The organism is Janthinobacterium lividum, from assembly GCF_011601275.1.
GTDB lineage: Bacteria > Pseudomonadota > Gammaproteobacteria > Burkholderiales > Burkholderiaceae_D > Janthinobacterium > Janthinobacterium lividum_E.
In genome coordinates, this window is the sequence record NZ_JAAOLY010000005.1 from 283,634 (window position 1) to 339,220 (window position 55,587).

General features: G+C 62.7%; 58 protein-coding genes (2 of these 58 only partly in view). 20 read left to right on the forward strand and 38 right to left on the reverse strand.

Annotated elements, in window-relative coordinates; genetic code table 11:
• Positions 1–1,449, reverse strand: partial view of a DHA2 family efflux MFS transporter permease subunit gene (locus tag GYK42_RS10335; RefSeq protein WP_166447493.1) — the 5' portion only. It extends 57 nt beyond the left edge of the window; the window shows 1,449 of its 1,506 coding nt (coding positions 1–1,449); it begins with the start codon at positions 1,447–1,449; its stop codon lies off the left edge, out of view.
• A 56-nt stretch (positions 1,450–1,505) separates the two neighbouring features.
• Entirely contained in the window at positions 1,506–1,940 is a 435-nt protein-coding gene (locus GYK42_RS10340) for a MarR family winged helix-turn-helix transcriptional regulator (protein WP_152280889.1), read from the reverse strand.
• Between the two features lie 130 nt (positions 1,941–2,070).
• Between GYK42_RS10340 and GYK42_RS10345 the strand changes: the two genes are divergently transcribed.
• On the forward strand, positions 2,071–2,601 hold the full coding sequence (locus tag GYK42_RS10345) for an SRPBCC family protein (protein ID WP_166447431.1): 531 nt from the start codon (positions 2,071–2,073) through the stop codon (positions 2,599–2,601).
• A 73-nt stretch (positions 2,602–2,674) separates the two neighbouring features.
• Here GYK42_RS10345 and GYK42_RS10350 read toward each other — a convergent pair whose 3' ends face one another.
• The 3 genes from GYK42_RS10350 to GYK42_RS10360 all read right to left on the reverse strand — a co-directional run bounded on the left by GYK42_RS10350 (position 2,675) and on the right by GYK42_RS10360 (position 4,446).
• A complete protein-coding gene (locus GYK42_RS10350) occupies positions 2,675–2,911 on the reverse strand; it encodes a hypothetical protein (protein ID WP_166447432.1) in 237 nt (78 codons plus the stop codon).
• 63 nt (positions 2,912–2,974) lie between these two features.
• Positions 2,975–3,415, reverse strand: coding sequence for a hypothetical protein (locus GYK42_RS10355; protein WP_166447433.1), 441 nt, complete (start codon positions 3,413–3,415; stop codon positions 2,975–2,977).
• Positions 3,416–3,531: 116 nt separating this feature from the next.
• Positions 3,532–4,446 carry an alpha/beta hydrolase gene (locus GYK42_RS10360; RefSeq protein WP_166447434.1) on the reverse strand — a complete coding sequence of 305 codons (915 nt, stop codon included), beginning with the start codon at positions 4,444–4,446 and terminating at the stop codon, positions 3,532–3,534.
• Positions 4,447–4,586: 140 nt separating this feature from the next.
• Between GYK42_RS10360 and GYK42_RS10365 the strand changes: the two genes are divergently transcribed.
• Positions 4,587–7,787 (forward strand): PAS domain-containing protein, encoded by a 3,201-nt coding sequence (locus GYK42_RS10365; RefSeq protein WP_346768080.1) that lies wholly within the window; start codon positions 4,587–4,589, stop codon positions 7,785–7,787.
• Here the strand turns inward: GYK42_RS10365 and GYK42_RS10370 are convergent.
• The 4 genes from GYK42_RS10370 to GYK42_RS10385 are packed head-to-tail and all read right to left on the reverse strand — an operon-like array spanning position 7,781 to position 16,217.
• Positions 7,781–10,666, reverse strand: a complete 2,886-nt coding sequence (locus GYK42_RS10370; RefSeq protein WP_166447435.1) for a hybrid sensor histidine kinase/response regulator — start codon at positions 10,664–10,666, stop codon at positions 7,781–7,783. The two genes, GYK42_RS10365 and GYK42_RS10370, sit on opposite strands and share 7 nt — an antisense overlap.
• A gap of 7 nt (positions 10,667–10,673) precedes the next feature.
• A complete protein-coding gene (locus GYK42_RS10375; RefSeq protein WP_166447436.1) occupies positions 10,674–11,864 on the reverse strand; it encodes a hybrid sensor histidine kinase/response regulator in 1,191 nt (396 codons plus the stop codon).
• Complete coding sequence (locus GYK42_RS10380) at positions 11,854–12,735, reverse strand: CheR family methyltransferase (RefSeq protein WP_166447437.1); 882 nt, start codon at positions 12,733–12,735, stop codon at positions 11,854–11,856. Before GYK42_RS10380 ends, GYK42_RS10375 begins: the two co-directional genes overlap by 11 nt.
• On the reverse strand, positions 12,735–16,217 hold the full coding sequence (locus GYK42_RS10385; protein ID WP_166447438.1) for a response regulator: 3,483 nt from the start codon (positions 16,215–16,217) through the stop codon (positions 12,735–12,737). Before GYK42_RS10385 ends, GYK42_RS10380 begins: the two co-directional genes overlap by 1 nt.
• Positions 16,218–16,499: 282 nt before the next feature.
• Between GYK42_RS10385 and GYK42_RS10390 the strand changes: the two genes are divergently transcribed.
• Entirely contained in the window at positions 16,500–16,952 is a 453-nt protein-coding gene (locus GYK42_RS10390; RefSeq protein WP_166447439.1) for an Hsp20/alpha crystallin family protein, read from the forward strand.
• 199 nt (positions 16,953–17,151) lie between these two features.
• On the opposite strand, the gene GYK42_RS10395 is transcribed toward GYK42_RS10390, so the two are convergent.
• A complete protein-coding gene (locus GYK42_RS10395; RefSeq protein WP_166447440.1) occupies positions 17,152–18,498 on the reverse strand; it encodes an MFS transporter in 1,347 nt (448 codons plus the stop codon).
• A 217-nt stretch (positions 18,499–18,715) separates the two neighbouring features.
• Here GYK42_RS10395 and cyoA point away from each other — a divergent pair, with 217 nt between their 5' ends.
• From cyoA to GYK42_RS10430, 7 genes are all read left to right on the forward strand, one after another.
• On the forward strand, positions 18,716–19,699 hold the full coding sequence (cyoA, locus tag GYK42_RS10400) for a ubiquinol oxidase subunit II (RefSeq protein ID WP_046682726.1): 984 nt from the start codon (positions 18,716–18,718) through the stop codon (positions 19,697–19,699).
• Between the two features lie 84 nt (positions 19,700–19,783).
• Entirely contained in the window at positions 19,784–21,787 is a 2,004-nt protein-coding gene (gene cyoB / locus GYK42_RS10405; RefSeq protein ID WP_046682725.1) for a cytochrome o ubiquinol oxidase subunit I, read from the forward strand.
• Complete coding sequence (cyoC, locus tag GYK42_RS10410) at positions 21,780–22,418, forward strand: cytochrome o ubiquinol oxidase subunit III (protein WP_034788486.1); 639 nt, start codon at positions 21,780–21,782, stop codon at positions 22,416–22,418. Before cyoB ends, cyoC begins: the two co-directional genes overlap by 8 nt.
• Positions 22,415–22,801, forward strand: a complete 387-nt coding sequence (cyoD, locus tag GYK42_RS10415) for a cytochrome o ubiquinol oxidase subunit IV (protein ID WP_034748058.1) — start codon at positions 22,415–22,417, stop codon at positions 22,799–22,801. Before cyoC ends, cyoD begins: the two co-directional genes overlap by 4 nt.
• The gene (locus tag GYK42_RS10420; RefSeq protein WP_166447441.1) at positions 22,798–23,625 is read left to right on the forward strand and encodes an SURF1 family protein; all 828 of its coding nucleotides are present in this window, start codon (positions 22,798–22,800) and stop codon (positions 23,623–23,625) included. The genes cyoD and GYK42_RS10420 overlap by 4 nt, the downstream gene beginning before the upstream one ends.
• Positions 23,609–24,958: an ATP-binding protein gene (locus GYK42_RS10425; RefSeq protein WP_034748064.1), complete on the forward strand. Its 1,350-nt coding sequence runs from the start codon at positions 23,609–23,611 to the stop codon at positions 24,956–24,958. The genes GYK42_RS10420 and GYK42_RS10425 overlap by 17 nt, the downstream gene beginning before the upstream one ends.
• Positions 24,948–25,484, forward strand: coding sequence for a response regulator transcription factor (locus GYK42_RS10430; RefSeq protein ID WP_099377157.1), 537 nt, complete (start codon positions 24,948–24,950; stop codon positions 25,482–25,484). The genes GYK42_RS10425 and GYK42_RS10430 overlap by 11 nt, the downstream gene beginning before the upstream one ends.
• Here GYK42_RS10430 and GYK42_RS10435 read toward each other — a convergent pair whose 3' ends face one another.
• From GYK42_RS10435 to GYK42_RS10510, 16 genes are all read right to left on the reverse strand, one after another.
• A complete protein-coding gene (locus tag GYK42_RS10435; protein WP_166447442.1) occupies positions 25,485–25,856 on the reverse strand; it encodes a hypothetical protein in 372 nt (123 codons plus the stop codon).
• 168 nt (positions 25,857–26,024) lie between these two features.
• Positions 26,025–26,597 (reverse strand): hypothetical protein, encoded by a 573-nt coding sequence (locus tag GYK42_RS10440; protein WP_166447443.1) that lies wholly within the window; start codon positions 26,595–26,597, stop codon positions 26,025–26,027.
• Between the two features lie 40 nt (positions 26,598–26,637).
• The gene (locus GYK42_RS10445) at positions 26,638–27,123 is read right to left on the reverse strand and encodes a GNAT family N-acetyltransferase (RefSeq protein ID WP_166447444.1); all 486 of its coding nucleotides are present in this window, start codon (positions 27,121–27,123) and stop codon (positions 26,638–26,640) included.
• A 2-nt stretch (positions 27,124–27,125) separates the two neighbouring features.
• Positions 27,126–27,770: a hypothetical protein gene (locus GYK42_RS10450; RefSeq protein ID WP_240943540.1), complete on the reverse strand. Its 645-nt coding sequence runs from the start codon at positions 27,768–27,770 to the stop codon at positions 27,126–27,128.
• A gap of 56 nt (positions 27,771–27,826) precedes the next feature.
• Positions 27,827–28,192, reverse strand: coding sequence for a hypothetical protein (locus GYK42_RS10455; protein ID WP_166447445.1), 366 nt, complete (start codon positions 28,190–28,192; stop codon positions 27,827–27,829).
• A 26-nt stretch (positions 28,193–28,218) separates the two neighbouring features.
• Complete coding sequence (gene phnE / locus GYK42_RS10460; RefSeq protein WP_166447446.1) at positions 28,219–29,022, reverse strand: phosphonate ABC transporter, permease protein PhnE; 804 nt, start codon at positions 29,020–29,022, stop codon at positions 28,219–28,221.
• Positions 29,019–29,855, reverse strand: a complete 837-nt coding sequence (locus GYK42_RS10465) for a PhnE/PtxC family ABC transporter permease (protein ID WP_166447447.1) — start codon at positions 29,853–29,855, stop codon at positions 29,019–29,021. Before GYK42_RS10465 ends, phnE begins: the two co-directional genes overlap by 4 nt.
• Positions 29,849–30,661, reverse strand: a complete 813-nt coding sequence (locus tag GYK42_RS10470; protein ID WP_166447448.1) for a phosphonate ABC transporter ATP-binding protein — start codon at positions 30,659–30,661, stop codon at positions 29,849–29,851. The genes GYK42_RS10465 and GYK42_RS10470 overlap by 7 nt, the downstream gene beginning before the upstream one ends.
• A 127-nt stretch (positions 30,662–30,788) precedes the next feature.
• Positions 30,789–31,661, reverse strand: a complete 873-nt coding sequence (locus GYK42_RS10475; protein ID WP_166447496.1) for a putative selenate ABC transporter substrate-binding protein — start codon at positions 31,659–31,661, stop codon at positions 30,789–30,791.
• Positions 31,662–31,696: 35 nt separating this feature from the next.
• Positions 31,697–32,761 (reverse strand): selenide, water dikinase SelD, encoded by a 1,065-nt coding sequence (selD, locus tag GYK42_RS10480; RefSeq protein ID WP_166447449.1) that lies wholly within the window; start codon positions 32,759–32,761, stop codon positions 31,697–31,699.
• Positions 32,762–32,806: 45 nt separating this feature from the next.
• Positions 32,807–33,898: a tRNA 2-selenouridine(34) synthase MnmH gene (gene mnmH, locus GYK42_RS10485; RefSeq protein WP_166447450.1), complete on the reverse strand. Its 1,092-nt coding sequence runs from the start codon at positions 33,896–33,898 to the stop codon at positions 32,807–32,809.
• 90 nt (positions 33,899–33,988) lie between these two features.
• Positions 33,989–34,801: a hypothetical protein gene (locus GYK42_RS10490; protein ID WP_166447451.1), complete on the reverse strand. Its 813-nt coding sequence runs from the start codon at positions 34,799–34,801 to the stop codon at positions 33,989–33,991.
• Positions 34,798–35,883, reverse strand: a complete 1,086-nt coding sequence (locus tag GYK42_RS10495; protein WP_166447452.1) for an HBL/NHE enterotoxin family protein — start codon at positions 35,881–35,883, stop codon at positions 34,798–34,800. The genes GYK42_RS10490 and GYK42_RS10495 overlap by 4 nt, the downstream gene beginning before the upstream one ends.
• 52 nt (positions 35,884–35,935) lie before the next feature.
• Complete coding sequence (locus GYK42_RS10500; protein WP_166447453.1) at positions 35,936–37,027, reverse strand: hypothetical protein; 1,092 nt, start codon at positions 37,025–37,027, stop codon at positions 35,936–35,938.
• A gap of 94 nt (positions 37,028–37,121) precedes the next feature.
• Positions 37,122–37,811, reverse strand: a complete 690-nt coding sequence (locus GYK42_RS10505) for an LrgB family protein (RefSeq protein WP_166447454.1) — start codon at positions 37,809–37,811, stop codon at positions 37,122–37,124.
• Positions 37,808–38,266, reverse strand: coding sequence for a CidA/LrgA family protein (locus GYK42_RS10510; protein WP_166447455.1), 459 nt, complete (start codon positions 38,264–38,266; stop codon positions 37,808–37,810). Before GYK42_RS10510 ends, GYK42_RS10505 begins: the two co-directional genes overlap by 4 nt.
• A gap of 104 nt (positions 38,267–38,370) precedes the next feature.
• On the opposite strand from GYK42_RS10510, the gene GYK42_RS10515 reads away from it, so the two are divergent.
• The 7 genes from GYK42_RS10515 to GYK42_RS10545 all read left to right on the forward strand — a co-directional run bounded on the left by GYK42_RS10515 (position 38,371) and on the right by GYK42_RS10545 (position 45,801).
• Positions 38,371–39,279: a LysR family transcriptional regulator gene (locus tag GYK42_RS10515; protein ID WP_166447456.1), complete on the forward strand. Its 909-nt coding sequence runs from the start codon at positions 38,371–38,373 to the stop codon at positions 39,277–39,279.
• Between the two features lie 25 nt (positions 39,280–39,304).
• The gene (locus tag GYK42_RS10520; RefSeq protein WP_205711346.1) at positions 39,305–40,123 is read left to right on the forward strand and encodes a glutaminyl-peptide cyclotransferase; all 819 of its coding nucleotides are present in this window, start codon (positions 39,305–39,307) and stop codon (positions 40,121–40,123) included.
• An 81-nt stretch (positions 40,124–40,204) separates the two neighbouring features.
• Entirely contained in the window at positions 40,205–41,059 is an 855-nt protein-coding gene (locus tag GYK42_RS10525; protein WP_166447457.1) for a hypothetical protein, read from the forward strand.
• Positions 41,056–41,703, forward strand: a complete 648-nt coding sequence (locus GYK42_RS10530) for a hypothetical protein (protein ID WP_166447458.1) — start codon at positions 41,056–41,058, stop codon at positions 41,701–41,703. The genes GYK42_RS10525 and GYK42_RS10530 overlap by 4 nt, the downstream gene beginning before the upstream one ends.
• 270 nt (positions 41,704–41,973) lie before the next feature.
• Positions 41,974–43,998 (forward strand): ferritin-like domain-containing protein, encoded by a 2,025-nt coding sequence (locus tag GYK42_RS10535; RefSeq protein ID WP_166447459.1) that lies wholly within the window; start codon positions 41,974–41,976, stop codon positions 43,996–43,998.
• Positions 43,998–44,933, forward strand: a complete 936-nt coding sequence (gene bufB, locus GYK42_RS10540; RefSeq protein WP_166447460.1) for an MNIO family bufferin maturase — start codon at positions 43,998–44,000, stop codon at positions 44,931–44,933. The genes GYK42_RS10535 and bufB overlap by 1 nt, the downstream gene beginning before the upstream one ends.
• Positions 44,923–45,801, forward strand: coding sequence for an HvfC/BufC N-terminal domain-containing protein (locus GYK42_RS10545; RefSeq protein ID WP_240943541.1), 879 nt, complete (start codon positions 44,923–44,925; stop codon positions 45,799–45,801). The genes bufB and GYK42_RS10545 overlap by 11 nt, the downstream gene beginning before the upstream one ends.
• 76 nt (positions 45,802–45,877) lie before the next feature.
• Here GYK42_RS10545 and GYK42_RS10550 read toward each other — a convergent pair whose 3' ends face one another.
• The 12 genes from GYK42_RS10550 to GYK42_RS10605 all read right to left on the reverse strand — a co-directional run bounded on the left by GYK42_RS10550 (position 45,878) and on the right by GYK42_RS10605 (position 53,670).
• Positions 45,878–46,126: a DUF3297 family protein gene (locus tag GYK42_RS10550; protein WP_010398340.1), complete on the reverse strand. Its 249-nt coding sequence runs from the start codon at positions 46,124–46,126 to the stop codon at positions 45,878–45,880.
• 54 nt (positions 46,127–46,180) lie between these two features.
• Positions 46,181–47,002: an OBAP family protein gene (locus GYK42_RS10555; protein ID WP_166447461.1), complete on the reverse strand. Its 822-nt coding sequence runs from the start codon at positions 47,000–47,002 to the stop codon at positions 46,181–46,183.
• 17 nt (positions 47,003–47,019) lie between these two features.
• Positions 47,020–47,334, reverse strand: a complete 315-nt coding sequence (locus GYK42_RS10560; protein WP_035818984.1) for a hypothetical protein — start codon at positions 47,332–47,334, stop codon at positions 47,020–47,022.
• Between the two features lie 160 nt (positions 47,335–47,494).
• The gene (locus tag GYK42_RS10565; protein ID WP_166447462.1) at positions 47,495–47,896 is read right to left on the reverse strand and encodes a GFA family protein; all 402 of its coding nucleotides are present in this window, start codon (positions 47,894–47,896) and stop codon (positions 47,495–47,497) included.
• 10 nt (positions 47,897–47,906) lie between these two features.
• Positions 47,907–49,679 (reverse strand): ABC transporter ATP-binding protein, encoded by a 1,773-nt coding sequence (locus tag GYK42_RS10570; RefSeq protein WP_166447463.1) that lies wholly within the window; start codon positions 49,677–49,679, stop codon positions 47,907–47,909.
• Positions 49,676–50,230 (reverse strand): hypothetical protein, encoded by a 555-nt coding sequence (locus tag GYK42_RS10575; RefSeq protein WP_166447464.1) that lies wholly within the window; start codon positions 50,228–50,230, stop codon positions 49,676–49,678. Before GYK42_RS10575 ends, GYK42_RS10570 begins: the two co-directional genes overlap by 4 nt.
• Positions 50,230–50,751: a MauE/DoxX family redox-associated membrane protein gene (locus tag GYK42_RS10580; protein WP_166447465.1), complete on the reverse strand. Its 522-nt coding sequence runs from the start codon at positions 50,749–50,751 to the stop codon at positions 50,230–50,232. The genes GYK42_RS10575 and GYK42_RS10580 overlap by 1 nt, the downstream gene beginning before the upstream one ends.
• Positions 50,745–51,611 carry an SDH family Clp fold serine proteinase gene (locus GYK42_RS10585; RefSeq protein ID WP_166447466.1) on the reverse strand — a complete coding sequence of 289 codons (867 nt, stop codon included), beginning with the start codon at positions 51,609–51,611 and terminating at the stop codon, positions 50,745–50,747. The genes GYK42_RS10580 and GYK42_RS10585 overlap by 7 nt, the downstream gene beginning before the upstream one ends.
• Positions 51,593–52,606 (reverse strand): ATP-grasp domain-containing protein, encoded by a 1,014-nt coding sequence (locus GYK42_RS10590; protein ID WP_166447467.1) that lies wholly within the window; start codon positions 52,604–52,606, stop codon positions 51,593–51,595. The genes GYK42_RS10585 and GYK42_RS10590 overlap by 19 nt, the downstream gene beginning before the upstream one ends.
• Before the next feature lie 60 nt (positions 52,607–52,666).
• Positions 52,667–53,062, reverse strand: coding sequence for a hypothetical protein (locus GYK42_RS10595; RefSeq protein WP_166447218.1), 396 nt, complete (start codon positions 53,060–53,062; stop codon positions 52,667–52,669).
• Positions 53,056–53,244, reverse strand: a complete 189-nt coding sequence (locus GYK42_RS10600; RefSeq protein WP_058051179.1) for a hypothetical protein — start codon at positions 53,242–53,244, stop codon at positions 53,056–53,058. Before GYK42_RS10600 ends, GYK42_RS10595 begins: the two co-directional genes overlap by 7 nt.
• Before the next feature lie 240 nt (positions 53,245–53,484).
• On the reverse strand, positions 53,485–53,670 hold the full coding sequence (locus GYK42_RS10605; RefSeq protein WP_166447219.1) for a hypothetical protein: 186 nt from the start codon (positions 53,668–53,670) through the stop codon (positions 53,485–53,487).
• 331 nt (positions 53,671–54,001) lie between these two features.
• Here GYK42_RS10605 and GYK42_RS10610 point away from each other — a divergent pair, with 331 nt between their 5' ends.
• The 3 genes from GYK42_RS10610 to GYK42_RS10620 form a co-directional block, all read left to right on the forward strand.
• Positions 54,002–54,376: a hypothetical protein gene (locus tag GYK42_RS10610; protein WP_166447468.1), complete on the forward strand. Its 375-nt coding sequence runs from the start codon at positions 54,002–54,004 to the stop codon at positions 54,374–54,376.
• 7 nt (positions 54,377–54,383) lie between these two features.
• Entirely contained in the window at positions 54,384–54,713 is a 330-nt protein-coding gene (locus GYK42_RS10615) for an immunity protein Imm33 domain-containing protein (RefSeq protein WP_166447469.1), read from the forward strand.
• 85 nt (positions 54,714–54,798) lie between these two features.
• Positions 54,799–55,587: the 5' portion of a serine hydrolase gene (locus tag GYK42_RS10620; protein WP_166447470.1), read on the forward strand. Its footprint extends 657 nt past the window's final position; the window shows 789 of its 1,446 coding nt (coding positions 1–789); its start codon is at positions 54,799–54,801; its stop codon lies beyond the right edge, outside the window.

Below are 55,587 nucleotides of genomic sequence, written 5' to 3' on the forward strand. Positions count from 1 at the left end.
CAGGAGCAAGAGCGGCAGCACGAGGATGGTCAGCCACATCATCAGCCAGAAGTCGTCGAGGTAAGCGATCATCGATGCCTGCCGCGTGATTTCGCCATTCAGCGCCGCCATGCCCGTGCTCGTGCCCAGGTCGAACACCTGGGATATGCCGGGGTCGTGCAGGGCCGGGTTGGCGATATTGATGTGTTCCGTCAAGGACGCATGGGCGATCTGCGTATTGCGCACCAGCAAGGTCTGCACGAGGGCAATGCCGATGCTGCTGCCAATATTGCGCACCAGGCTGTAGATCGCCGTGCCTTCCGCCCGCATCTGCGGCGACAGCGTGGCAAACGTGGCCGCGCTCAGCGGCACGAAGACGAGGCCCAGGCCGATGCCCTGGATGATGCCGTTCCACACGACGGTCTTCGGCACCAGGTCCAGGGTGAAATTGGCCATTTGCCACAGCGAAAACGCGGTAATCGAAAAGCCCACGCCCAGCAGGATGCGCGTGTCGATCCTGCCCGTCAGCTTGCCGACGATCAGCATGGCCAGCATCGTGCCCAGTCCGCTGGGCGCCGTCACCAGACCGGCGATGGCCGCCGGGTAATTCATCAAGCCTTGCAGCATCGACGGCGTCAGCGCGCGCGTGGCGAACAGCACCATGCCGACGATGAAGATGAACAGCAAGCCGCTCACATAGTTGGAGTTCTTCAGAAGCCGGTAGTCGAGGAAGGACTTGCCGGCCGGACGCAAGGCCGTGTGCGCAATGAAATAACAGAGGCTCATGGCCAGCACAATGGCTTCGATCCACGTTTCCGTCGAAGAAAACCAGTCGTTCTGCTCGCCCCGGTCCAGCAGCATCTGCAGCGCGCCGATGGACAGGCTCAAGGTCGCAAAACCGAACAAATCGAAATTCATGCGGCGGTTCGGCGGGTCCTTGCGGATATAGCGCCAGATGCCATAGAAGGCCATGGCGCCGATGGGGATGTTGATGAAGAAGACCCAGCGCCAGCTGTAGCTGTCCGTCAGCCAGCCGCCCAGTGTCGGTCCAAGGATGGGACCGATCATCACGCCCATGCCCCAGATGGCCATGGCCGAGCCGTGTTTCTCTCGTGGATTGATGTCGAGCAGCACCGCCTGCGACAGCGGCACCAAAGCCGCGCCGAACACGCCCTGCAGCAGGCGCGCTGCGACGATCTCGGACAAGGTGCCGGACAGACCGCACAGCACGGAGGCGAGCGTAAAGCCGGCAACGGACACGAGAAAGGTATTTTTCTGCCCGAAGCGGTCGCATAGCCAGCCCGTCAGGGGCGTGGCGATGGCGGCGGCGACAATAAAAGAGGTCAATACCCAGGTGATCTGGTCTTGCGAGGCGGACAGGCTGCCTTGCATGTGGGGCAGGGCGACGTTGGCGATGGTGCCGTCGAGCGCCTGGATGATGGTGGCGAGCATGATCGAAATGGTGATCATGCGCCGGTTCAGGCTGGGGTCTTGCGAAGCCGGTAGAGGGGCTGCCGTCACGGAATTCACGCCGACTTCTCCGTTGCCGCCTGCAGCGCTTCCAGCAGCTCGGTGGCGGCCCGCAGCTGGTCGGGATCGATGCCCTGCAGCAGTTCCTTGCGGAAGCCATCCGCTTCCTTGCGCACGGTGTCATACACCTGCATGCCCGCCTCGGTCAGCACGACGAGTTTTACTCTACGGTCCGTTTCCGATGGCTGGCGCTGCACGAAGCCCGATTTCACGAGCCGGTCCAGCATCGACACCATGGTGGGGTTTTCCACGCCCAGTTGATGGGCCAGCTCGCTTTGCGAGGGCGGCTGGGGCGACTTGGCGATCATGGCGATGCACATCCAGCTCGCTTGTCCCAGGTCCAGGTCTTTCAGGCGCCGGTCGATCGCATGGCGCCAGCCGCGCGCCGTCTTGTGCAGCGCGGCGGAAAAGCGCTCTTCGATAGAAGTCATAATGTGAGTCATCTAATGGTTAGGTATCTAACTAATATTCTAGCATGCAGATTTCAAAGGCGTACAGGCCTTCCCGTTTATTGGCGTCGCTGGTACATTAACAGTCAGCCCATCACGATCAGGAGAAAGCATGACGACGGAAAAACAGAAGCAGGACGGACAGCATCGCGACAGCAGCGACTTTGTCATCACGCAAACTTTCGACGCCCCACGCGATCTCGTGTTCCGCTCGTGGGTGGAGCCGGAACGTCTGGCCCAGTGGTGGGGACCTGTCGGCTTCGAACTGAGCGTGCTGGCGCTGGACCTCAAACCGGGCGGCGTTTTCCATTACGGCATGCGCGCCGACAATGGCTATGAGATGTGGGGCAAGTTTACTTACCAGGAGATCGAAGCGCCGGAAAAGATCGTTTCCATCCTGTCGTTTGCCGACAAGCAGGGTAACGCCGTGCAGCACCCCGTCAGCGCCACCTGGCCATTGGAATCGTTCAATGTCATGACCTTGACCGAGGAGAATGGCAAGACGACGATGACGTTACGCTCCACGCCGCACAAGGCGACGGATGAGCAGCATGAGACTTTTGTGGAGGGGCATGAGTCGATGACGCAGGGGTTCAAGGCGACGTTCGCCCAGTTGGCACAGTACCTGGCGCGTGTTCAGTAATCGTATTGTTTTGAACGGCGGCTATTAAAAACAGCGGGCTGGAGTCGCGGGAGCCTTTGTTCAGGGCTCGGGCCTATTCTTTTTGTTGTTGATTGCGGAAGTAATCGCCATCTGGATCCAGATCATTGTATTCACGCACGATAGGGTGTTGGAGCGTGACCCACAAGTGGCCGATCAAGCCAGCCAACGCGCGTAAATGCTCAGACCGCTCGATGTCGGGAAGCGTGCGAATAATACTGTCCGCTTCGTTAATGATTTTTCCCATACGTTCATACGTCGACATAAGCTGCTGCGCGGTTGAATAATCCATTTTTCTTCTTTCAAAATCAGTTGCCAGGCACTTCAACGCAGATTTGAGCAGTAAATCTCCCAGTCATGGCCAACAGTCAATATCCGCCTTCGCCGGGTCATAGCTATCTGCCTCAATCTCCAGGATAAACTCATACGGTGATGAGGGCGCGAATTCAGAACGAAGGAAAATACAGTCACCCACGAGTGCCGTATTGAGACAATCATCCATCAGCTGCGCTAGCTGATGGATATCACTGACAGGTCCGGCTATCCAATGGTCGGTAATTTCTGAAGTCGGCCAAGTTCCGATTTCAAGATATTTGTACGGTTCGAAGTGTTCGTGTTCCGAAACGCCTCCCTTACATGGGTCGGCGGCGTATGCGCGCATCGCCTCGGCGAATTGCCGAAGTCCGGCCATGTGACCTCGCAATCGCCACTCTTTGAGGTCGTCATCTCTATCGTAGAAAAAGCCAAGCTCACGCCATTCGCGCTGGGTCATGGCATTGATTTTTGTACTTGGCATATCATTCCTGTGAGTCTGCTTCTGGTCGTGTTCCGCCCGGGGCGATAGCTCTCCCGCATGGTTCACCTTCATTGCCCGGTTCGAAACTGCGTATTTGCATGCATTGATAGCGTACCTTATTGGCTCTTGTCGTCCGTCATCCCTAGCATCCCCCGAACCACCGGCAAAATCATCCCCCAAGCATTCGACGTGGCCGCAATCTCGTCATAATGGCTTGCCCCCGGCAAAATCAGCACCTCCGCATGGTCACCGGCCTTCACAACTTTCGCTGCATAGTCATGCGCCACGCGGGGCGGGGAGATGGTGTCGAGCTCGCCCGTGGCCAGCACGGTGCGGCTGCCGTTGGGCATCAGGTCGGCGGCGTTGGTGTCGCTGTAGATGTCGGGGCGCTCGGTGCTTGCGCTGCCTGCAAGCTGGGCGATGTCGCGCTCGCAGCTGGTCTTGATCAAGTCCTTTTCATGGCGCAGGTCGGCCAGGCCGCCCAGGCTGACGATGTTTTTCACTGGCAGGTAGTTGTCGCGGTACAGGGGACTGGTCCTGGGCAGTTTTTCCCGTCCTGCGATCCATTGCACCAGCTGGCCGCCGGCCGAGTGGCCCATGGCGACGATGCGGTTCACGTCCAGCTGGTATTGGGGGGCGTGCTGCTGCAGGCTGTCGAGCGCCGCGTGCATGTCTTCGTAGGTGCCCGGATAGCCGCCGCCCGGCTCGTCCACCCGCCGGTACTCGACATTCCACACGGCGATGCCTTGCGCGACGAGGGCGCCGGCCACGTTGCGCATCTGCTTGATGCCGCCGAAGGCCACCGTCCAGCAGCCGCCATGCACGAGCACGACGACGGGGAACGGTCCCGTGCCTGCCGGCCGGAACAGTTGCGCGTATTGCGACGGCGCGGGGCCATAGGCGATCTGCGCCGTGGGAGGGGGGCCGTTCAGGGCCAGATAGTCGTCCAGGCTCATGGGGGCGGCGACGGCGCCGTGGACGGAGGCGAGCAGGGCGGAGGCAATCAGGGCGGACGGCAAGGAAGTAGGCATGCTGGTTTTCGCTTGAGAAGAGAGCAATACTTTAGCATAGGGCCGCACGGTCGCAGAGATCAAGCAGTACGCTGTTTTCCTCCTGCAAGAGGGGTGCCACATGGTATATTCCGGGCATCAGTTTTCCCCTTATCGACACGGTGCACGCAAACAACATTCTTTCCTTGCTGGACGCCGAGCATAGTGCGCTGGGCAGCATCGCGGCAGGCGCCGACCTGGCCCATGCATTGGAGCATTTGTTGCTGGCGCTGCAAGTGCTGGCCGACGGCGGCGCGCATGCCTGCCTGGTGCTGATCGACGAGTCCGACCGCTTTTGCGGCTTGTCCGCACCCAGCCTGCCACAAGACCTGTGCCTGGCCTTGCGCCACGCCGGCGAACAGCCTTCGCCGTTTGGCACGGCGGCCTTTTCCGGCGCGCCCGTGTATTGCGGCGACATCACGCGCGACGTGCACTGGAGCGCGGGACGCAAGGAAGCCTTGCTGCACGGTTACCGCGCCTGCTGGGTCGCCCCCGTCTTTGGCGCCAAAGGGCATATCCTGGGCGTGCTGGGCCTGTTTTTCCAGGCGACATGCCATCCCACGCAACCGGAGATCGAACTGCTGGTCCTGGCCGCACGCGTGGCCGCGCATGTCATCGAACGGGGCCAGCTGGAACAGGCGCTGCACGACAGCCGCGAACACTTTCATTACGCCATTGAGCTGAACACACAAGTGCTGTGGACGGCAGACGTCGACGGCAAGCTCGACTATGTCGCGCAGCGCTGGCGCGAATGGACGGGCGGCAACGGCCTGGGCACCAGCTGGCTCGAAGCCATCCACCCGGAAGACATCACCCATTCCTTGGCAGCCTGGAGCGAAGCGGTGGGCAGCGGCCAGCCTTTCGACCAGGAAATGCGCGTGCGCCGGCAGGACGGTCAGTACCGCTGGGTGCATTCGCGCGCATATTGCCGGAGAGACGAGCGCGGCCAAGCCGTGAAATGGTATGGCTCGTGCGAGGATATCGACGAACACTGGCAGGCCCGTAATGCCTTGCTCGACAGCGAGGCGCAGTTCCGTTCGCTCGCTTCCACCATGCCCAACCAGGCCTGGCTGGCGCATGGCAGCGGCGCCACATACTGGGTCAACGAACAGGTGTGCGAATACACGGGACAATCGATGAAGTCGCTCGTGTCCAGCGGTTTCCGCCACTGCGTGCATCCGGACGACTTGCTGTCCACCCAACAGAGCTGGGACCGTGCCGTCGCCACAGCCAGCGCCTATGAACAGGAGTTCCGCATGCGCCGCGCCAGCGATGGCGCCTACCGCTGGTTCCTGGCGCGCGCCTTGCCCCTGTTCGACGAGGCCGGCAAGGTGCTGCGCTGGGTGGGCACGAATACGGACGTGCAGGAACAGAAGAATGTGCTGGAAAAGATGGCCTACCTGAATTCCTCGCTGGAAGTGGAAATGGCCAACCGCACGGCCGACCGCGACCGCATGTGGCGACTGTCGACCGACATCATGCTGGTGGCGGACCTGTCCGGCATGATCATCGCCGTCAATCCGGCCTGGAGCAAGATACTCGAGCGTCCGGAAGTCGAATCGCTGGGCATGGATTTCATCAGCCTCGTGCATCCCGACGACCGCATGACGGCCCTGCAGGATTTGTCGCGCCTGGCCCACGGCGCGCCCACCTTGCGCATGGAAAACCGCTACCGGTGCCGAGATGGCGGCTACCGCTGGATTTCCTGGACGGCCGTGCCGGCGCAAAAGCTGATCCATGCCATCGGCCGCGACGTGACCGATGAAAAAGAGGCGCGGCTGGCGCTGGTGCGCAGCGAGCAGGCGCTGCTGCAGGCGCAGAAGCTGGAGTCGATCGGCAAGCTGACTGGCGGCGTGGCCCACGATTTCAATAACGTCCTGCAAATTATCTCGGGCAATTTGCAATTGTTGAAACTGACGGTGGCCGACAATCCGCAAGCAGCCCGGCGCCTCGATTCGGCCGCCTCGGCCGTCGAGCGGGGCGCCAAGCTGTCGTCGCAGCTGCTGGCCTTTGCGCGGCGTCAACCGTTGAAACCGCTGGTGACGGACCTGGGCCGCTTGTTGCGCCGCATGCATGAGCTGATCCGCCGTGCGCTGGGCGAGGCGATTAGCGAGGAAACCTTCATCAGCGAAGGCCTGTGGCATACCCTGGTCGACCCGAACCAGATGGAAAACGTGCTGCTGAACATGGCCATCAACGCGCGCGATGCGATGGACAAGGGCGGACGCCTGACGTTCACCTTGAGCAACGTCACGCTCGACGCCGCCTACGCAAGCTTGCATGCGGACGTGCTGGAGGGGCAATACGTGCTGCTGACCATCACCGACACGGGCCACGGCATGGAGCGCGACGTGATCGACCAGATCTTCGAGCCGTTCTTCACTACCAAGCGCGAAGGCGAGGGCACGGGCCTGGGCCTGTCCATGGCCTACGGTTTCATCCGCCAGAGCGCGGGCCACATCAAGGTGCACAGCGCGCCGGGCGCCGGCACGACGTTCAAAATATATTTACCGCGCTCGCTGGAAAAGCTGGCCGAGCCGCCACCGAGCCTGACGGGCCCCGTGCTGGGCGGTGGCGAGACCATCCTGGTGGTGGAAGACGATGCGCCCGTGCAGCACACGGTAGTCGACATGCTGCGCGGCCTCGGCTACGACGTGCTGCATGCGGACGATGGCGCCTCGGCCCTGGCCCTGCTGGGCACGGGCGTGGCCATCGACCTGCTGTTTACGGACGTGGTCATGCCCGGTCCCGTCAGCAGCAAGGAACTGGCGCAGCAGGCCAAGCTGCTGCTGCCGGAGCTGGCCGTATTGTTTACCTCGGGCTACACGCACAACGCCATCATGCAGGGCGGTCGCCTGGACCCCGGCGTGGAGCTGTTGAGCAAACCGTACCAGCGTGAAGACCTGGCGCGGCGCATCCGCCATTTGCTGGCCGACCGCCGCCTGGTGGGCGCGCCCGACCCGTCCGGACGGCGCATCCTGCTGGTGGAAGACAATGACGATGCGCGCGAAATGACCACCGAGATGCTCAATATGCTGGGGCACACCGTGCACGGCGTGGCCAGCGCGGAAGCGGCCATGCCGCTCCTGGCCATGCCGGGCCTGGACGTGCTGGTGACGGACATCAGCCTGCCCACGATGTCCGGCCTGGAACTGGCGCGCCATGCGCGCGCGCACTGGCCGCAGCTGGACGTGGTGTTTGCTTCCGGACACGACTGGGGCGCCAGCCTGATGCAGGACGCCAGCGCGCGTTTCCTGCGCAAGCCGTTTGGCCTGGAAGAGCTGGCCGGCGCACTGAAGGCGCGCCGGCTCGACGTCTACTGAATTGGCGCCAGCAACGCCAGCTGCAATTGTTCGACGCTAAATGGTTTGACGAGGAAGCGCGCCTGCGGGTCCAGCACGCCGGAATTGGCGGGCGCATGGCCGGTGGAAAACACCACTTCCAGCTGCGGCTGCTCGCGCGCCGCGACCTCGGCCAGCTCGACGCCCGACATCTGCGGCAGGCTGATATCGGTCAGCAGCAGATCCAGTCCCGGCGTGCCCAGCAGGGGCAAGGCTTCCTCGGCCGTGCCCACGGCCAGCACCGTGTGGCCCAGCATGGCCAGCAGGTCGCTTGTCATGGCGCGCGCGTCGGCATTGTCTTCCACCAACAAAATATGGCGTCCCGCCGGCTGCGCCGGTGCGGGTTGCGGCGCCAGCTGCGCGCGGTACTGGTGCAGCGCCGTCACGTGGCGGCCGTTGGCCAGCAGGTGGCGGATGCGCCGCGCCAGGTCTTCGCGCCGGTATGGTTTACTCAATAGTTCTACGCCCGGTTCCAGCCGGCCGCCCTGCATCATGGCGTCCTGCGTATAGCCCGAGGTAAACAATACGGCCAGCTGCGGCAGCAGTAAGCGGGCCTGGCGCGCCAGCGCCGTGCTGGCCACCTTGCCCGGCATCACCACGTCCGTAAACAGCAGGTCGATGGGGACGCCGCTGCCGATGACGGCCAGCGCGCTTTCGCCATCGCTGGCGCGCAGCACGATGTAGCCCAGGCCGCGCAACATGTCGACCACCGTCGTCTGCACTTGCACGTCGTCTTCCACGACAAGGATGGTTTCCTTGCCGCCCAGCACAGGGCCGCCCAGTTGCAGCGGCAGTTCCGTTTCCGCTTCCAGCGAACGCGGCAGATAGATGCGGAAAGTGCTGCCATGACCGGGCAAACTGTCCACCGTCAGGTGGCCGCCGCTCTGGCGCAGGAAGCCGTAGGCCATGGACAGGCCCAGGCCCGTGCCTTCGCCTTCCTTCTTGGTCGTGAAGAACGGTTCGAAAATCTTGTCCAGCAGCTCGGGGGGAATGCCCGTGCCCGTATCCGAGACAGCCAGCTGCACATAGTCGCCGGGCGCCACGTCCGCATGGCGGGCTGCGTAGTCGCTGCCCAGCACGATGTTGCTCAGTTCGATGGTCAACTGGCCCTGGCCATCCATGGCGTCGCGCGCGTTGATGGCCAGGTTGAGGATGACGTTTTCCAGCTGGTGCGGGTCGACCAGGGCGCGCCAGCAGTCGTCGGCCAGCAGCCAGCGCGTTTCGATGGTTTCGCCCGTGGCGCGCCGCAACAGCTCTTCCGTCGAGCGCAGCAGGTGCGCCAAATCCGTCACCAGCGGTTTGAGCGGTTGACGCCGCGCAAAGGCCAGCAGCTGAGCCGACAGCTTGGCGCCCCGTTCCACGGCGGCCGAGGCGCTGGCGATGCGCTTGGCGGCCAGCGGATCGCGGTCCAAGGTCAGCTGCAGCAGCTGCAGATTGCCCGAGATAATTTGCAGCACGTTATTGAAATCATGTGCCACGCCGCCCGTCAGCTTGCCCAGCGCTTCGAGCTTTTGCGATTGCAGCAGGGCCATCTCGCTGTGGCGCAACGATTCCTGCATGCTGCGCAGGGTGTTTTGCGCCTCTTTCTCCACAGTGACGTGGCGCCCCGTGGCGAAAATCAGGTCGCCTTCGATGGCCGCCACCCACGACAGCCAGCGGTGGCCGCCATCGCGGTGCCGGTAGCGGTTTTCAACGCTGGACATGGCTTCCTGCCTCACTTGCTCCAGCGCCTGGCGCGTGGCGGCCGCATCCTCGGGCAGCACGAAGTCGAACAGGCTGCGGCCCAGCATTTCCTCGGGCAGCCAGCCCAGGATGGCGCCGGCGGCCGGGTTCACGGCGGCAAAGCAGCCCTCGGCATCGATGGCCACCATCAGGTCTTGCGCGCTGCGCCACAGCCGCTCGCGTTCGCTGTTGCGCGCGGCCAGGTCCGCTTCCAGCTTTTTTTCCACGGTGATGTCGCGCGCGCTGCAATATACCTTCTCACCTTCGGGCACGGCTACCCACGACAGCCAGTGCCAGCCGCCCAGCTTGTGGCGGTAGCGGTTTTCGAAGCGCAGCGCCGGCTGGCCCTGGTTGGCCGCGTCCCAGGCCGCATAGGTGCGCGGCAAGTCGTCCGGGTGGATCAGCTCAAAAAATTTCGTCGTGCGGATTTCTTCCGTCGACCAGCCCAGGGTGGCTTGCCAGGCGGGGTTCGAGTGTTCGAAATAGCCGTCGAGATTAAGCACGCCCAACAAGTCGGGGCTGACGTTCCAGGTGCGGCCGAATTCGCGCGTGCGCTCGGCTACTTGTATTTCCATGTTGGCAGTCAGGGCGCGCAAACGCGACTCCGCCCGGGCCCGCAAAATGGTCGACCAGACCCGTTCCGACACTTGCACAGCCAGTTCGATCTCGTCCGCATGCCACAGGCGCGCCGCGCTGCTGTGCACGACGAACAAGGCCGCCAGCTGGCCATCCTTGGCAATCGGAATGTTCAGGAAGGCGCGGATGCCCAGGCGCGCGAACGTGGCCAGCGCGGCCGGCATGGCCGTGCGCGGGTCGCTGGCCACGTCGCTGACGGCGAGCGCCTGGCCCGCGGCCAGCGCATCGGCCAGGCGGGCCGCATAATCGCCGAGGAAATACTCGCCGGCGGCGCCCGGTGCCAGGCCATCGCTCCACGCATGCTGCAGGGTGGGGCATTGCAGGGTCTGGTCGATATCGAAACAGGCCACTTGCTGGGCGCCCAGGCGCTGTCCCAGCAGCTGCGCCGACAGGGAAAGGATCTCGCCCGTGTCTTGCAGCAGGCGCAGCCGGCGTTCCAGTTGCAGCAGGAAGGCGACGCCGCTGGCGCCGGCCTGGCTGCGGGGGGCGGGTGTGCTGGTCATACCGGCCTCAGCTGCCGGCCAGCGGCAGGGTGACGCTGAACAGGGCGCCATTGCCGGGCTGGCTTTGCAGGGTGATGGCGCCGCCATGCGCATCGACCAGCTGCTTGGTGATGAACAGGCCCAGGCCCAGGCCACCCGTGCGGTCCTGGTGCATGACGCGTTCGAAAGCGTCGAAGATGCGTTCCTGGTCGCGCGCATTGATGCCGATGCCATGGTCGCGCACTTCGATGACGGCGCTGTTCTGCGTGTGCGCCAGGCTGATTTCCACGGGCTGGCCCTGGCCGTAGCGCACGGCATTGCTGATCAGGTTGACAACGATTTGCTCGACGCGGAAGGCGTCCCAGAAACCCTCGATGGGCTCGAAGGCCATCACTTCCAGCATGCTGCCCGTGGCGGCCGCATACGGCCCCAGGTCGTCCGCCACCCGGTGCACGAGGCTGGTCAGGTCGACGGCTTCGCGGCGGATCGACAGCTTGCCGCTGGTGATGCGCGACACGTCGAGCATGTCGTCGATCAGGCGCACCATACTGCGGATTTGCCGCCCGTCGCGCGCCACCATCTTGCCCAGCTTGTCCGGCTCGAAGGCGGCCAGGTTGCCCCGTTCCAGGTTGACGGTGCGCATCTGCGTTTCCAGGAACAAGGTGTTCAGGGGCGTGCGCAGTTCGTGCGCCACCATGGACATGAATTCGTCGCGCAGGCGTAGCGAGCGCTGCAGTTCAGCCTGCGTGGCGCGCAATTCCTTCAACAGCGCTTCCTGCTGCTGGCGGCTGTGCTCGAGCGCCTGTACCTGGCGCCGCGTCTCGCTGCGCTGCTGGTGCAGGGCGACGAAGACGTTGACCTTGCTTTGCACGGCATTGATGTCGAGCGGTTTGTGCAGGAAGTCGACGGCGCCGCTTTCATAGCCCTGAAAGGCGAAATTCATTTCCTTGCCGGCCGCCGTGACGAAGACGATGGGGATGTGGCGCGTCTTTTCCGTGCCGCGCATCAATTGCGCCAATTCAAAACCATCCATTTCCGGCATTTGCACGTCGAGGATGGCCAGCGCGAAATCGTGCTCGAGCAGCAAGGCCAGCGCTTCTTCGCCGGACGAGGCTTGATAGACGCTGCGGTCGCTCTCGCGTATCAGCGCATTGAGCGCGCGCAAGTTCTCCGGCAAGTCGTCGACGATCAATAGTTTGGTGCTCGTTTCATTCATCATGTTTCATTCCTGACATGTGCCGCCCAGCGTAGTGGGAAGCGGCGTGCGACGGCGCACGCTTGCGGTAGAGCTTTTCGGGACCCGGCAGTGGTTCGAAGTCGGCGGCAAAGCGCGTGAAATGCGTGCTTTCCTTGCTGCCCAGGCCCAGGAATCCCCGGTGGCACAGCGAATCGTGGAACAGGCCCAGGGCCCGTTCCTGCAAGGTTTTATTAAAGTAAATCAGTACGTTGCGGCACAAAATCAGTTGCGTTTCAATAAACACGCTGTCCGTGGACAAGCTGTGATCGGCAAAATTGATGCTGTCGAGCAGACGCTGCTGGAAACGCGCCGTGGCATGTTCGACCGTGTAGTAGTCGGCCAGCCGGCCCAGGCCGCCGGCAGCCAGATAGTTGGCGCCATACTCGTCGATCCGGTGCAACGGATACGCACCGCGCGCGGCCGTGGCCAACGCTTGCGGATTGATGTCGGTGGCGTAGATCGTGCTGCGTTCGAGCAAGCCTTCCTCGTGCAGCACGATGGCCAGCGACAGTGCCTCTTCACCCGTGCAACAGCCGGCCACCCAGATGGTCGGTGAGGGGTAGGTTTTCAGCACGGGCACCACGTGTTCGCGCAAGGCGCGGAAAAACGCCGGGTCGCGGAACATTTGCGTGACCGGCACGGTCAAAATCTGCAGCAGCGCGCCGAAGGCGACCGGGTCGTCCAGCACGCGCTGCTGCAAAGCGGTCACATCTGCACAATGCAAACGGTCAAGCGCGTGATTGAGGCGGCGCCGTTGCGAGGGCAGGGAGTAGTCGCGAAAATCATAGCTGTAGCGCTGATACAGCGCTTCCATCAGCGCGTGCAATTGCGCGTCTGTGGTGCGCTGGGACATCAGATGCGTTCCATCTTCGGCATCCACACGCGCAGCAGCGAATACAAACGATCGAGGTCGATGGGCTTGGCCAGGTAGTCGGACGCGCCCGCCTGCAGGCATTCTTCCTGGTCATTCTTCATGGCCTTGGCCGTGATCGCGATGATGGGCAGCTTGTTGTAGCGGCCATCGGCGCGGATCAAACGCGTGGCTTCCAGGCCATCCATGCCCGGCATCATGACATCCATCAGCACGAGGTCGATATCGTCCACGCTGTTGAGCTTGCTGATGGCTTCGAAGCCGTTGCGGCCGATTTCCACCACCACGCCTCGCTGTTCCAGCGCATTCGTCAGGGCAAAGATATTGCGCACGTCGTCGTCCACCAGCAAAATCTTGCGCCCTTCAAACACGCGTTCGCGGCTGCGCACCTGTTGCAGCATGCCCTGGCGCTCGCTTGACAGTTCGGATTCGACCTTGTGCAGGAAGAGGGTGACTTCGTCGAGCAGGCGTTCGGGCGAACGGGCGCCCTTGATGATGATGGAGCGCGAATACTTCATCAGGTCCGCTTCTTCTTCGCGGCTCAGGTTGCGGCCCGTGTAGACGATGACGGGCGGGAATGAGCACAGTTCTTCATGTTCCATGCGTTCGAGCAATTCGTTGCCCTGGATGTCAGGCAACTTCAAGTCGATGATCATGCAGTCGAAAATCTGCGTTTTCAGCAACTCCAGCGCCTGCTCGCCCAAGGCCACGGCCGTGATTTCCACGTCGTCGTCGCTGATCAGGTGCACCACGCTTTCGCGCTGGCGTTCGTCGTCCTCGACCAGCAGGATGCGCTTCATCTGCTGCGTGAATTTCGATTCGAGCTTGCGGAACACTTCCTTCAACTGCTCGCGCGTGCGCGGCTTGGTGGCGTAGCCGATGGCGCCCAGCTGCATGGCTTCCTGGATCTGGTCGTTGCCGGAGACGATGTGCACGGGAATGTGACGCGTCAGCGGGTTTTCCTTGAGCTGCTGCAAGACCAGCAAGCCCGGGCGGTCCGGCAAGCCCATGTCGAGCAGGATGGCGTCGGGCAGGAATTCCTCGGCCAGGCGCAAGCCTTCATCGGCGCCGTGCGCCACCAGGCAACGGTATTGCATTTCATGCGCGAGGTCGAACAGGATGCCGGCAAACGACGGTTCATCCTCGATTACCAGCACGGAACGCTGGCCCGTCTTGACGGCTGGCACGCTATTCCTGTCATCCTCGAAGGTGGGCAGCGGCACGGGCTTGGCTGCGGGCGCCGCCTTGGGCGCGGCGGCCGCGATTTTTGCGGGCGCTTGCGGCACTGCGGCCGGGGCCGGCGCCGCTTCCACTGCGCGTTCCGGCATGACGGCCGGCAGCACCAGGGTAAACGTGCTGCCCTGGCCTGGTGTACTGGCCAGCTCGATGCTGCCGCCCAGCAAGGCGGCCAGGTCGCGCGAAATCGACAGGCCCAGGCCCGTGCCGCCATAGCGGCGGCTGGTGGTGCCATCGGCCTGATGGAAAGCGTCGAAAATCTTGTGCTGCTGGTCGTCGGCAATGCCGATGCCCGAATCCTGTACCTGGAAGCGTACCTGGCCGGCTGCATCGGTGCTCACGTGCAGGGACACCGTGCCCGTATCGGTAAACTTGATGGCGTTCGACAGCAGGTTTTTCAGGATTTGCTCGAGGCGCTGGCGGTCGCTGACGAGCGATGGCGGAGAGTCCGGCGCCACCTTGACGCTCAGCGTCAGTTTCTTTTGCTGCGCCTGGGCGCCGAACAGCATCTTCATGCTGCTGAGCAGTTCGTCGAAGGGCACGCTTTCCGGCGTCAGTTCCAGCTTGCCGGCCTCGACCTTGGAAATGTCGAGGATATCGTTGATGAGGGTGAGTAAATCGTTGCCGGCCGAATAGATGGTTTGCGCAAATGTCACTTGCTCGGCCGTCAGGTTGCCGCTGGTGTTGTCCGATAGCAGTTTGGACAGGATCAGCGAGCTGTTCAGCGGCGTGCGCAGCTCATGCGACATGTTCGCCAGGAATTCGGACTTGTAGCGGCTGGCCCGCTGCAGTTCCTCGGCGCGCGCTTCCAGCTGGGCGTGCGCCTGGACTATGGCCATGTTCTTCTGGTCCAGCGACAGGGCCTGCACGGCCAGTTGCTCGTTCGACTGCTCGAGCGCCGCCTTTTGCTCTTCCAGGTGGGCTTGCGACTGTTCCAGCACGCGCGACTGTTCGCCCAGCTCTTCATTGGCCGTGCGCAGTTCTTCCTGCTGCACTTCCAGCTCTTCATTCAATTGCTGGGTTTCTTCGAGCACGTTTTGCAGGCGCTGGCGGTACAGGGCAGCCTCCAGCGAGGTGCCGACATTCGCCGCAATCAGGTTCAGCCATTCCTTGGCGCGGGCGCTGACGGGGTGCGTAAAACCCAGTTCGATGACGCCGTTGACGACGCCTTCATTGTTGACGGGCGCCAAAACCAGTTCCAGCGGCGCGCCGCGGCCCAGGCTCGACGTCACGGTCAGGTAATTCTCGGGCACTTGCTGCACATGCTTGAGGCGCTTTTCGCGCGCCGTCTCGCCCACCAGGCCTTCGCCCAGCTTGAACACCTGCTTGTCCTTCACGCCCTGATCGTTGAAGCCATACACGGCTGTGCGGCGCAGGCTGCCATCCTCGTCGACCACGTACAGGGTGGCGATGGCCACGTCGAGGCGGTGGGCGAGGAAGTCCAGCACGTGGCGTCCCAGTTGCGGCAGGCCCAGCTGGCCGCTCGTGTGGGCCGCCAGTTCCGTCTGCCCCGTGCGCAGCCAGGCTTGCTCCTGCAACACGTCGTTATCCTTGCCGCGCTGCTCGAGCGCATCGTTGTAGATATCGGACAGGCGCAGCAGTTCACGGCGTCCCAGGTAGGCGAGCAAGCCCGACAATCCAAGGCTGAGGACGAGGAACACGATGACTGCCAGCATGGTGCGGCTTTCAGCCGTATCGGCCCGTTCCTGGCGCAACCGCTGCTCCATGGACAGGAAGGCGAGGAATTCGCGGCGGATTTCGTCGAACTCCAGCTTGCCTTCGCCCTGGCGTACGCGTGCAAGGAATTCCTGGTTGTTGCGGCGCTGGGCGATCACCGCTTCCGCGTAATCGAGCCACTGGCCTTGCAGCGCGCGGATGCGACGCAAGCGGTCCACCTGGATGGAGCTGTCGGATATCAATTCCAGCAGGGTGCTCATTTCGACGGCGATCTTCGCCTTGCCCGACTTATATGGCGCCAAAAAAGTTTCGTCACCCGTCAGCAAATAGCCGCGCATGCCCGTTTCCAGGTCGACCGACAACTTCATGACTTCATTCGCATTGCCGATTACCCGTTCGGAATGCTCGACCGAGCGCAGGGCCGACAGCAGATAGGCGATCAGGCCGACGAACACGAGGGCCGTGACGACCCCGATGACCAGTGGCAAGGTCACGTTGCGGGCGAGGATGCGGCGAAAGCTGAAGGAGTCGATCGGGGTCTTGGTATTCATTATGTCCGTGTAAGGCTGTCGCGAAAAAGTCAATTTTAATTGAAATGCAAGCTTTCTGGTGGTCAAGCATAGCGTGCGCTAGCATAACAGCCTTGGGGCATTTTCCGCAGGCACAAGGCAGTGCAATGCGGGGCAGCGCACAGATGAAAGTAGAAGGAAAATCAAGGTGGCCATGATTGAGACAGATCAAAGAGATTGGTTGTTAGCATTCTAAGATGCAGGAGGTGGCGACGTCCAAGCGGACGGCCGCCGTGTGCAAACCAGCCCATGCAGGAGGACATCATGGCTAATCAACTGATCCGTCGCGATCCGCAAAACCCGCTGGCACGTTTCGGCCCGTTCAGCGACATGGAAGAACTCATGCACGACTTTTTCGCGCCCGCCTTGCGCCTGCGCGATGGCGGTTCGTCACGCATGCGTGTCGACATTTCCGAAACCGAACAAGCCTATCAGGTACAGGCGGACATTCCAGGCGTGAATAAAGACGATATCAAGGTCTCCATCGACGGCAGCCGCGTCTCCATCAGCGCCGAACTCAAGGATGAGCGAGTGACGCGCGACGGTGGCGGCAAGACCGTGCGCAGCGAACGCGAGTACGGCCAGCAATACCGCAGCTTCGTGCTGCCGCACGAGGTGGACGAGGCCGGCGCGCAGGCCCGCTATGAAAATGGCGTGCTGCTGCTGGACTTGCCGAAGAGGGAAGGCACGGGCGGGCGGCAACTGGTGATACAGTGAGCCGGGCCGGGGTTTAGCTGCGTAGGTCAGATTAGCGCAGCGTAATCTGACGATCTTCGTGGCGGCGCCTGTCGGCTTACGCCCTGCGGGCTAAGCCGACCAACGAAAAAACGCCGGACGGTGCCGGCGTTTTTGGGGTGATTTGGGGCGGCGGCGGGTTGCCACCCCAATTACCTCTCTATATATGTCAGTCTATATATCAGTCGCGGATTTCCAGCGCCCGGTTCAGGCTCAGGGCGGCCAGCGAAGCGACGGCGCCCGACAGCAGGTAGAAGCTGACATAGGCGAGGCCGAAGTTGGCCGACAGGCCCAGCGCCACCAGTGGTGCGAAGCCGGCGCCGACCAGCCAGGCCAGGTCGGATGTCAAGGCCGCGCCCGTGTAGCGGAAGCGGGCAGGGAAGTTGGCCGTCACGGCGCCGGCTGCCTGGCCGTACGACAAGCCCAGCAGGCTGAAGCCGACGAGGATGAACACGTCCTGGCCCGTATTGCCGCCACCCATCAGGGTTGGCACGAAGGCGCTGAAGATGGCGATCAGCACGGCCAGCACGCCCAGGGTGGTGCGGCGGCCCACTTTATCGGCCAGCAAGCCGGAAATCACCACGCCGATGGCGGCCAGTACGGCGCCCAGCATCTGGATTTGCAGGAAGTCCGAAGCGGAACGCGTCTGGTAGACGGAAATCCACGACAGCGGGAACACGGTGACGAGGTGGAACAGGGCGTAGCTGGCCAGCGCGGCGAGGGCGCCGATCAGCACGTTGCGGCCCTGGCCGCGGCTCATTTCAAATACGCTTACGGGCTGCAGTTCGCGTTCGTCCAGCAGGCGCGCATATTCATTCGTCGACACCAGGCGCAGACGGGCAAACAGGGCCACCACGTTGATGGCGAAAGCCACATAGAAAGGATAGCGCCAGCCCCAGTCGAGGAAATCTTCATCCGTCAGGGTGGTCAGCATGAACCAGAACAGGCCGGCGGCGATCAGGAAGCCGACGGGTGCGCCCAGCTGGCCCAGCATGGCGTACCAGCCGCGCTTGTTTTCCGGCGCGTTCAGGGCCAGCAGCGAAGGCAGGCCGTCCCACGAACCGCCCAGCGCCACGCCCTGGCCGATGCGCAGCACGGACAGCCAGATGATGGCGGCAAAGCCCAGGTGGGAATACGTCGGCAGGAAGGCGATGCCGGCCGTCGACACGCCCAGCAGGAAGAGGGCGAACGTCAGCTTGGCGCTGCGTCCCATGCGGCGCTGGATCTCCATGAAGATCACGGTGCCGAACGGTCGGGCGATGAAGGCAAACGAGAAAATCAGGAATGCATATAAGGTACCTTCCAGGCGTTCTTCAAACGGGAAGAAGACGCGCGGAAACACCAGCACCGAGGCGATGGCGTAGACAAAGAAGTCAAAGTATTCGGAAGCGCGGCCGATGATCACGCCGACGGCGATCTCACCGGGGTCGATATGCGATTCGACCGTGCCGGCCCCGCGTGCGTCGCGCAGGGAGTGGGGGGAAAAGTCGGCGGGTACATCCCCGCTGTGTATGCGCGTGCTGGACATGATGATCGTCTCCAATATAGTTTCGAGTTCGGCCAACGCGTAACATACCCCGGGTGTCTCACGCCCGGAGTAGGACTATTCAATAGATAGCTGTAGGAAAACTCCGCAGCCACCCAGTGAAAATCCGAGCAAGGGGGTGGACAAAACGTCCAATTGCCAACGCGCTCCAGTGAGAATACAGTACCATATCTTCATCCCCTGTACTGGACTTTCCTGTATGTTTTCATTAAAAGTTCGTCGCGGACTGCTTCTTTTACCTCTCGCATTGTTGGCTGGTTGCAATACGGTGGTACTGAACGCGTCTGGTGACATCGCAGTTCAGCAAGGCAATCTGATTGTCATCTCGACATTGCTGATGCTGTTGATTATCGTTCCGGTAATCGCCCTGACCCTGCTTTTCGCATGGCGCTATAGAAAAAACAACACCGCGGCCAAATACGAGCCGGACTGGGACCACTCGACTCGCCTCGAGCTGATTATCTGGGGCGCTCCCCTGTTGATCATCATCGTGCTGGGCCTGCTGACCTGGATCAGCACCCACACCCTCGATCCATACCGCCCATTGAGCCGTATCGACGCCAACCGCCCAATTCCTGCCAGCCACAAGCCGATGATCGTCGAAGTCGTGGCCCTGGACTGGAAATGGCTGTTCATCTACCCGGAGCAAGGCATCGCTTCCGTGAATGAACTGTACGCGCCTGTCGATCGTCCGATCCGCTTCAAGATCACCGCGTCGTCCGTCATGAACTCGTTCTTCATCCCCGCACTGGCAGGTCAGATCTACGCCATGCCGGGCATGGAAACGCAGTTGAATGCCGTCATCAACAAGCCTGGTGTCTACAAGGGCTTCTCCGCGAACTACAGCGGTGCCGGTTTCTCGGGCATGCGCTTCAAGTTCCACGGTGTCAATGATGCGGACTTCGACAAATGGGTGGAATCGGCACGTGCCGGTGGCGGCGCGCTGAACCGCGACGACTACCTGTCGCTGGCCCAGCCTAGCGAACGCGATCCGGTGCGCCGCTACAGCGCCGTGCCTAACGACCTGTACAAGGCAATCCTGAACCGCACCATCGTTTCCGACGCCCTGTGCGTGACGCCGGTCCAGCCATATAAGTTGACGATGGCAAATAGCCCGGTAGCGGCCGTAACGGCAGTAGTCGCTAGCGATGCAGTGGTTGAAAAGGGCGTTCAAGCCAAGTAACAACTGCATGAATCCCGCAGCGCATTGCGCTGCAGATACTGGCGCCGTTTGCCTGGCGCCTCCCTTTTTTCTCTGAGAGTAACAATGCTAGACCATATTGATCTGACGAAGCTTATATTCGGCCGTCTGACTTGGGATGCAATTCCATTTCACGAACCTATCCTGCTGGTGACCTTTGCCATGGTTGCCCTGGGCGGTATCGCACTCGTTGCGGCACTGACGTATTTCCGCGTCTGGGGTACCCTGTGGCGCGACTGGATCACCAGTATCGACCATAAAAAAATCGGTATCATGTACATGATCCTGGGCCTCGTCATGCTGCTGCGCGGCTTTGCCGACGCGCTGATGATGCGTACCCAGCAGGCTGTTGCCTTTGGCGACAATGCCGGCTTCCTGCCACCACATCACTACGACCAGATCTTCACCGCCCACGGCGTGATCATGATCTTCTTCGTCGCGATGCCTTTCGTGACGGGTCTGATGAACTACGTGGTGCCGCTGCAAATCGGCGCGCGCGACGTGGCTTTCCCATTCCTTAACAACTTCAGCTTCTGGATGACCACCATGGGCGCCGCCCTGGTCATGGCTTCGCTGTTCGTCGGCGAATTCGCCCGTACGGGCTGGCTGGCATATCCACCGCTGTCGGGCATCGTCGGCAGTCCGGACGTGGGGGTAGACTATTACATCTGGTCCTTGCAGATTGCCGGGGTCGGGACGCTATTGTCCGGTGTCAACCTGATCGCCACCATCGTCAAGATGCGCGCGCCAGGCATGACCTGGATGAAAATGCCCGTCTTCACCTGGACCGCACTGTGCACCAACATCCTGATCGTCGCCGCGTTCCCGGTACTGACGGCTGTGCTGGCCATGCTGTCGCTGGACCGCGTTGCAGGCTTTAACTTCTTCACGACGGAACTGGGCGGCAACGCCATGATGTACGTCAACCTGATCTGGATCTGGGGTCACCCTGAGGTCTACATCCTGATCCTGCCACTGTTCGGCGTGTTCTCGGAAGTCGTCGCCACGTTCAGCAGCAAGCGTTTGTTCGGCTACGCCTCGATGGTGTACGCCACCTGCGTCATCATGATCCTGTCGTACCTGGTATGGCTGCATCACTTCTTCACCATGGGTTCGGGCGCCAGCGTCAACTCCTTCTTCGGCATCACGACGATGATCATCTCGATCCCGACGGGCGCGAAGATCTTCAACTGGCTGTTTACCATGTACCGCGGCCGTATCCGCTTTGAACTGCCCATGCTGTGGACGATCGGCTTCATGGTCACCTTCACCATCGGCGGCATGACCGGCGTGCTGCTGGCCGTACCACCAGCTGACTTCGTGCTGCACAACAGCCTGTTCCTGATCGCCCACTTCCATAACGTGATTATCGGCGGCGTGGTCTTCGGTGTCTTCGCTGCGATTAACTACTGGTACCCGAAAGCCTTCGGCTACAAGCTCGACGTGTTCTGGGGCAAGTGCTCGTTCTGGTTCTGGTTCGTCGGCTTCTACCTGGCCTTCATGCCGCTGTACGTGCTGGGCCTGATGGGCGTGACCCGTCGTGTCAACCACTTCGAAGATCCATCGCTGCAAATCTGGACCATCATCGCCTGGTTTGGCGCCGTCTCGATCGCACTGGGCATCGGCTCCATGCTGATCCAGTTCTTCGTCAGCTACCGCAACCGTCACGCACTGCGCGACGTGACCGGTGACCCATGGGGTGGCCGTACGCTGGAATGGTCGACGTCGTCGCCACCGCCAGACTATAATTTCGCCTTCACGCCACAAGTGCACGAACTCGATGCATGGACTGACATGAAGAAACACGGTTACCAGCGTCCGACGTCCGGTTTCACGAAGATCCACATGCCGAAGAACACCTGGGCTGGTTTCGTGATCGCCGCGCTGAGCGCACTGGTTGGTTTTGGCCTGATCTGGCAAATGTGGCTCGTCGCCAGCATCGGCTTCGTGATCATGATGGTCACCATCATCGTCCATACCTTTAACTACAAGCGCGATTACTACATTCCTGCGGAAGAAGTGGTCCGTACCGAAGACGCTTATACTAAATTGCTGAGCAGCCATGTCTGATACCATCGCCCATAACACCGGCGCCGCTGGCGCCGCACCAAGCACGCGCAGCTACTTTGTGCGCGAGCACCACCCGGAAAACGGCAGCCTGCTGGGTTTCTGGCTCTACCTGATGAGCGATTGCCTGATCTTCGCCTGTCTGTTCGCCACATACGCCGTGGTCGGCCGCAGCTACGCGGACGGCCCGACGGGCGCCGCGCTGTTCGACCTGCCGCTGGTGGCCGTCAACACGGCCATGCTGCTGCTGTCGTCGATCACCTACGGCTTCGCCATGCTGGCCATGCAGCGCAAGCAATTGCGCAGCACCCTCGTATGGCTGGGCATCACGGGCCTGTTCGGCCTGGCCTTCCTGTCGCTGGAAATGTATGAATTCATTCATCTGATCCACGAAGGCGCCGGCCCGCAGCGCAGCGCGTTCCTGTCGTCGTTCTTCGCCCTGGTCGGTACCCACGGCTTGCACGTGACGTTCGGCGTGATCTGGCTCGTGACCTTGATGTTCCAGTTGAACAAGCATGGCCTGACCCCGGAAAACGGCCGCCGCATGATGTGTCTGTCGCTGTTCTGGCACTTCCTGGACGTCATCTGGATCGGCGTCTTCACCTTTGTCTACCTGATGGGAGTGCTGCCATGAGCGACCACCACACACACGGCGATAGCCACCACCATGACAACCACGATCATGGCAGCCTGAAAAGCTACACGATCGGTTTCATCCTGTCGGTGATCCTGACGGCCATTCCGTTCTGGCTGGTGATGACGAAAGCCATCACCAACTCGGGCACCATGGGCCTGGTCCTGCTGGCGTTCGCGGCTGTTCAAGTGGTGGTACACATGGTGTACTTCCTGCACATGAACACCAAGTCCGAAGGCGGCTGGAACATGATGGCGCTGATCTTCACCATCATGATCGTGGGCATTGCCATGGCCGGTTCCCTGTGGGTCATGTATCACATGAACCACAACATGATGCCGGATCTGATGCCTGAGTACATGCATACGAAAACGGCTCCATGATGAGCAACACGCGCCCAAGCAACACCGGGCGCGCCCCTGGCGCCGCATCGCAAGATGCCGCGCCAGGCCCACGCGGCATGGTCGTGCGATATGCACTGGCCTTGCTCGCGGGGATCTTGTTTGCCGGTTTTTGTGCCCTTGGCACCTGGCAAGTCAAGCGCCTGTTCTGGAAGCTTGACCTGATCGAGCGCGTCGAACAACGCGTACATGCGCCCGCAACGGACGCACCTGGACCCGCAGCCTGGGCCAGCATCACGCAGCAAACGGACGAATACCGCCATGTGCGACTCTCCGGTACCTATCTCCCCATTTTCAATACCCTGGTGCAAGCAACGACGGCACTGGGCAGCGGTTACTGGCTGATGACGCCATTGCGTCTGGCCGATGGCAGCACCGTGCTGGTCAACCGCGGCTTTGTGCCGAAACGGGAAAGCATCGCCGCCAGCACGCCGGCCGGCGTCGTGCACGTCGACGGCTTGCTGCGCGTCAGCGAAACGGGCGGCGGTTTCCTGCGCGAAAACAGTCCCGCCACGCAGCACTGGTATTCGCGCGACGTGGCCGCCATCGGCGCTTCGCACATGCTGACCAACGTGGCGCCATATTTTGTCGATGCGAAGGCAAAATCGGAAATGGCCAGTGACGCTCCCGTCGGCGGACTGACCGTGATTTCCTTCCATAACAACCATCTCGTGTACGCCTTGACGTGGTTCGCCCTGGCCCTGATGGTGGCCGGCATCACGTGGTGGCTCGTGCGCGAAGACAAGCGCCGCCGCGCGCGCCGCGCCAGCGGTGTTCAAGAGAGCGACCATGCCGGGCAGGATTGAGATCCTGCCCAACCGCGAAGTGTTAGAGCGCGGTGCGGTGGCGGCCGAGATGGAACATCCGGCCGGCCACCAGAACATGAAGCTGCTGATCCAGCTGCGCTGGCTGGCCGTGATCGGCCAGATCAGCACGATCTTCGGCGTGGGCGTGGGACTGGGCATCGCCTTGCCCGTGCCTTACATGCTCGAAGTGCTGTCCTGCCTCATCGCCTTTAATTTAGCCAGCCTGCTGCGCTGGCACGAACGCCAGCCCGTCTCCAACACGGCCCTGTTCCTCGCCTTGCTCGTCGACGTCACCGTGCTGACGGCCCAGCTCTACCTGAGCGGCGGCATCAGCAATCCGTTTGCCTTCCTGTACTTACTGCAAGTCATCCTCAGCGCCGTCCTGCTGGAAGTGTGGTCGACGTGGATCATGGTGGCCATTACGAGCCTGTGCCTGGCCGGCCTGGCCTTGCTGCCCGGCCCCTTGATTCTGCCGATCGACCCCGAGCGGGGCTTTTCCAGCCTGTACGTGCAGGGCTTGCTGATCTGTTTCATCCTGAACGCCGCCTTGCTGGTGGTATTCATCACGCGCATCAACCGCAACCAGCGCGCCGGCGACGCCAAGGTGGCGGACTTGCGCCAGCGCGCGGCGGAAGAAGAGCACATCATCCGCATGGGCTTGCTGGCATCGGGCGCCGCGCACGAGCTGGGCACGCCGCTGGCAACACTCTCCGTCATCCTCGGCGACTGGCGCCGCATGCCGGAACTGAGCAAGAACAGCGAATTGCTGGAAGAAATCACGGAAATGCAGGCCCAGTTGCAGCGTTGCAAGAGCATCGTCAGCGGCATTTTATTGTCGGCGGGCGAGGCGCGCGGGGAATCTTCCGTGAAAACGACGATCAATACCTTCCTCAACGACCTGGTCGACGAGTGGCGCACCAGCCGCCCGATCCAGGGTTTCGAGTACGATAACCGAATCGAACACGACGTGCCCGTCGTCTTCGATTCGACACTGAAGCAAACCATTTGCAATGTGCTCGACAATGCGCTGGAAGCGTCGCCCGAGTGGCTGCGTTTCGAAGCGACGCGCGAAGCGGACGCCTTGCACCTGGTCATTACCGATGCGGGCCCCGGCTTCGAGCCATCGATGCTGACGCACTTGGGTAAACCGTATCAAAGCAGCAAGGGCAAGCCGGGCGGCGGCCTCGGTTTGTTCCTGGTGGTCAATGTCGCGCGCACCCTGGGCGGCACGGTAACGGCGCGCAACAGGGTGCAGGGCGGGGCGGTGGTGCACCTGGCCTTGCCGCTGGCAGCCATCAAACTGGAAAGAGAAAGCGACCACCATGCAGGATGACCGTCTGTTACTGATCATCGAAGACGACGCCGCGTTTGCCCGCACCCTGGGCCGCTCGTTCGAGCGGCGCGGCTACCAGGTCATCCTGGCCACCAATTTCGACGAAGCGAGCGCCTTGCTGGAACAGCATTGCCCCGACTACGCCGTCGTCGACCTGAAACTCAATGGCAACACCTCGGGTCTGGCTTGCGTGCAGATGCTGCACCAGCACGACCCGGAAATGCTGATCGTCGTGCTGACCGGCTACGCCAGCATCGGCACGGCCGTCGAAGCCATCAAGCTGGGCGCCTGCCAGTATCTGGCCAAGCCGTCGAACACGGACGACATCGAAGCGGCTTTCGGCCACGTGGCCGGCAACGCCGACATCGAACTGACCAACCGCGCCACCAACATCAAGACCCTGGAATGGGAACGCATCCACGAAATGCTGGCCGAGACGGATTTTAATATTTCGGAAACGGCGAGAAGGCTGGGCATGCACCGGCGCACTCTGGCGCGCAAGCTGGAAAAGCAGCGGGTGAAATAATCACCGCGCAGTTTGGGTGTCGTCGAACGTCAGCTCGACAACGCTGTCGTCGCTCCAGTCCTGCTCGCGCAACGGCGGCGTGAACGACGTTACACTGAAGGGCACGGGCGCGCTTTTGCCGTTGTAGCTGATCGTCGCGGCCGTGATGCGCCGTGGTTCGGAAAAGCTGTAGGTTCCCTTTTGCGATACGAGGTTGCAGGGGCCGCCCAGTGCGCCCATCGCCGTGCGCATGGCAAATGGCAAGGTGTCCTTGTCGATGGCCCAATGCACTTCGCACGCCAGCCGCAGGTCGCCCAGGCGGCGGACGGTGTCGCTGGTGGCCGCGCTCCTGACGTAGGGAATCCACCGGACCGACCCCGCCTTGCGGTTCACGCTCAGCTCGGCCTTCTCATACAGCGGACCTTGCTCGACGGGCAGGGCGAAAATATTGCGCTCCCCCGCATGAGTGTAGAAAAAAACACAGGCGCCAGGAAGTTTTTAAGACAGGATGTCAATCGGGATGAATGGAATGCGTGAAATCGCGTTTATCCGGATTCGCGCTCAATGATCTGCGGCTTGCACGGCGACGCCCGACGTGACCAGGACTTCACGTTCATAGGCGCCCAGATGGCCATAATGGCCTTTGGGACTGAGATAACCGACAATATGCACGCGCGGCTGCTCATAGTTGGAATTGGGCGCCACCAGGCCGACGTCCCGCCACGCAACGCTGCCGAAGGAGTTGAACCACCAGGCGCCGGCGTCACCGTCCAGGTCACTAGGGACCGGCTGGAAAACGCTTCGTTCAAAGCCCCGCGACCAGACGCCATCGCGCTCGATGGCACGGTAGCCATAGCCTGCCATGATATTGGCCCGTTCGGACGGATGATCGCGCCAATAGCGCTGGCCATTCACGTAGGCGTCACGCATGGCGGCCGATTGCGTCACGATCCCGCCCGATGGATGGGTCAAGCCTTGAAAGAACCACTGCGCGTAGTCGGCTGGCGGTGTCGGTAGTGGCGTGTCCGCCGCCTGTGTTTGAGCAAACGCATGGGCGTATTCAAGAACGATATCCGGAATATTCACTGCGCTCGCCTTGCCGGCAAGGACAGTCAATAGCAGGAGTGTCGACATAGATCGCAGCATCGCTTTGCACCTCTCCATTGGTTAATACTTATGCGGGCGCCAGCCACTCCATCTTCTGCACGTGGATATGCGGATGGCTTTCCAGCGCTTCCCATTCCGGTAAAAAGACAAAGCCCTGTTTCTGGTAAAACGCCGCCGCGCGCGCATTCTCCGGCGCCACGTCGAGCACCAGGCGTGTGTGGCCATTGCTCACGGCGCACTGTTTCACGGCGTCGACCAGGCTTTGCGCGACATCCCGGCCCCGATATTCCCGATGCACCCACATGGCGATCAGATGACATTCGCCGTTGCCGGCCACCACTTGTGCGGCCAGGCCGATGGACTGTTCTCCATCAAAGGCGAGGAAAAACGTGCGCTGTGGCGTGCTGGTGGCGCGCTGCTGCCAGTCGGTATCGGAAAAACCGGCCGCGCTGGCGTGGCTGGCGCCAAAGGCCGTGGGCGCGTCGAGCAGGGCGGCCAGGCGCGTGGCCTTCAAGGCTGGCCAGTCGCTGGCGATGGCGGAGCGTATACGCATGCTCAATTGAAGACGATCGCCGTTTTATGCGCAATGCTGAGGCGGCATGCCTCATAGGCCGCCAGCCAGGCGACCAGTTCGCGTTCCAGGCCGTCTTCCGCGTCGATGCGCGCATTGATGCGCGCCGCCTCTTCATCGCTGAGCTCGTCGCCCAGCAGGAAAATGCCCAGTGCGGGCGCGACCCTGACGAGTTCAGCGCGCAAGCTGTACGAGGAACCCAGCATGCCGCCCAGCAGCGCGTGTTCCTCATCGGCAAAAATGACCTGCTCGAAGACGAGGGGGAAATAAAAGCCCTCGCAGTCGGAATGGCAGATCAGGTGGCTGCCAAAGTCATCCTGCGCGGCCTCGAGCACCGGATCGCCCGTTGCATCCTCGTTTTCGGCCAGTGGCGTGGCGCGCCATTGCGCATCCAGGCGCGCGTGGGCGTAAGCGCGGCGCAGGGTGTGCAGAAAGCTGTATGGAAAGGAATCGAGCATGGCGCGCGAGTCCAGTTGCGGCAGCGTGGCCGGTTCGCTGTGCTGTGGCAACCCCGCCTTTTGCAGCAGCAGATTGGCTTCCTCCAAAGCGGTGACGAGCCACTGTGCGCCTTCCGGGTCTTCTTCCAGCAGGTCGGCAAGGGCGCCGACCGAAATTGCCAATCCCATCATGAACTCCTCTAGTTGCAGCTGCGCATCAGTCTAAACCATTTGCCTTTGATCATCATTTACGATTGGTCCCACACTTCTATGGTCAGCAGTTGACCAGGCTCACATGCGGCGATGCGCTCCTGGTGCACGGTAATGCAGCCGGGCCAGCCCGTCAGCTGGCCCTGTGGAAATTCGCCATCCTGTGCCTCGGCGATGCCCGCCTGCAGCAGGGGCACGACGACGTCCGCCAGTGCCGTGTAGCGGTTGGGAAAGCCGTTGAACGATAGCTGGGTCGCCTTGCCTTGCTGGCATAGTTGCGCGATCCAGTCGGTGCCGAACAGGCCCGCTTCCCAGGTGGCGAGAAAAGCGTCCTTGTTGACTTTCGTCATGTCGGCCATTTGCTCCGGTGTTTCTGTCGAGATAATGGTCCACCAGCCTGACATGGGTTTTCCTTATGAAAAATGAAAAATTAACGGGTCATGGCGCGGCGCAGCAGGTAGCTCAGGCCATCGACGGCGGCCACCATCAGCAGCATGGCGACGATGACGGTGGCGGCGTTTTGCATCTGGAACAGCGACAGGTGATATTTCAGCATCTGCCCCAGGCCGCCCGCACCGACGACGCCGAGGATGGCGGCGGCGCGGATATTGTTTTCCCAACGATACAAAGTGTAGGACATCATTTGCGGGCTGCACTGCGGCAAGGTGGCGTACAGGAAGACCACGGCGGGGCGCGCGCCATTGATGCGCAAGGTGGCGGCCGGCAAGGGCGGGCAATTTTCAAACGCATCGGCAAACAATCGGCCCAGCACGCCCATCGTGTGCAGGGCCAGCGCCAGGGTACCCGCGAACGGGCCCAGGCCGGCGGCGATCAGCAAAATCGAAGCCCACACCAGTTCTGGTATCGAACGCAGCACATTGAGCACGGTGCGCGTGGCGCTGCGCGCCACATTACCGAAGCGGCCGCTGGCGGGCAAGGCCAGCAGTGCGCCCAGCACGGCGGCGATGACCGTACCGATGGCCGACATGGCCAGGGTCTCGAAGGTGGCCACGCCGACTTTCATGAGGAAGTTGGGTGCCAGTTCGGGCGGGGCGAAGCCGTGCAGGAAGTCGGCGCTCGTGCGCACGGCGTCGGCGCTGAAGAACTCGCCCCATTTCAGAGGCAGGGTGGCGAAGCTGGCGATGGCCAGCAGCAGCAATCCTGCCAGCAAGGCCCAGGTCGACCAGCGCACGGGCGCAGGCGCGGGCATGGCGGTGAAATGCGGATGCGTCATGCCAGCCTTCGGCGCAGCATGGCGGACACGGCGTCGGCGCCCGCCACCAGCAGTACGAAGACCATCAGCATCGTGGCCAGTTCATTGCCCGCCATCATTTTCATCGATTCATCCATGCGCTGCCCCAGGCCGCCCGCACCGACAAAGCCCATGACGACGGAGCCGCGGATCGCGCATTCCCAGCGGTAAATCGTGTACGACACCAGTTCGGCGGCCGATTCGGGCAGCGCGCCGTACAGCAAGGCTTGTAATCTGCCGTTGCCGTTGTGGAGCAGGGCGTTGCAGACGGACGCATCCGACGATTCAAGGATTTCCGCGTAGACCTTGCCCAGCATGCCGCAGTAGGTGAGGGCGATGGCGATCACGCCCGCCGTCGGCCCCAGGCCGACGATGCGTACCAATAACAATGCCCAGACCAGTTCCGGCACGCTGCGCAGCAGCACCAGCAAGGCGCGCACGGCGTGGCGCACGCTGGCGGCCAGCGGCGACACTCGGCCAGAGCCGATGCGCGAAATCGACAGGCGCTCCGTCACCAGCAAGGTCAATGGAATGGCGCCCAGCATGGCCAGCGCCATGCCGGCCGTGGCCATGGCGATAGTTTCCCAGCTGGAAATAGCCACCAGTTGCAAAAATTCCAGCGAATGGGCGGGCGGCACGAAGCTGGCGATGAATTGCCAGGTGGCCGCCAGGCTTTGCGCATCCCATAAAATCCACGGCTTGAATTCGGCCTGCATCAGCATCGGCCACAGCACGAGCAGCACGACGGCCGCGCCGGTCAGGCGGCCGCGCCAGGCGGGGTCGCGGGGTATGGCGGCGTCGGCGCTCTTCAGCAAAGGGGCCTCGCGGCGTCCAGCTGCGTTTCCACGGCCTCGAATTGCGGTGCGGGATCGGCCTTGTTGCGGTACAGCTCGACGATCATGGCGTCGCTGACCTCGCTGCTGGGCGCATCGAACACGATCTGGCCGTCGCGCAGGGCGACGATGCGCGTAAAGCAGGCGCGGGCGATTTCCACCTGGTGCAGGCTGCAGATCAGGGTAGCGTTGCGTTCCGTCGCTTCGGCCTGCAGCACATGGATCGTCTGCAAAGCCAGTGTGGGATCGAGCGCGGACAAGGGTTCGTCGACCAGGAACACTTCCGCGTTCGACACGAGCGCGCGGGCCATGCCGCAGCGCTGGCGTTCGCCGCCGGACAGGCGGTCGACACGCGCATACAGTTTGTCTTGCAAATTGAATTTGCCGAGCGCTTCCCACGCGGCGCGCGGGTTGACGGGCGCCAGCAGCGAGCGGATGGCCGTCCACAAACTCCATTGCGGCAAGCGGCCCGCCAGCACGGCGTTGACGACGCGCTGGCGCGGCGGCAGCGGCGGCGTTTGCGGCGCCAGGAACAGGCGCGCGCGCAGGGCGTGGCGCTCGGCGTTGGCGATCTGCCAGGGTGAGCTGCCAAGGATATTCAATGTGCCCGATTCCGGGCGCAGCGCGCAGGCCAAGGTGTGCAGCAAGCTGGTCTTGCCGGCACCGGAAGGGCCGATCAGGGCAATCTGTTCACCTTGGGCCACGTCCAGGTTGAGCTCGCGCAAGGCCAGCGCATTGCCGGCAGCGCCCGCGTGGTGGACGCTGACCTTGTGAAGTTGGAATGTCATGCTTGTGAAATCGGTAGGTCGGATTAGGCCGGAGGCCGTAATCCGACAACATTGTTGGCATTATTGCTTGTGTCGGATTACGCGGCTTTGCCGCTAATCCAACCTACGGCAAACGCGTCGGTGTCAATTATTTCAACAGCTTCGCATCGCGCGCAGCCGCTTCGATATCCTTGTAGTTCTCGGCCTTGGTCGGGATGAACTTGGTGGCGCGCTGCAGTTCGAGGATTTCCTTGCCTTCGGCCGTGGACGGGTCCAGCGCCAGGAAGGCGTCCGTCAGCTTCTTGCGCACGGCGGGGTTCATGTCGGCGCGCACGCTCCAGTTGTAGTCGTAGTAGCCGGGCGTCGTGTAAAACACGCGCACTTTGCTAGGATCGACTTTTTTCGCTTCGACCAGTTTTTCCCACACGGAGATATTCAAGGTGCCTGCATCGACCTTGCCACCGGCCACTGCTGCCACGGTGGCGTCATGCGCGCCGGAAAACGCGATGCGTTTCATGTCCGTGTCCGGGTTGATCTTGGCGGCCAGCAAGTAGTAGCGTGGCATCAAGTGACCCGAGGTCGACGATTCCGAACCGAACGTGAAATTTTTGCCTTTCAGGTCGGACAACTGGTTGATGTCCTTGCTGGTGGTCACGAACACCGAGCGGAATTTCGTGTCTTCCTCGCGCTGCACCAGCGGGACGATCTTGCCGCCGCTGCGCACGTTCGCTTGCACGAAGGTAAAACCGCCGAACCAGACCATGTCGAGCTTGTTATTGATCAAGCCTTCCACGGAGGCCGCGTAATCGGTGACGGGCGTAAATTCCACCTTCATGCCCAGCTTTTTCTCGAGGTAGCTGCCCAGCGGCTTGAACTTGCGCTGCAATTCGGTCGGCGCTTCGTCGGGAATGGCCGATACGCGCAGCACTTGCTGCGCTTGCGCCAGGCCGCTGTGGATGGCCAGGGTGGCGGCGACGGTGGCCAGGATGGCGGGGAACTTGCCAAATGAGTTAGAGAACATGGTCATGGGAGTGCCTTTGCAAAAAAATTTGTTCATTAGATGACGGAAACCCCGGTCGTGCCTTCCTGCATCTCACCGATGACGACGGCGTCGGCAAAACCTTCGGCACGGAAAATCGCCAGCACTTGCTCGACGGCTTCCGGCGCGCAAGCCACCAGCAGGGGGCCGGCCGTTTGCGGGTCCGTCAGGATTGCCTTGTCGATGGCGCTCAGGCTGTCGGCCAGCGCCACTTGCGCGCCATATCCCTGCCAGTTGCGGCCGGATGCGCCCGTGATGTTGCCGTTTTGCGCCAGTTGCTGCACTTGCGGCAGCAGCGGCACATCATTCATGGCGATACGCGCCTGCAACTTGGCGCCGCGCGCCAGTTCCAGGGTGTGGCCCAGCAAGCCGAAGCCCGTCACGTCCGTCAGCGCATGCACGCCATCGAGCAGGGCCAGCTTCTTGCCCGGGGTATTCAATTTGGTGGTGTTGTCGATCAAGGAGGCGTAGCCGCCCGCATCGAGCGCATTCTTCTTCAGCGCGGCCGACAAGATGCCCACGCCGATCGGCTTGCCCAATACCAGTTTGTCGCCGGCGCGCGCGCCCGCGTTGCGCTTCACTTGCGACGGGTGGACCAGGCCCAGCACGACGAGGCCATAGATCGGTTCGACGGAATCGATGGTGTGGCCGCCCGCGATGGGAATACCGGCCTGGGCGCAGATGGTTTCGCCACCCTTTAAAATCAGGCCGATGGTTTCCACGGGCAGCTTGTTGATCGGCATGCCGACCAGGGCCAGGGCCATGATGGGCGTGCCGCCCATGGCGTACACGTCGGAAATGGCGTTGGTGGCGGCGATGCGGCCGAAGTCGAACGGGTCGTCGACGATGGGCATGAAGAAATCCGTCGTGGCGATCAGCGCCTGCTCGTCGTTGAGCTGGTAGACGGCCGCGTCATCCGAGGTTTCTATGCCGACCAGCAATTCTTTCGGCAGGGGAAAGCCGCCGCTGCCTTTTAAAATATCGGCCAGCACGCCCGGCGCAATTTTGCAGCCGCAGCCGCCGCCATGGGCAAATTCGGTCAATCGGATCGGTGTATTGGGTGTTGCTGCGCTATCGGACATGGTCTTCATCCTGCTGAAATAAGTAATTAGGTGGCAAGCCAGGCATCACGCGGCGCTGGCCCTACGGTTGCCGCCGACGATAGCACATAATGCGCGTGCGGCTTGCTCAAAGGCATGTTCTGAAATGTCGGGCAGCACCAGCGGCGTCGCCTGGGCGTAGCGGCTGAAGTTGCGGGCGATCGATTGCCGGTAGACGGGGTCATAATGCTGGACCAGCAGTTCTTCCACCAGTTCGGCCATGCGCCCAGAGGTGGCCAGTTGCTGCCAATGGGCAATTTTCTCCTTGCCATGCAGCTGCGTCAACAGGGCCAGCTGCACGTTCAGGCGGGCCGGCTCGCCGACGAAATGCGCATAGTCCTGCATCAGCAATTGCACGCGCTGGTCCGTGGCCAGGAGCACGTCCGTGCAATCGGCCGCACGCATCTTTTCCATCAGCGCATCGGGCACGCGCAAACGGCCCACTTTCTTGCTTTCCGACTCGATGAACACGGGCTGCTGCGGGTCGAAAGTGCGCAGTTGCTGCCACAGCGCGCTTTCAAACGCTTTTTGCGATGGCTGGTCTTCCTCGGGCAAGCCGCCCAGCACGGAGCCGCGGTGGGCCGCCAGGTCTTCCAGGTCGATCACTTGCGCGCCTTGCGTGTCCAGCACTTGCAACAAGCGGCTCTTGCCGCTGCCCGTGGGGCCGCACAGCACGTTGATGAAGTCGAAGCGCTCTGGCAGGGTGGCCAGCTCGGCATTCACATGGCGCCGGTAATCTTTGTAGCCGCCTTCAAGCTGCGTGACGGGCCAGCCGATGCGCGCGAGAATGTGCGCCATGGCGCCGCTGCGGTTGCCGCCGCGCCAGCAATAGACGAGCGGCTTCCAGTGCTGCGGGTGGCCGAGGAAACCATCTTCGATATGCCGCGCGATATTCTTCGCCACCAGCGCGGCGCCCAGCTTCTTCGCCTCGAAGGCGCTCGTTTGCTTGTACAGGGTGCCGACGCGCACGCGCTGCTCGTCGTCCAGCACGGGCAGGTTGATGGCGCCCGGCAAGTGGTCTTCCGCGAATTCGGACGGGCTGCGCACGTCGATGATGGCATCGAACTCGCTCAAGCGGGGCAGGATATCGCTGAAAGGCTGAACTGCGGGGTATTTCATCGTGGCGCGGGTGCTGGCAAGGGGAAAGACGTATTATCCCCGATAAACGCCCATGCCGTCAGTCCCTGCAAGCAATGTACCTCAGGCGGCTCAAGCCGCATCCGTGCCCAGGGTGGCCAGTTCCGTGCTGGCTGCCGTCGCCATCAGGGCAATGACGACGGTGGCGTCGCCCGCGTCCAGGTCGCCGCTGACTTCGAGCAGGTCGCTGACGAGAAAATTGACGGCATTGCGCACGCCCGAAATGCTGGCGGCGAGACTCTGGCAATCCGTGCCCAGTTGCTGGCACGCTGCCTTCATGCCATTGAAGGCGCCGATCTGGCCGTTCAGGCCGGCGATCTGGCCTTGCAGGTCGCTGACGTCGGACTTCCATTTCAAGTATAGGCCCAGCGCCACGGCCAGGCCGACCAGGCCGAACGGACCCAGCGCCAGCAGATAGTAATAGCGCTTTTGCGCCGCATCGAGTTCGCTTTGCGCGTCGCCCAGTTGTCCCTGCAAGGCCGTGACCTGGCTTTGCAAGCCCGCTTCGACACCGGCAAGCTGGTTGAAATAGCCCATCAATTGCGCCGTTTGCGTCGTCAGCGTGCCGGCTGTGCCGTTGGCCGCGCCTTGCAGTTGCCGTGCCTGCTGCTGCAGGGCCGACATGGCCGCCTTGATATCGGGCAGTGGCGCCTGCGTCGACAGCATGCTTTGCACTTGCGCCAGTTGCGGCGTTGCCGTCTGAACGAAGACGGCAACAGCCTGTTGCAAGGCGCGCGTTTGCGCCAGCATGGGCGAGAGCAATCCCGTGCAGCCGGCCTGGATCTGTTGGGCGGCCGGCGGCAAGCCACCGAGGGCCGCGATCTGCTGCTGCGCGGCCAGCAGGTTGGCAATGGTTTGCGTCAGCAGGCCGGCCATGGCGCTCACGCCGCTGCGGCAACGGCCGCTTCGCCCACCGTCTGGCCCTTGGGCGCGACGATGCTGGTGACGCCCGTCATCTGGCCCTTGATCGTGGTGATGTCCGTGGTGACGGCTTGCATTTCCGTGTTGGCGGCCGTCAGGAACAGGGTGCGGATAGTGTCCGTGTTTTGTATGCCTTGCTGCAGGTCGCCGATCAGGCTGCCCAGGTCGCTGCTGAGGAATTCCCACGCGTTTTCCATCTGGGTAGCCGATTGCACGGCTGCCTGCACCTGGTTCGACAGGCTGGCATAGCCGCTGCTGATGCCGGTGGCCAGCTTGACTTCGGCCGTCAGCGACGCTTCCTGTCCCAGCAGGGTCGCCTTTTCATCGTTCAGGTTTTTCAGCGTGATGGCCGACGCCACTTCGCCGCCTATGCCGGCGGCCACGACGGCAACACCGGCCACCACCAGCGGCGTCGACGTGCCTGCCGTGACGAAATCGGCCACGCCGCCGACGACAACCATGAAGGTGCCGCCCACGATGGCCAGGCCGCTCAGCACGGTGCCGGCAATGGCGCCGTCGATCTGCCCCTGGATGGTGCCGAGCTGGCTGTTGATGGAGCTGAGTACGCCATTGTCGCCATTCACGGCCGCGTTCAAGTCGCTGACGGTGGTGGCGAACGAGGCAGAATCCGTGGTCAGGTTGTCGTGCAAGGTCTGCAGTGCGCTGACGACGCCGTTCGCGGCCGTCTGGTATTGCTGGGATTGCTGTTGCAGCGCCGTCAGAGTGGCGATCCACTGCGCCTCGGTCGAGCCGGTTGGCAAGGCCGTCAGCACGGCGTTATTGAGCGCATAGTAATTACCGATATTGGCGATGTTGGCAATGATCGAGGGCTGGATCACATTCAGGTAGGCCGTGGCGTGGGTTTGCGCCTGGCCCAGGCCATCGTTGATTTGAGACTGGTATTTCAGCAAATTGGCATCACCCGAAAAATCCACGCTGGGCTGCTCGTTGATGCTGTTGGCGTAGGTTTGTATCAGCAGCGCTTGCGAACATTGCGCTTTGTTGGCGGTGCTGATGCCTTGTGCTGCCTGGTTTTGATTCGACATGCGCGGCTCCTGGTCGGATGGATTGTTATGGGGACAAGCGGTGGCGCGCCGTTCAGGAGGCGCCTGTCATGGCTTGCTCCAGCGGCGCCAGGCTGGCGGCCAGCAGCTGCCACGCCGTGTTGGCGTAATCGAGCTGCCCGCCCAGCGTTTCGGCGTCGGCATTGCTGGCCATGCCGGCGACGGCATCGGCAAAGGCGGCCAGGCCGGCGCTGATCCCTGTTGCCGGCGGTGCTTGCGGCGACTGGCCCCAGTCCTCGGCCAGCACCTGGGCCGTATCGAGTGCGCTGTTGAAGGCGCTCGTGAACTGGCTGTTCTGTACCTGCACCACCTTGGCCACGGCCACCAGCGCATCGGCGCCGGCCAGCTGCTGGTAGGCGCTGGCCAGCAGGGCATTGTTGGCGTTCAGGGCCGCGCGGGCCTGGGCCGTCTCGGCCACGCCCTGTTCCGCCGCATCGATGCCTTGCACCACGAAGTCACCCGATGGCGCGGTCTTTCCATTGCCTTGGGCATCGCTGATCGTGGTCATGGTCTTGACGATCAATTCCGTCACTGCAGCGCCCGTCTTGTTGGCGCCGGCGACGATATCGGCGATATTCGTGTTGATGGCGGCTTTCAGCTGGTCGATGCTGGCCGATGACGCGCTGGCTGCGGCGCCCAGGGTGGCGATGGTGGCGGACAGCGCCGTATTGAAGCCCGCGTTGAGCGGCGCCAGTTCGCTTGCGATCACGCGCATGTCGCCCGTCAGCGCCTGGGCTTGCTGGTTGATGTGTCCCGACTGCACCGCCAGCTGCCGGCAGACCTGCGCGATGTCGGCGCGCGTGGCGCCATCCAGCACCGCTTGCGCCAGCCGGGGCCGTTGCAGCTGGTAGGCGGCGTCCCATAGCGCGGCAAAGGCCGTTGCCTGGCTCAGCAAACCGATGTAGGAAGGCAGGATGCGGTCGCCGGCGGCCATCGCGCGGCTCTTCATTTGCGTCTGGAACTGGCTGACCTGATAGGCCAGGCCGGCATCGGCTTGCGCGTCAAGGTCGAGATTGGCCTGCTGCTCCAGCAGATCGGCGGCCGTCTGGGTAAACAGGAGCTGGTCGCTGGCGGAAAAATAGTCGACTTGCAAGGCTTGCGGCCCTGGATTGGATGTGCTTGCCATAGGGTTTCCTGGATAGTGCGCGAACGGGATTCCGCACACTATCGCCCAACCCGCGTTTGCCGCTTTGACCTGCCGCAATCGCGCCGAGGGAACGTTAAGCTAGCAATCGCCCCAGCAGCGGCGCCAGCAGCACCGTCACGACGCCGGAAAAGATCATCGTCAGGCTGGCCACGGCGCCTTCTTCCGTGCCGACCCGGCGCGCCACGGACAAGCCAAAGCCGTGCGCGGCTGCACCATACGGGGCGCCACGGGCGATGCGCATGCGCAAGGGCAGCAGTTTCAGCAGCGGTTTGCCCAGCATCAGGCCGAACAGGCCCGTCATGACGACGAAGATGCCCGTCAGCTGGGCCGAGCCGCCCATGTGGCGCGACGCTTCCAGCGCGAACGGCGTCGACACGGAACGGGCCAGCAGGCTGCGCGCCATGTCACCGTGCACGCCCAGCAGTCTGTCCAGCAACAGGGTGGCGGCGACCGATGCGACGATGCCGGCGCAGCTGCCCAGCGACAGGGCCAGCCAGTGCTTGCGGATCAGCTTGCGCTCCTGGAAGATGGGCAGCGCGAACGCGATGGTGGCGGGGCCCAGCAGCCACGGCAGCCAGCGCGTTTCGCCGAAATACGTGGCGAACGGTGTCGAGGTGGCCTGCACGATGACGATGAGTATCGCCGAGGTGCAGATGGCGGGCGTGAGCAGGAAGTGCGGATGGCGGCGGTGCAGCGCCTGGTTGGCGTAGAACAGCACCAGGGTCAGCAACAAGAACAGCAGCGACAGGAGCAAAGTACTCACGCTGCCGCCCTGGCCGCGCGCTGGCGCAGCAGTTTTTGCCGGCGCAGCTTGCGTTCATAGCGGCAGACCCATTCCACGGTCAACGCCGTGGCCAGCATCACGCTGGCAAAGCCCAGTCCGATATTTACGAACAGCATCAAACCCTGTGACTTCAACAGCTGCGTAAATTGCACCACGGACACGACCAGCGGAATGAAGAACAGCAGCATATTGGCCAGCAGCCAGTTCGCGCCCAGTTCGATGGCGGCGGGCCGCACCCAGCCCGCCAGCAGCAGGGCCACGAGCACGAACAGGCCGACCACGCCGCCGGAAAATGGCAAGTGCAGGGCGGAGGCGGCCTCGTCGGCCAGCCACCAGGCGGCGATCAAGAGGCCCACTTGCCACACGGTCCGCGCGGGCTGGCGCCAGGCAGGGACGGAAAGTGGGGCGGTAGTGGAATAAGGGACGGCTTTCACGGCAGGCTTTCTGGCGGCAGGGGGGAAGGTTTCATTGTAGGGAGCCAGCATCAAAAGATAAAATGACTTAAACTTATGATTATCATTCAATTTTGGAATGCATCATGGATATCCGCTCCCTGCGCTACTTCGTCGAAGTCGTCGAGCAAAACAGTTTTACGCGCGCGGCCGCCAAGCTGCACGTGACGCAGCCCACCGTCAGCAAAATGATCGCCCAGCTGGAACAGTCGCTGGACCTGGCCTTGCTGGACCGCGCGGGCAAGCGCTTTACCCTGACGGACGCGGGCAAGGTGGTGCTGTCGCGTGCGCATGAATTGCTGGCCCTGCACGGGGAACTGAAGGTGGAATTGCGCGACTTGCAGCAGCTGGAACGGGGGGAATTAAGAGTCGGCGTGTCGCCGCAGACGCATTCGACCCTGGCGCCGTGGCTGGCCGAGTATCACCAGCGCTATCCCGGCATCGAGTTGAAGATGTACGAAAGCGGCACGCAGGCGATCGAGCGCGACTTGCGCACCGGCACGGTGGAACTGGGCACCATGCTCGATTACCCGGGCAATGCGGCCACCTGGCAGGATTTCGAAGCCTTGCCCCTCGTGCGCTCACCGCTGTGCCTGCTGGCCGCGCCCGGTTCGCCGTGGAAGGGACGCTCTTCCGTGGCCTTGGCCGAGCTGGCCGGCAGTCCCTTCATTTTCTACGGCGCCGCGTTTGCCTTGAACGACATCGTGCTCGATGCCTGCCAGCGGGCCGGTTTCGCGCCCCGTATCACGGGCCGCAGCGGCCAGTGGGATTTCATTGCCTCGCTGGTACAGCTGGGTGTGGGCATCTGCCTGCTGCCGAAGATGTATTGCGACACGCTCGACGCCGCGCAATTCGACGTCATACCTCTGGACGGTCCGCCCGTGGAATGGAATCTGATGCTGGCCTGGCGCCGGGGAGGGCGGCTGTCATTTGCCGCGCGCGCGTGGCTGGAGCTCGTCAGGGCGCACATGGCGCAGCCCGGGCGATTACAATAGGCGCTCGCCAACCACCGCCAAGAATATGAAGAACACAGGTAAAGTCAGACTGAAACGCACGGCAGGCTCATTGCTGCTGGGATTGCTATGCACCGTGGGCCTGATGAGCGAAATGGATTATGCCCAGGCCGCCATTCCCGTGTATGGCTATTTCGTCAAGAATACCTATCCGCACGACCCCCAGGCATTTACCCAGGGTTTGCTGTTCAAGGATGGCCATCTGTATGAAAGCACGGGCCAGAATGGCCAATCGTCTTTGCGCAAGGTGGAATTGACGACGGGCAAGGTGCTGCAGAAAAGCATGCTCGACAAGAATGTGTTCGGCGAAGGCATCACGGACGTGGGCGATGAAATCCTCGGTTTGACGTGGGTGTCGAAAACTGGTTATGTGTTCGACCAGAAAACGTTCAAGCTCAAACGCACCTTCAGCTACCAGGGCGAAGGCTGGGGCCTGGCCAGCGACGGCAAGTTCGTCTACATGAGCGACGGCAGTTCGGCCATCCGCGTGTTGAATCCGAAAACCCTGGCCGAGGTGCGCCGTTTCGAAGTCAAGGCCGAGGGCCGCCCCATCGAGCGTTTGAACGAACTGGAAATGGTCGACGGCGAACTGTACGCCAACGTGTGGGGGGCGGACGTGATCGCCCGCATCGACCCGGCCAGCGGTAAAGTTGTAGGCTGGATTGACCTGACGGGCTTGCTGCCACCGGAACAGCGGGGCACGGCCAATCCCGACGCCGTGCTCAACGGCATCGCCTGGGATGCGCGCGGCAAGCGCTTGTTTGTCACGGGCAAGTTGTGGCCCAAGCTGTTCGAGATCGAGTTGATCGAAATCCAGCGCCGTTGATGTTTCCAATTGGGCAGTGTTGCTGGCGAGGAATCGTTTAGAATCCCGGTTCTTCGCCCAGTGCGACCTCTACAGGATGCCATGCTGTCCCTCTCTTTATGCCGCCTGGCGGCCACTGCTTCGCTGCTTGCCGCCATCTGGCCCGCCGCACAGGCACAGACGCCCAACATGCCGGTGGTCAGGCAATACGGCGATTTTGCCGTCACGAATGGCCGTTACGACTCTCTCGTTACCTTGTCTTTCCGCCGGCACGGCTACTGGCCCGCCGGCGCGCGTGAAGTGGTGGAAGTGCGGCCCATCAAGGCCACGCGCGAAGGCCAGCCCATGCTGCTGGCTTTTACCAAGGGCTATACGGGCCAGGGCACGATACTCATTGGCGTGCAGAATGGCGAACCGCTGATGCGCCCCATCAGTCCATTGCAGCGCGACAATATGGTGCGCACGGAACGCGATCCAGAATGGGGCGTGCCGCAGCCTGGTCGTCCCGAGCTACTGCTGTTTCCCCGCGACGGCCGCGCGCTCGATACGGGCACGGGCGAACTGCTGTGGTTTGACGTGCCGGGCAACGTCCGCGGCGACTATCCGCATGCCATGCTGGTGTCCGTCTCGCCCGACGGGCGGCGCGGCGCCTATCTGACGAATGCGCTGACGAAGGTGGGCATCATCGTTGCCACGCGCGACGACGGCATCGCCGGCGTGCTGGCCTTGCCGCCAGACACCTATCAACGGTGGTTGAAACCCTTGTCGGATGCCGCTTCCGCGCAGGCGGGCGCCGCCATCAAGGCGGGCAAGGGCCGCACGGATTCGATCCGCATCCGGCGTGAGCTGGAACTGGCCTGGTTCGGCCAGCAATTTCAATGGAAACAAGGCAAGAACGGCTTGCAAGTGACGGGGCTGGGCCTCATTTCCGCGCCGCCGGAAGGAAAACAGCCATGACAATATCCAAACTGATCGCCGGCTGCTTCGCCACCTCCTTGCTGGCTGGCTGCGTGCACGGAGAAATGTTCCCCAAGGATTATCTGGCGCAAGATATCGACAAGCAGCAAGCCTTGCTGGAACTGGACGTGGTCTTCGGCAAAGAGCCCGATGACAAGCTGACGTCGCGCACGACGGCGCGCAATACCGTGGAATATTCGGGCGCGCCGCATATCGTCGTGCCGTTTTACCAGAAGGGACTCGGCTTCGACCAGGGGTTTGCCGGCACCTATATCTTTGCCGTCGTGTATCCGGTTGCCAAGGTCGAGACGGCCACGGCCAGCAGCCGCGTCTTTGGCCAGAAACTGGATGGCCAGCAGCCGGGCAACCCGCGCTACCGCTTCCGCGTGCCGGGCAAGGAGCAGTGGAACAGCAATGAAACGTTCATGCTGAGCTTTGAGCGCAAGGGCCGCCGCGAAGAAATCACTTTCCGCTTCAGCAACGAACAAAGCTGCCCATCCGCCTTCCTTGCGACCACGCCACTATATGGTTTTCCCATCAAGGTCGTCGCCACGTTCAAGGACAATAAAGGTTGCCTGAAAGTGTGTGACAGCCGCGAGCAGTGGCCCGGCTTTTGCGCCTTCCAGCCGCCGCCGGCCGCCTGACTATCACCATGCAAGCCACGCACCGGCGCCTGCCGGTGCGGCGCTTATACACGCGTGCGTTTTGCCGATTCTATTCAATTGTCATCGAATGTGGGCTGAAAACGCCTATTTTCATGGCGCAATGCAGGCTGCGCTGCCTCCCGGCCAGCGCATAAATCTTGCCGCAAAAATATCTTTCCTAGGCGTATGATTTCCTTGCCGTGAACAGCGCGCGCAGATGGCGCGCCCCGGCCCGATATCCGAAACGCATCCTGCCTGTGGAGATACAGAATGAAAATGCCCGTTTTAGGAAGCACCCAGCCCGCCATCACGAATCGTCCGCTCGACATGCTGGACACCGACAAGGCGGCCGTGCGCGCCATCGCCCAGGCGGCCGTCAGCGTCGAGCTGTTCACCATTCCCCTGTACATGGCCACCATGTATTCGATCCATGGCACGCACCAGATTAACTCGAAAGGCATCACCTATTACGAAGGCCGCCAGTGGCCGGGCATGGGCACCACGGCCCGCCCCGAGCTGGCCGAGCAGAAGGCTTTCAATATCATTTTCAGCGTCTTCATCCAGGAAATGCTGCACCTGCAGATGGCGGCCAACCTGGCCACGGCCATCGGCACGGCGCCGTGCTTCACGGGCTCGGAGCTGCAATCGCAGGACCACGGCTGGACCTGCTACGGCGAGAGCTGCACGGTGATCCCGCACATCGTCGACTTGCAGGACACGTCCGGCTACCGCCACGTGCGCGTCAACCTGGAAGAGCTGAACGACAACCAGTGCGACCTGTTCCTCGCCATCGAGCAGCCGGAACAGCAGGCGCGCGCCCAGCTGGCCGAGTTCGACAAGCACAATCACACGAAATATTTCCCGGAAGTGCCGCTGCCGGGCTGGACGCCGGGCAAGCACGTGCAGGACTTGCCCCTGTTCGGCACCATCGGCTACATGTACGAATGCTATGCGCGCTACATCAGCATCGAATACACGGATGGCCAGACCCTGTGGCAAAAACTGTTCGTCAACGGCTCGGTGCAGCAGGACATGTTCAACAGCCGGGTCCAGGGCCATGCGCGGGCGGAATTTCCCCGCTTTGACACCTGCTTCGGTCCGCAGGACCAGGATGGCGGCCAGACGGGCTCGTTCAACAAGGCCATCGACATGATGGCGGCCATCACGGACCAGGGCGAGGGCAGCGCAACAGCCATCCAGCGCTACCGCCGCGACGCGGCGCAGCGCCTGATGGCCGTGCAGCCCGATTACCGCGAAGACCTGGCCGCCTTGCAGTGCGATTATCCGTCCTACGCGAACAATGGCAAGGACGCCGAATCGCGCGATGCGCAGGCGCGCCATGACAGCGCCCCGTTCGACCACTACGAGCGCTTCGGCCAAGTGAAAGCCATGCTGCCCGTGAAGACCTGGGCCGGCTGGCACAGGGAAGGCGGGCGCTGGAGTGAGGCCATGCTGACCAACGAACGCTACAACCCGGCCACCGCGCCGAAGAACATCCCCGCGCCGGCCGCCGTGGCGGGCGCCCTGAACCGCCTGAAGGACGCCAGCGGCACCTTGGGAATGCTGAGCACGGTGGCCACGGGCGCCATCTACGGCATCACTTCCGTGCTGGACCAGTACTGGCTGAACCAGCAACTGGACTTCCCGTATCCGTCGATGGTTGGCGCGGGCGACCGCATGGCCATCTGCTGGGCCGTGCTGGGCCAGGCGCCGAACCTGGCGACGGGCGTGCCGCTGGCCGACAGGAGCGTGCTGTACCACGCCTGCCAGGGCATGCACCTGGAGGGCGAAGCATCGTCCACCTGCGCCGCGCTGGCCGTCTACCACACGTGCCGCGGCTCCAACGGCTGCCACGCCCAGGGCGGCTGCGGCTTTGCCCAGGCCGACACGGGCGGCTCGTCCTGCGGCCACTCGGTCAAGGCCGCCGCGTCGCCGGGCACGCCGTGCTATGTGCCGCCACCGCCGCCGGAGGCCGATAAAGTCTACAGCGCGCCCAGCGACAACAAATGCGCGAGCTTTGGCGGCTGCGCCGTGCCGATTTCCGCCTCGCAGCTGTATCCGAACACCACGGGCAAGGAACCTCCCGAGCCCGCCACCATGACCTTGTACGATTTCGGTCCCGCACCCGATCACCGCAGTATTCCGCTGCACCAGAGCATGAGCTTTACGCTGGGCGACAACGTCTACGACAAGGCCTGGGAAGCCTACGGCAAGGTGATGGCGGCGCGCGGCACGCCGGTGGGAGCGCCGCCTGCGCCCACCGACCTGCGCCTGGCCTTGCCGCCGTCGACCTGATGCGCTGCATCCTGCACGAGGCGCGGCCGCGCCTGGGCCTGCCGAACCTGGGCCTGGGCGTGGGGCTGCGCCCGCCGCACTATGAACACATCCTGCGCCACGGGCCGCAAGTGGACTGGTTCGAGATCATCAGCGAGAATTTCATCGACAACCACGGCTACGCGCGCCATGTGCTCGAGCAGGTGGCGGCGCAGGTGCCCATCGTCATGCATGGCGTGTCGCTGTCGATCGGCAGCAGCGATCCCCTGAGCCTGAGCTACCTGCGCAAGCTGCGCCAGCTGGCCGCCGAGATCCGGCCCGCGTGGATTTCCGACCACCTGTGCTGGACGGGCGCCGCCTCGCTCAACAGCCACGACTTGCTGCCGCTGCCGCTGGACGAGGCCAGCCTGCGCCACGTGGGCGCGCGCGTGCGGCAGGTGCAGGAATTCCTGGGGCGCCCCCTGATCCTGGAAAACCCCAGCACCTACGTGGAGTTTGCCCAGTCCAGCATGCCGGAATGGGAATTCCTGGGCCGCCTGGCCGAGGACACGGGCTGCGGGCTCTTGCTCGACGTCAATAATGTCCATGTCAGCGCGCATAACCACGGCTATGATGCGGCCGCCTACATCCGCCAGTTGCCGCACGACCACATCGTGCAGATCCACCTGGCCGGGCCGACCGTCTGCGGCGCCGTGCTGATCGATACCCACGATGCGCCCGTGCCGGACGCCGTCTGGCGGCTGTATGCGCTGGCGCAGCAGCTGACGGGCGGCGTGTCGGCCCTGCTGGAATGGGATGCGCAGATTCCCCCGTATGCGCAGCTGCTTGCCGAACTGGACAAGGCGCGCGCGGCGGTGCGCGGCGAATTCGCGGACACGTTGCCGGCCGCGTCCAATGTTGCCGCCGCCATCTCCACGCCGCTGGGCTTTCACCTGGAGACGGCCCATGCGCCGTAACACCGCCGCAGGCGGGGCTGGCGAAACCGGCATGCCGCTGGCGCAATTGCAGGCGTGGTTCCTGACGGCCATGACAACGCCCGGCGGCGCCGTGCGCGGCGCGCAGCTGGCCAGCGAGCGCCATGGCCTGACGCAGGAGCAAGTGCTGAAACGGACGCGGGGCGGGCCGGCACCGCTGCACATCCATGCGGACGGCTATGTGCAGCGCCTGCTCGAATGCCTGCAGGCCGACTATCCCGTCTTGCGCAAGGTCATGGGTGACGAGCTGTTCGCGTTCTTTGCCCGCGCCTATGTGTGGCGCCACCCATCTGCTTCCCCCACCTTGTATGACCTGGGCGGCGGCTTCGCCGATTTTCTTGCCGCCAGCCAGCATGCGGCCGGGGCACAGGGCAGCGCCTTGCGCTTTCCCGTCGAACTGGCGCAGCTGGAGCGCGCGCGCAGCGAGGCGGGCAGGGCGCCGGGGCTGGAAAAACAGCCGGCGCCCAGCTTGCCTAGCAGCCTGGATTTGCTGTTGGGAAAGACACCGGCCTGGCGCCTGGCGCCGTGCACGCGGCTGCTGGCCCTGTCGTTTCCGATGTGTTCTTTCTGGCAACAGGCGCAGGCTGCGCCAGACGACGCCGTGCCGGCCCAGCCGGACGCCGCTCCCGCCTTTGTCGCCATTTCGCGCCTGCATTACCGGCTTGCCATGCAGGAGTTGCAGCCGTGGCAGTTTTACTGCCTGCGGGCGCTGGCTGGCTGCGCGCCGCTGGCGCAGTGCGCGCGACAGGCGGCGCAGTCGAGCGGCAGGGCGCCGGACGAGGTGCTGGCCGACACGATGCTGTGGCTGCCCATGGCGGCCGCGGCAGGGCTGGTCACCATCGAGGCGTGAGCGGACGGCGGCGGACGCAAAAAAGGCCGATGAAAATCGGCCTCGATGACACTGCAGGAACAACTGCAAGTATTGCTTAACGGTAAAACGCTTCGACTTTGCCCTTCAGCTTGATCTGCAGCGGACGGCCGCGGCGGTCGAGAGACTTGGTGGAAGCGACCTTGATCCAGCGTTCGCTGATGCAATATTCTTCCACGTCAAGACGTTCCTTGTCGTTGAAGCGGATGCCGACGTCGTTCTCGAACACGGCTGCAACGTGGTAAGGGCTGCTAGGGTCGATCGACAGGCGATCGGGCAATGGGGGTAAGGTGGTGGTATCGTTCATGGGCGTAATTATCGCCCAGAATGCCGATCCAGACAACGGCCTTTCGCGTGCAGACTATCGGGCCGGGCGCGAAATGGCGGGTTCGGCCGTGTGCGTGGAGGGGGACGGTAGTGATGAGGAACCGTGCCGCGTTCCGGTCGGGTCGGCCAACTGGACGGTCTTGCCGTGCTGCCAGGCATCGGCCCCGTCTATGATGGCGGGCGCGGCGATATCGGCTCGCTGGCGGCGTTTTTCGGCGGAATCGATGCGGAAACGGCGGTCGCGCGCGGCGACCATGGCGGCGTCGGCCTGGCCATCGGCTGTAAAACCCATCATCAATTGCGGCACGCCCAGCGGCAAGCTCTTGTGCAGATCCGTGTGCCACGTGTGCCAAGTCTTGCCATACGTGGCGACGAGTTTTTGCATCAAGGCTTTTTCCGCCGCGGCGGGAATGCCGGGAGCAATCAGCTGGCCTGATTTGACTTCATGCACATGGCTGTGCCACAGCGCTTTTTCCTCTGCCGGCAAACCCTCGTACAGCCTGGCGCTGACGATGTATTCGACGCCCATCAGCTTGGCATCCTTCACATTGCCGTCGTAGATCACGCACTGGATCAGCTCTTCATTGACGATGGCGCAATAGTGGTGCGCTTCCATCTGGCCGCGCAGATTGCCATTATAGAAATGAAAACCGTCAAGGTAGGCGTTCAGCGCCGCAATCGGCGGCCGGGCTTGCAGGGCATCGGCGCCCGCGTCCAGCACGCGCGTGGAGACCCCGGCCGGCGTGCCCGGCGCCTCCACGTTTGATGCCGTATTCCTGGCGCCGCAGGCGGCAAGGCTCATGCCCAGCCCCGCGCACAGCATGGCCGTCAGTGCTTTCGTATCAGGAAGGCGCATCGGGCCATGCCCCGGAATCAGGATTTGTCGTCATTCTTGTGGCTTTGACGTCCCGCTTCCACGTGCTGCTCATGTGTGCCGCCGCGCGTGCCCGTGCCGGAACCCGATTGCTGGCCCGACTGTTGGCCCGATTGCTGCGAGCCCGACTGCTTGTCGCCGTCATTCTTGTGGCTTTGGCGGCCCGCCTCGACGTGCTGCTCGTGCGTGCCGCCCTGGGTGCCGCCCGACGATTGACGGGTGCCGGACTGTTTGTCCGACTGCTGGCTGCCCGATTGGCCCGATTGCTGTTTGTCCGATTGGCTGCCCGATTTGTCGTTGCTGTTCGAAGTCATGATCGTGTCCCCTATGGTTGGTCTGCGTAATCATCCGGTTCAACATTGGCTGCACCGTTGAGACCATTCTCCCTGCCTGCGTCAGGCTTAACCATAGGGACACGACTTGTCGCCATGTAGGAAAAGTCCGGGGTAGCAGACAACCATTTCTACATTGCTACTACAGATGCCGCGTATCCTGCGGCGGCATATCCCACTCGTCATGCCGGCCATCGACAAAGGTGACGGGCACTTGCGCCAGCTCGGCCGCCGATGCGTCATCGACGCAGCTGACGCTGATGCCGACGACGGTCCGCTGCGGGGCGCAGTCTCCATGGCCAAACGGGCGCACGCCGCAATGGCGGCAAAAATAATGGCGTTCGCGGCGTACGCCGAAGCGATACTCGCTCAAGTCCGCCTCACCGGCCAGCAAGCGAAAATCCGCAGGCGGCACCATGCTGGCCCAGCAGCGGATTTTCAGGCAGTAGGAACAGTTGCAGCGCAGGCTGGGGGCAGCCAGGTCGATCTCGGCCGCGAAGCGCACGGCGCCGCAGTGGCAACTGCCCTGGCAGGTTGTTTTCATCTGGCCCACTTTACAGGGTTGCCGCACTGTCATGCAACTGCTGGAATTGCGACAGCTGCTGCTGCATCAGCCGCGCATACTGGCCGCCCGCGCGCAGCAGCTCGGCGTGCGTGCCTTGCTGGCAAATCCTGCCCTTGTCCATGACGATGATGCGGTCCGCCTTGACGATGGTGGAAAAGCGATGGGCGATGATGATCGTGGTGCGTCCCTGCATCAGGGTATCGAGGGCGTGCTGCACCAGTTGTTCGCTGGCGGCGTCGAGCGCGCTGGTCGCTTCGTCCAGGATGAGGATTTTCGGCGTGCGCAGGATGGCGCGGGCAATCGCGATGCGCTGCTTCTGTCCGCCGGACAATTGCACGCCCCGTTCGCCTACCAGGGTTTCGTAGCCGTCCGGAAAGGCTTCAATAAAATCGTGGGCATGCGCCAGGCGCGCCGCCGCCACCATCGCTTCGCGCACCACGACCCGGTCGGGCACGGCAAAGGCGATATTGTCGGCGATGCTGCCGGAAAACAGCGCCGGTTCCTGTTCCACCACGGCCATCTGGCGCCGCAGCTGCGTCACGCCCAGCACGTGCGCGTCGATGCCGTCGAACTGCAGGCTGCCCGCGTCTATCTGGTAGTGGCCCAGCACGAGGCTGGCGATGGTGGACTTGCCCGCGCCCGAAGCACCCACCAGGGCGATTTTTTCGCCCGCGCGTATCGACAGGCTGACGCCGTCGAGGGCCGTGACCTGCGTGCGCTCGGGGTAGCAAAAACGCACGTCGCGCAGTGCGATATGGCCCGCCAGCGGCGGCTGCGGCGGCGCCTCGGGAGCGGCGCGGTGGCTGCGCAGGATTTCGAAGATGCGGTCAGTCGAGCCCATGGTGCGCATCCACGTATTCCAGAATTCGCTGATGGAGCCGGCCGTGTCCGTCACCATGCTGGCATAGATGACAAAGGCCGTCAGCTCGCCCACGCTCAAGCGGCCCTGGCCGATCAGATGGGCGCCGAAGCACAAGGTGGTCAGCAGCGCCACGAAGGCCAGCAGCCCTTGCGCACCCTGGAACACGGCCAGCAGCCGCGTGCCGGCCAGCGACACGCCCAGCAGCTCGCGCATGGCTTGCGCATAGCGCGCCATGGCGCCGCCTTGCTGGTTGAAGGCCTGCACCAGGCGCGCATGGGCAAAATATTCCTGCGCCACCTTGCCGCTGGCGGCCAGGGTGGCCGAAATGGCCCGTGCGCGCTGCCGGTAATTGCTGCCCGATAACTTGCCGAGATACAGGCTGATGGGGATGAACAGGGCCAGCGGCAGGCTCAGCATGGGCGACAGCTGCAGCAGCATGGCGATGCCGCCCAAAAACACGCACAGCGAGCGCAAGGCATTGGCCGCGCCGATGGTCAGGCTTTCATGCAGGGCCGACACGTCGGACGTGAGTCGGCTGTTCAGTTCGCCACCGTGGTGCTTGTCGAAAAAGGCGATGGGCTGGTTGATCACGACGTCGAACAGGCGCCGGCGCACGCCCATGACGATCATGTGGCCGCCCGACTGCAGCAGATAGAAGCGGGCGGCCGAGGCCAGCGCATACAGCAGGCTGAAGGCCAGCATGACGGCCACCATGCCCGGCGTGACGCCGCGCCGCGTCAGTTGCGCCACGTTGTCGATGAAATACGCGATGGCTTGTGGAAAGGCCAGCTGCGCGCCCACAGTGAGGGCCATGCACAGCAGACCGGCGGCGATGCGCCAACGCACCGGGTACAGCAGGCGCAGGCGTTCCAGATGCGGGCTGAAGTTCATATTGCTCATGCGGCGCGCTCCTGCGACGGTTCGGCGTTCAATTGTCCGGCCAGGGCCAGCCAGTCTTCGTCGCCAATCAGGCCGGCCGCTTCCACCGTGCCCTCGTGATTGACGAACACATAGGAAGGCGAACTCATCAGCGGATTCACGCGCCGGTAATCGCGCAGCGTGAGCCGCGCCGCCGCGTCCCGCAAAATACTGCCGGGCAAGAAGGCGCGCAGCCTCCGGGCCGGTTCTTCGCTGATCAGCCACATGGCCAGGCCAGCGTCGCGCGCCAGCGGCAGCAGCAGTTCGATGCCCGCCAGCTTTTCCGCGCATTTCGGACAGCGGCTGGCCAAAAACAGCAGCACGGCCGCCTGGCCGCTGGCGCCCGGCTGGAAAGGTGCGCCGCCAGCCAGCGGACGGGCTTGCACGGCAGGCAGCGGCTCGCCCGGCACCAGCGCAGTGGGCGCGATGCGTTCGCGGCGGCTAGCGCGCAGCACCGCCAGGGTCAGCCAGATATTGCCGGCGACGGCAAAGGCCAGCGCCGCCAGCACGAACTGTAAAGTCATGTCATCCATCAGCCGGCCTTTGCCAGAGTGGCGATGTCGTGCAGGGAAATCACGGCCACGCAGACGATGGCCGCCAAGCCGGCGGCCAACAGGGAGGTGGCGACGGGCAAGGCCGTTTCCTGCGCCAGCGCAAAGTAGCTGCCGTTGATGCCCACCGCCAGCATGTTGCGCAGCAGATCGTATTGCGACACAGGCCGCGCCGTTTCGCCGAAACAGCTGCAGCGCACCACGCTGTGCGTGAAGTAGCGCCAGGCCAGGATGCCAGTAAGGGTACTCAGCAGCAAGAGCGACAGCAGCATTGGCAGGTGCGTGCCGCCCGCCAGCAGCCAGCCGGCCAGCAGCAGCTCTGCCGCCACCAGGGCTGGCGCAGCGAATCGGGCGGCGGCGGACGGCAGGCCGAACGAGGTGGCCAGGTTGCCGCGAAATTCCCCGTAGCTGCGCAGCTTGCCTACGCTGGCCGCCAGCAGCAGCAAGGCAATAACATAGCGCGCAATATCGGCAAGCAACGTGATTGGCAGGGGCGTCAGCATTCACTGCTCCACAGGGGCGCGAAACCGCCCGGGCGCTGGCGCCGCAGCTGCACGCCGTCGCGCGACGCCAGCAGGGCGTCATTCCACGCTTCGTCGGGCGCGCTGCGCAGGGCGCCGCCTATGCTTGCCTGCAGCTGCGTCGAGATGGCCCAGCCCAGCCGTTCGGCGTGGGCATCGCGCGCCATGTTCAGGCCCAGCTGGACCAGCTCTTCGCGCGTCAGGGCATAGTTGTGCGAGTGGTAGCCCGTCACCAGTTGCGCGACGATGGCGCGTCGCGCCTCTGGCGTGGCGTCGGGCAATTGCCATGCGATCAATTCCTCGCCGATCTGCGCCAGTTCCAGGGTGGTGCGGTAAAAGGCCGTCAGGGAAGGGGGGAAGATGCTGCCGCACAGCAAGGAAAGCGATTGCTGGCGCGCCTCGGCCGCATCCACGCCGAACCACTGCTGCGCCATGTCGCCGAACACCTTGATGTCCAGGCTGGAAATGGCGCCGCCATCGACGCCGTCGAGCTGCGGGTCGATGGGCGAGAACAGGGCCAGGTCACCGGCGATGATTTCATCGGCGCCCAAGGCCAGCAGGGTGGCTGCCGACTGGCAGTGGAAGGGCACGATAAAGCTCAGGTGGCGCGCATGCTGTCGCAGCAGGATGGCGATGCGGCGCGCCGCGTTGACGATGCCGCCGCGGCCGTGCAACACCACGTCGAGGCGCGCCACGGGGCCTATGCCTTGGCACAGCTCGTACAGGGCGGGCAGCAGCTCCATGTCCAGGTGAGAGGCGGCCAGGACGATGGCGCGGCTGTCGCGCACAAGTTCCAGTTCGCGCAGCTGGACGGGGATCTGGCTCAGGTCTGGCTGTGGCATAACGCTCCTTCGATCAGGGTAGTGGCCACGCTTTCCAGCAGGGGCAAGGCGGGCACCAGTTGTTGCACATACAGAAATTGACCGACAGGATTGTTTTCCAGGAAAACATACTCGCCTTCGGGCGTGACGATGAGGTCCAGCGCGCCATACTCGAGGCCATAGCTGTGCACGAAAGCGAGGCAGCACTGCCGTATGTCATCCGGCAAGGTCGCGGCTTCATAGCGGATGGGGGCCGACATGTCGCGCGAATCGATGGCCGTGCGCGCATCGTCCTGGGAATACAGACGCGCGGCAAACAGTTGCTTGCCAATCACGGTGATCCGCAATTCGTATTGCTTGGCGATATATTCCTGGAATTGGCAGCTCAGTTCGCTGACGGCGTCCAGGCTGTCCAGCATGGCGTCGTCGACGATGGTGGTGCCGATGCCGGCGCTGACCCTGTCTGCATCTTCGACGGATTCGGCGGCCAGGCTGGGCGTGGACATGCTCTTGAAAATGATGGGCCCTTTGACGGCCGCGCGGAAAGCGCGCACGTCGTCGGGTACGTTGGTGATCACGGTGGCGGGCACGCGAAAACCCATGCGCGCCGCCCGCGCCAGCTGTTCGCCTTTCCATTGGGCGCCGCGCAGGGCCAGCGGATGGCTGAGCCAGTAGCAATCGAGCCCGTACAGCACACTGAAGATGGCTTGCTCCGTTTCCAGCTGCGCATAGGCGCGCTCCTGCGGCGTCAGGTCGGCGCTGGCGTAGGCATAGTCGGCCGGCTTGCGCAGCCAGACGGCGCCCACGTGCTGCAGGTCAAGCCAGTCGCCATCGGGCAAGCGGCGCAGGCGCGCGCTGGCGCGGCCGTCCAGCAGGCGCTGGCACAGCTGGTAATCGCGGGGAAAGGCGTCGAGGTCGATACGGAAGGGGACATGGCCGCGGTCGGCCAGGATCTGGGAAACCAGGTCGGCGTGCAAATCGCCGCTATGGCTGATAATTAATACCTTTTTATGCATTCAGGGGCCTGCGGCGAAGGAAAGGCCTTGCCGTGGCAAAGCCTTCAGTTGGCTAAGGTATTAGCAATACACGCCAGTATCGTTGGGCGCAAAGCGCGAACTGTCGCGCAGATTGTAATCTTCCGGATCGCCGTAATACGTGCAGCCGGCCACCGCTACGCCATCGCGCACCTGCCATGGTTGCTTGACTTCCTTGTCTGCTTCCTTTTCCGCCAGTTTGAAAGCAAACAGCTTGGTTTGATTCTGTTTTTGCATTGTCATCCTCTTGTCGTGGTTAAGTGCCGCTTTTTTTGAATCTCCAGTGGCGCCGGTTTTTATCGATAAAGAATCGTAAATAAGGGTATGTATGCCGCGCGCAGGAATACACTGCGCCGCAATTGGCGCCAATTCATCAAGTCGGGATTGGAATAAAACCCCGCCAGAGGCGAGGTTCCAGGGTGCCGCGAAGATCAGCAATACTGGCCGCTGTCGTTCGGCTTGAGCCGCGAAGAGTCGCGATATTGATCATGGGTGCCAACGGCGGTGCAGCCGGCCACGGCGACGCCGTCGCGTACTTTCCAGGCGGTGGCCGGCGCCGCCTGTTTTTGCACCTGTTTTTCTGCCAGTTTGAACGCGAACAATTTGGTTTGATTTTGCATTGTACTATCCTCTTGTGATGGTTAAGTACTGCCTTTTTTGAGTGCCAGTTGATTTGGCTTTCAAATGCTAATTTTTAAAGAATGCCGCGTCAACCGATAAATTAAAAATTTCAAAAATAAATATTGATCGATATGAATGCCGCACGCACGGGGACACCGCGCCGTAAATGGCGCAAGCGTGTTTGCATCGGGAATTAAATGAAATTCCCGCCATAAGGTGAATGGATGCGGGAGCGGCGTTCAGCAGAACTGGCCGGTATCGCGGGAATTGATGGTGGAAGAGTAGCGGTATTGGAAGCGGTCGACTTCGCTGCAACCGGCGATGGCGACGCCGACGCGTACTTTCCATTCAGTGGGCGGGGTAGGCGGGGTTGATATCTTTTTCTCAGCAAGCTTGAAAGCGAACAATTTTGGTTGATTTTGCATTGTACTATCCTCTTGTGATGGTTAAGTACGGCTTGAGCTGTCGGCCACGGTGAATGGCTTTACGATATTAGCGCCGCAATAATTAGGAGTCAACGTGAAATTGAATTGTGCGCGCGACTGCATTTTTAGAATAATCACCAAATATCACGCAATGCGTCGTTATTATTATCAGTCGATAAATCATGATTGCAGGATTTAAATCTAGGGATGGCGCAAATATTATTGCGCCGCACTATCGCGGTGCGTGCGGATGATTATTGAGGGAAATGGATGGCGCTTGCGCGGGGTGGCGCACTATAATGGCGCCTGATTAAGAGAGAGGAGTCGCAGCATGGATATTACCGACAGCCTGCGTCAGCTGGCATACGCGCAGGCCGCGGCCTTCGTGCGGACGCTGGACGGGCGCGATCCTGTTGCGTTGCAGCGCGACTGGGGCCTGTCGGCGGCCGTGGCCGACGAAGTCATAGAGATGCTCGACAGCTATTTTGCGGCGCGCCAGACGCTATCCCTGGCGCCGCTGGCGCAAGCCTTCGTGCCGGGCAAGGGCGGCCGTCCCGCCGTCGACATGTATGCGACCGATGCCGGACTGCTGGGTATGGAATGCCTTTTGCTGGCCGATGGCAAGCCCGGCGAGGCGATCTTGCACCTGGAAATGTCCGGCCACGATGGCGCGCTGCGCCTCCATTACCACTACATTGGATCCTGAAAGTACCATGACCGCACCGATCAGCGAAACACAACAGCGCATCTGCGACAAATTCGGCTTGCCGGCGCAAGCGCCCGAACCCATGGTGGCCCTGGCCATCGCCAGCCTGGCGCAGTCGCCCATCTACGGCACGCGCATCGCGCTGCCGGAAAACGGCACCATCAGCTGGTTCATCCACTGCGGCGAACATGACGATGCGCTGGACTTTTACCAGCCCCTGCATGCGGAACACCTGCATGAAATGCTGCCGCAGGTAGTCGATTACCTGGCCTTGCCCAGCGGCGCCAAGTTCATCCTCGACCGGGAAGGGTACGAGGATGTGTGGTTGGACGAGTAACTTTCTGAATGGCAATATTGTCGTTGACGTTGACAAATAGGTATGGGATGCTGCGGTTCCGTTTTCTCTTGCCGAAAGCCGCATCGTGAAGCCAAGCCTCCCGTCTGTCCTGCTCGTCATGGCGCTTGCCGCCATCCCCGCCAGCCATGCGCAGGCGTCCCGTGCCGAACACGATATTGCCGCCTTCGTGCGCAGCGAAATGCAGGAGCGCCAGATTCCAGGGCTGCAACTGGCCGTGATACAGCATGGCAAAATCGTACTGAAGCGCAACTTCGGTCTGGCCAGCCTGCAATACCGGGTGCCCGTGACGGAGTCGAGCCTGTTTTCCATCAACTCGGCGACGAAAGCGTTTGCTGGTGTCGCCGCGATGCAGCTGGTACAGGAGGGCAAGATCGACCTGGCCGCCCCTATCAGCCAGTACCTGACGGGGCTGCCTGTCGCCTGGCAAGCCGTGACGGTGACGCAATTACTCAACCATACCTCGGGCTTGCCCGACGTGCTGGACCAACGCAGCGGCAAGCTGGTGGGGCCGCAGCCGGATGACGCCGATGCGGCGTGGACAGCCGTGCAGGCGCTGGCCGTGGAAGCCCCGCCTGGCCAGCGCTACCGCTACAACCAGACCAATTACGTGTTGCTGGCGCAATTGATCGAGCGCCAGGGCGGCCAGCCCTTTACCGCCTTCATCCAGCGCCGGCAGTTTGACGTGGCGGGCATGCCGCACAGCGGCTTTGGCGACGCAAAGGACGTGGTTGCCAATAAGGCCAGTTCCTACGTGCTGGACCGGGGCGGCAAAGGCTACCGCAATGTAATCGAAGACTTTCCCGTGTTCATGCGCGCCGGGGCCGGCATCAACAGCAATGCGGGTGAACTGGCC

Excerpts from the sequence above, each read along its gene's own strand:
- GYK42_RS10340 (WP_152280889.1), bottom strand. The coding sequence starts at position 1,940 with ATGACTTCTATCGAAGAGCGCTTTTCCGCCGCGCTGCACAAGACGGCG.
- GYK42_RS10345 (WP_166447431.1), top strand. The coding sequence starts at position 2,071 with ATGACGACGGAAAAACAGAAGCAGGACGGACAGCATCGCGACAGCAGC.
- GYK42_RS10350 (WP_166447432.1), bottom strand. The coding sequence starts at position 2,911 with ATGGATTATTCAACCGCGCAGCAGCTTATGTCGACGTATGAACGTATG.
- GYK42_RS10355 (WP_166447433.1), bottom strand. The coding sequence starts at position 3,415 with ATGCCAAGTACAAAAATCAATGCCATGACCCAGCGCGAATGGCGTGAG.
- GYK42_RS10360 (WP_166447434.1), bottom strand. The coding sequence starts at position 4,446 with ATGCCTACTTCCTTGCCGTCCGCCCTGATTGCCTCCGCCCTGCTCGCC.
- GYK42_RS10370 (WP_166447435.1), bottom strand. The coding sequence starts at position 10,666 with ATGACCAGCACACCCGCCCCCCGCAGCCAGGCCGGCGCCAGCGGCGTC.
- GYK42_RS10375 (WP_166447436.1), bottom strand. The coding sequence starts at position 11,864 with ATGATGAATGAAACGAGCACCAAACTATTGATCGTCGACGACTTGCCG.
- GYK42_RS10380 (WP_166447437.1), bottom strand. The coding sequence starts at position 12,735 with ATGTCCCAGCGCACCACAGACGCGCAATTGCACGCGCTGATGGAAGCG.
- GYK42_RS10385 (WP_166447438.1), bottom strand. The coding sequence starts at position 16,217 with ATGAATACCAAGACCCCGATCGACTCCTTCAGCTTTCGCCGCATCCTC.
- GYK42_RS10390 (WP_166447439.1), top strand. The coding sequence starts at position 16,500 with ATGGCTAATCAACTGATCCGTCGCGATCCGCAAAACCCGCTGGCACGT.
- GYK42_RS10395 (WP_166447440.1), bottom strand. The coding sequence starts at position 18,498 with ATGTCCAGCACGCGCATACACAGCGGGGATGTACCCGCCGACTTTTCC.
- cyoA (WP_046682726.1), top strand. The coding sequence starts at position 18,716 with ATGTTTTCATTAAAAGTTCGTCGCGGACTGCTTCTTTTACCTCTCGCA.
- cyoB (WP_046682725.1), top strand. The coding sequence starts at position 19,784 with ATGCTAGACCATATTGATCTGACGAAGCTTATATTCGGCCGTCTGACT.
- cyoC (WP_034788486.1), top strand. The coding sequence starts at position 21,780 with ATGTCTGATACCATCGCCCATAACACCGGCGCCGCTGGCGCCGCACCA.
- cyoD (WP_034748058.1), top strand. The coding sequence starts at position 22,415 with ATGAGCGACCACCACACACACGGCGATAGCCACCACCATGACAACCAC.
- GYK42_RS10420 (WP_166447441.1), top strand. The coding sequence starts at position 22,798 with ATGATGAGCAACACGCGCCCAAGCAACACCGGGCGCGCCCCTGGCGCC.
- GYK42_RS10425 (WP_034748064.1), top strand. The coding sequence starts at position 23,609 with ATGCCGGGCAGGATTGAGATCCTGCCCAACCGCGAAGTGTTAGAGCGC.
- GYK42_RS10430 (WP_099377157.1), top strand. The coding sequence starts at position 24,948 with ATGCAGGATGACCGTCTGTTACTGATCATCGAAGACGACGCCGCGTTT.
- GYK42_RS10440 (WP_166447443.1), bottom strand. The coding sequence starts at position 26,597 with ATGTCGACACTCCTGCTATTGACTGTCCTTGCCGGCAAGGCGAGCGCA.
- GYK42_RS10445 (WP_166447444.1), bottom strand. The coding sequence starts at position 27,123 with ATGCGTATACGCTCCGCCATCGCCAGCGACTGGCCAGCCTTGAAGGCC.
- GYK42_RS10450 (WP_240943540.1), bottom strand. The coding sequence starts at position 27,770 with ATGATGGGATTGGCAATTTCGGTCGGCGCCCTTGCCGACCTGCTGGAA.
- GYK42_RS10455 (WP_166447445.1), bottom strand. The coding sequence starts at position 28,192 with ATGTCAGGCTGGTGGACCATTATCTCGACAGAAACACCGGAGCAAATG.
- phnE (WP_166447446.1), bottom strand. The coding sequence starts at position 29,022 with ATGACGCATCCGCATTTCACCGCCATGCCCGCGCCTGCGCCCGTGCGC.
- GYK42_RS10470 (WP_166447448.1), bottom strand. The coding sequence starts at position 30,661 with ATGACATTCCAACTTCACAAGGTCAGCGTCCACCACGCGGGCGCTGCC.
- GYK42_RS10475 (WP_166447496.1), bottom strand. The coding sequence starts at position 31,661 with ATGTTCTCTAACTCATTTGGCAAGTTCCCCGCCATCCTGGCCACCGTC.
- selD (WP_166447449.1), bottom strand. The coding sequence starts at position 32,761 with ATGTCCGATAGCGCAGCAACACCCAATACACCGATCCGATTGACCGAA.
- mnmH (WP_166447450.1), bottom strand. The coding sequence starts at position 33,898 with ATGAAATACCCCGCAGTTCAGCCTTTCAGCGATATCCTGCCCCGCTTG.
- GYK42_RS10495 (WP_166447452.1), bottom strand. The coding sequence starts at position 35,883 with ATGTCGAATCAAAACCAGGCAGCACAAGGCATCAGCACCGCCAACAAA.
- GYK42_RS10500 (WP_166447453.1), bottom strand. The coding sequence starts at position 37,027 with ATGGCAAGCACATCCAATCCAGGGCCGCAAGCCTTGCAAGTCGACTAT.
- GYK42_RS10515 (WP_166447456.1), top strand. The coding sequence starts at position 38,371 with ATGGATATCCGCTCCCTGCGCTACTTCGTCGAAGTCGTCGAGCAAAAC.
- GYK42_RS10520 (WP_205711346.1), top strand. The coding sequence starts at position 39,305 with ATGAAGAACACAGGTAAAGTCAGACTGAAACGCACGGCAGGCTCATTG.
- GYK42_RS10525 (WP_166447457.1), top strand. The coding sequence starts at position 40,205 with ATGCTGTCCCTCTCTTTATGCCGCCTGGCGGCCACTGCTTCGCTGCTT.
- GYK42_RS10530 (WP_166447458.1), top strand. The coding sequence starts at position 41,056 with ATGACAATATCCAAACTGATCGCCGGCTGCTTCGCCACCTCCTTGCTG.
- GYK42_RS10535 (WP_166447459.1), top strand. The coding sequence starts at position 41,974 with ATGAAAATGCCCGTTTTAGGAAGCACCCAGCCCGCCATCACGAATCGT.
- bufB (WP_166447460.1), top strand. The coding sequence starts at position 43,998 with ATGCGCTGCATCCTGCACGAGGCGCGGCCGCGCCTGGGCCTGCCGAAC.
- GYK42_RS10545 (WP_240943541.1), top strand. The coding sequence starts at position 44,923 with ATGCGCCGTAACACCGCCGCAGGCGGGGCTGGCGAAACCGGCATGCCG.
- GYK42_RS10550 (WP_010398340.1), bottom strand. The coding sequence starts at position 46,126 with ATGAACGATACCACCACCTTACCCCCATTGCCCGATCGCCTGTCGATC.
- GYK42_RS10555 (WP_166447461.1), bottom strand. The coding sequence starts at position 47,002 with ATGCGCCTTCCTGATACGAAAGCACTGACGGCCATGCTGTGCGCGGGG.
- GYK42_RS10560 (WP_035818984.1), bottom strand. The coding sequence starts at position 47,334 with ATGACTTCGAACAGCAACGACAAATCGGGCAGCCAATCGGACAAACAG.
- GYK42_RS10565 (WP_166447462.1), bottom strand. The coding sequence starts at position 47,896 with ATGAAAACAACCTGCCAGGGCAGTTGCCACTGCGGCGCCGTGCGCTTC.
- GYK42_RS10570 (WP_166447463.1), bottom strand. The coding sequence starts at position 49,679 with ATGAGCAATATGAACTTCAGCCCGCATCTGGAACGCCTGCGCCTGCTG.
- GYK42_RS10575 (WP_166447464.1), bottom strand. The coding sequence starts at position 50,230 with ATGGATGACATGACTTTACAGTTCGTGCTGGCGGCGCTGGCCTTTGCC.
- GYK42_RS10580 (WP_166447465.1), bottom strand. The coding sequence starts at position 50,751 with ATGCTGACGCCCCTGCCAATCACGTTGCTTGCCGATATTGCGCGCTAT.
- GYK42_RS10585 (WP_166447466.1), bottom strand. The coding sequence starts at position 51,611 with ATGCCACAGCCAGACCTGAGCCAGATCCCCGTCCAGCTGCGCGAACTG.
- GYK42_RS10590 (WP_166447467.1), bottom strand. The coding sequence starts at position 52,606 with ATGCATAAAAAGGTATTAATTATCAGCCATAGCGGCGATTTGCACGCC.
- GYK42_RS10600 (WP_058051179.1), bottom strand. The coding sequence starts at position 53,244 with ATGCAAAATCAAACCAAATTGTTCGCGTTCAAACTGGCAGAAAAACAG.
- GYK42_RS10605 (WP_166447219.1), bottom strand. The coding sequence starts at position 53,670 with ATGCAAAATCAACCAAAATTGTTCGCTTTCAAGCTTGCTGAGAAAAAG.
- GYK42_RS10610 (WP_166447468.1), top strand. The coding sequence starts at position 54,002 with ATGGATATTACCGACAGCCTGCGTCAGCTGGCATACGCGCAGGCCGCG.
- GYK42_RS10615 (WP_166447469.1), top strand. The coding sequence starts at position 54,384 with ATGACCGCACCGATCAGCGAAACACAACAGCGCATCTGCGACAAATTC.